The 56,463-nt window shown below is 67.9% G+C and carries 62 protein-coding genes and 1 pseudogene (1 of these 63 only partly in view); 34 read left to right on the plus strand and 29 right to left on the minus strand.

Annotated elements, in window-relative coordinates:
* Positions 1-64: 64 nt before the first annotated feature.
* Positions 65-286 (minus strand): hypothetical protein, encoded by a 222-nt coding sequence (locus O3W51_RS26560; RefSeq protein WP_269287490.1) that lies wholly within the window; start codon positions 284-286, stop codon positions 65-67.
* 58 nt (positions 287-344) lie between these two features.
* Positions 345-701 carry a hypothetical protein gene (locus O3W51_RS26565; RefSeq protein WP_269287491.1) on the minus strand — a complete coding sequence of 119 codons (357 nt, stop codon included), beginning with the start codon at positions 699-701 and terminating at the stop codon, positions 345-347.
* Between the two features lie 14 nt (positions 702-715).
* Between O3W51_RS26565 and O3W51_RS26570 the strand changes: the two are divergent.
* A pseudogene (locus O3W51_RS26570) lies at positions 716-1,525 on the plus strand (tyrosine-type recombinase/integrase); the annotation flags it as partial.
* A 610-nt stretch (positions 1,526-2,135) separates the two neighbouring features.
* On the opposite strand, the gene O3W51_RS26575 reads toward O3W51_RS26570, so the two are convergent.
* From O3W51_RS26575 to O3W51_RS26590, 4 genes are all read right to left on the minus strand, one after another.
* Positions 2,136-2,501, minus strand: a complete 366-nt coding sequence (locus O3W51_RS26575) for a polymorphic toxin type 43 domain-containing protein (protein ID WP_269287493.1) — start codon at positions 2,499-2,501, stop codon at positions 2,136-2,138.
* Between the two features lie 204 nt (positions 2,502-2,705).
* Positions 2,706-3,110, minus strand: a complete 405-nt coding sequence (locus O3W51_RS26580) for a type II toxin-antitoxin system VapC family toxin (protein WP_045562922.1) — start codon at positions 3,108-3,110, stop codon at positions 2,706-2,708.
* A gap of 9 nt (positions 3,111-3,119) precedes the next feature.
* Positions 3,120-3,317 carry a hypothetical protein gene (locus O3W51_RS26585; protein ID WP_269287495.1) on the minus strand — a complete coding sequence of 66 codons (198 nt, stop codon included), beginning with the start codon at positions 3,315-3,317 and terminating at the stop codon, positions 3,120-3,122.
* Between the two features lie 686 nt (positions 3,318-4,003).
* Positions 4,004-4,387, minus strand: a complete 384-nt coding sequence (locus tag O3W51_RS26590; RefSeq protein WP_269287496.1) for a winged helix-turn-helix domain-containing protein — start codon at positions 4,385-4,387, stop codon at positions 4,004-4,006.
* A 407-nt stretch (positions 4,388-4,794) separates the two neighbouring features.
* Between O3W51_RS26590 and O3W51_RS26595 the strand changes: the two genes are divergently transcribed.
* Genes O3W51_RS26595 through O3W51_RS26605 form a run of 3 tightly spaced genes read left to right on the plus strand, consistent with a single transcriptional unit; the run spans position 4,795 to position 7,924 of the window.
* Complete coding sequence (locus O3W51_RS26595) at positions 4,795-6,417, plus strand: replication initiator (protein ID WP_269287498.1); 1,623 nt, start codon at positions 4,795-4,797, stop codon at positions 6,415-6,417.
* Positions 6,414-6,599: a helix-turn-helix domain-containing protein gene (locus tag O3W51_RS26600; RefSeq protein WP_269287500.1), complete on the plus strand. Its 186-nt coding sequence runs from the start codon at positions 6,414-6,416 to the stop codon at positions 6,597-6,599. Before O3W51_RS26595 ends, O3W51_RS26600 begins: the two co-directional genes overlap by 4 nt.
* The gene (locus O3W51_RS26605; protein WP_269287501.1) at positions 6,599-7,924 is read left to right on the plus strand and encodes a tyrosine-type recombinase/integrase; all 1,326 of its coding nucleotides are present in this window, start codon (positions 6,599-6,601) and stop codon (positions 7,922-7,924) included. The genes O3W51_RS26600 and O3W51_RS26605 overlap by 1 nt, the downstream gene beginning before the upstream one ends.
* Before the next feature lie 79 nt (positions 7,925-8,003).
* Here the strand turns inward: O3W51_RS26605 and O3W51_RS26610 are convergent, their stop codons facing one another.
* Both O3W51_RS26610 and O3W51_RS26615 read right to left on the minus strand, forming a co-directional pair.
* Positions 8,004-8,240: a hypothetical protein gene (locus O3W51_RS26610; RefSeq protein ID WP_269287502.1), complete on the minus strand. Its 237-nt coding sequence runs from the start codon at positions 8,238-8,240 to the stop codon at positions 8,004-8,006.
* Between the two features lie 14 nt (positions 8,241-8,254).
* Complete coding sequence (locus O3W51_RS26615) at positions 8,255-14,314, minus strand: polymorphic toxin-type HINT domain-containing protein (RefSeq protein ID WP_269287504.1); 6,060 nt, start codon at positions 14,312-14,314, stop codon at positions 8,255-8,257.
* A 1,338-nt stretch (positions 14,315-15,652) separates the two neighbouring features.
* On the opposite strand from O3W51_RS26615, the gene O3W51_RS26620 reads away from it, so the two are divergent.
* The 29 genes from O3W51_RS26620 to O3W51_RS48945 all read left to right on the plus strand — a co-directional run bounded on the left by O3W51_RS26620 (position 15,653) and on the right by O3W51_RS48945 (position 38,996).
* A complete protein-coding gene (locus tag O3W51_RS26620) occupies positions 15,653-19,489 on the plus strand; it encodes an FG-GAP repeat domain-containing protein (RefSeq protein ID WP_269287506.1) in 3,837 nt (1,278 codons plus the stop codon).
* A gap of 159 nt (positions 19,490-19,648) precedes the next feature.
* Positions 19,649-21,397 (plus strand): FG-GAP repeat domain-containing protein, encoded by a 1,749-nt coding sequence (locus O3W51_RS26625; RefSeq protein WP_269287508.1) that lies wholly within the window; start codon positions 19,649-19,651, stop codon positions 21,395-21,397.
* 327 nt (positions 21,398-21,724) lie between these two features.
* Positions 21,725-22,273: a hypothetical protein gene (locus O3W51_RS26630; protein WP_269287509.1), complete on the plus strand. Its 549-nt coding sequence runs from the start codon at positions 21,725-21,727 to the stop codon at positions 22,271-22,273.
* A 217-nt stretch (positions 22,274-22,490) separates the two neighbouring features.
* The gene (locus tag O3W51_RS26635) at positions 22,491-22,835 is read left to right on the plus strand and encodes a hypothetical protein (RefSeq protein ID WP_269287510.1); all 345 of its coding nucleotides are present in this window, start codon (positions 22,491-22,493) and stop codon (positions 22,833-22,835) included.
* 23 nt (positions 22,836-22,858) lie between these two features.
* On the plus strand, positions 22,859-23,950 hold the full coding sequence (locus O3W51_RS26640; protein WP_269287512.1) for an AAA family ATPase: 1,092 nt from the start codon (positions 22,859-22,861) through the stop codon (positions 23,948-23,950).
* 31 nt (positions 23,951-23,981) lie between these two features.
* Complete coding sequence (locus O3W51_RS26645; RefSeq protein ID WP_269287514.1) at positions 23,982-25,112, plus strand: PD-(D/E)XK nuclease family protein; 1,131 nt, start codon at positions 23,982-23,984, stop codon at positions 25,110-25,112.
* A 104-nt stretch (positions 25,113-25,216) separates the two neighbouring features.
* The gene (locus O3W51_RS26650; protein ID WP_269287515.1) at positions 25,217-26,185 is read left to right on the plus strand and encodes a helix-turn-helix domain-containing protein; all 969 of its coding nucleotides are present in this window, start codon (positions 25,217-25,219) and stop codon (positions 26,183-26,185) included.
* 104 nt (positions 26,186-26,289) lie between these two features.
* Positions 26,290-26,718 carry a hypothetical protein gene (locus tag O3W51_RS26655; RefSeq protein WP_269287516.1) on the plus strand — a complete coding sequence of 143 codons (429 nt, stop codon included), beginning with the start codon at positions 26,290-26,292 and terminating at the stop codon, positions 26,716-26,718.
* Between the two features lie 79 nt (positions 26,719-26,797).
* Complete coding sequence (locus tag O3W51_RS26660; protein WP_269287517.1) at positions 26,798-27,451, plus strand: hypothetical protein; 654 nt, start codon at positions 26,798-26,800, stop codon at positions 27,449-27,451.
* Entirely contained in the window at positions 27,451-27,666 is a 216-nt protein-coding gene (locus O3W51_RS26665; RefSeq protein WP_269287518.1) for a hypothetical protein, read from the plus strand. The genes O3W51_RS26660 and O3W51_RS26665 overlap by 1 nt, the downstream gene beginning before the upstream one ends.
* Positions 27,663-27,818, plus strand: coding sequence for a hypothetical protein (locus O3W51_RS26670; protein WP_269287519.1), 156 nt, complete (start codon positions 27,663-27,665; stop codon positions 27,816-27,818). The genes O3W51_RS26665 and O3W51_RS26670 overlap by 4 nt, the downstream gene beginning before the upstream one ends.
* 59 nt (positions 27,819-27,877) lie before the next feature.
* Entirely contained in the window at positions 27,878-28,360 is a 483-nt protein-coding gene (locus O3W51_RS26675; protein WP_269287520.1) for a hypothetical protein, read from the plus strand.
* Positions 28,361-28,430: 70 nt separating this feature from the next.
* A complete protein-coding gene (locus tag O3W51_RS26680) occupies positions 28,431-29,927 on the plus strand; it encodes a DNA cytosine methyltransferase (RefSeq protein WP_269287521.1) in 1,497 nt (498 codons plus the stop codon).
* Entirely contained in the window at positions 29,924-30,382 is a 459-nt protein-coding gene (locus O3W51_RS26685) for a hypothetical protein (protein ID WP_269287522.1), read from the plus strand. Before O3W51_RS26680 ends, O3W51_RS26685 begins: the two co-directional genes overlap by 4 nt.
* A 21-nt stretch (positions 30,383-30,403) precedes the next feature.
* Positions 30,404-30,781 carry a hypothetical protein gene (locus tag O3W51_RS26690; RefSeq protein ID WP_269287523.1) on the plus strand — a complete coding sequence of 126 codons (378 nt, stop codon included), beginning with the start codon at positions 30,404-30,406 and terminating at the stop codon, positions 30,779-30,781.
* A gap of 42 nt (positions 30,782-30,823) precedes the next feature.
* A complete protein-coding gene (locus O3W51_RS26695) occupies positions 30,824-31,156 on the plus strand; it encodes an HU family DNA-binding protein (RefSeq protein ID WP_443048342.1) in 333 nt (110 codons plus the stop codon).
* An 81-nt stretch (positions 31,157-31,237) separates the two neighbouring features.
* Positions 31,238-31,672, plus strand: a complete 435-nt coding sequence (locus O3W51_RS26700; protein WP_269287524.1) for a hypothetical protein — start codon at positions 31,238-31,240, stop codon at positions 31,670-31,672.
* On the plus strand, positions 31,669-32,028 hold the full coding sequence (locus O3W51_RS26705; RefSeq protein WP_269287525.1) for a hypothetical protein: 360 nt from the start codon (positions 31,669-31,671) through the stop codon (positions 32,026-32,028). The genes O3W51_RS26700 and O3W51_RS26705 overlap by 4 nt, the downstream gene beginning before the upstream one ends.
* On the plus strand, positions 32,025-32,714 hold the full coding sequence (locus O3W51_RS26710) for a hypothetical protein (protein WP_269287526.1): 690 nt from the start codon (positions 32,025-32,027) through the stop codon (positions 32,712-32,714). Before O3W51_RS26705 ends, O3W51_RS26710 begins: the two co-directional genes overlap by 4 nt.
* A 115-nt stretch (positions 32,715-32,829) precedes the next feature.
* The gene (locus O3W51_RS26715) at positions 32,830-33,135 is read left to right on the plus strand and encodes a hypothetical protein (RefSeq protein ID WP_269287528.1); all 306 of its coding nucleotides are present in this window, start codon (positions 32,830-32,832) and stop codon (positions 33,133-33,135) included.
* A 69-nt stretch (positions 33,136-33,204) separates the two neighbouring features.
* Positions 33,205-33,612: a hypothetical protein gene (locus O3W51_RS26720; RefSeq protein ID WP_269287530.1), complete on the plus strand. Its 408-nt coding sequence runs from the start codon at positions 33,205-33,207 to the stop codon at positions 33,610-33,612.
* Entirely contained in the window at positions 33,609-34,682 is a 1,074-nt protein-coding gene (locus O3W51_RS26725) for a PP2C family protein-serine/threonine phosphatase (RefSeq protein ID WP_269287531.1), read from the plus strand. The genes O3W51_RS26720 and O3W51_RS26725 overlap by 4 nt, the downstream gene beginning before the upstream one ends.
* 98 nt (positions 34,683-34,780) lie before the next feature.
* Entirely contained in the window at positions 34,781-35,128 is a 348-nt protein-coding gene (locus tag O3W51_RS26730) for a hypothetical protein (protein ID WP_269287532.1), read from the plus strand.
* Between the two features lie 38 nt (positions 35,129-35,166).
* Entirely contained in the window at positions 35,167-35,451 is a 285-nt protein-coding gene (locus O3W51_RS26735; RefSeq protein ID WP_269287534.1) for a hypothetical protein, read from the plus strand.
* Positions 35,452-35,468: 17 nt separating this feature from the next.
* Positions 35,469-36,068, plus strand: coding sequence for a hypothetical protein (locus O3W51_RS26740; RefSeq protein WP_269287535.1), 600 nt, complete (start codon positions 35,469-35,471; stop codon positions 36,066-36,068).
* 81 nt (positions 36,069-36,149) lie between these two features.
* Positions 36,150-37,199: an N-6 DNA methylase gene (locus O3W51_RS26745; RefSeq protein ID WP_269287536.1), complete on the plus strand. Its 1,050-nt coding sequence runs from the start codon at positions 36,150-36,152 to the stop codon at positions 37,197-37,199.
* Between the two features lie 87 nt (positions 37,200-37,286).
* Positions 37,287-37,475, plus strand: coding sequence for a DUF4314 domain-containing protein (locus tag O3W51_RS26750; protein WP_269287537.1), 189 nt, complete (start codon positions 37,287-37,289; stop codon positions 37,473-37,475).
* A gap of 65 nt (positions 37,476-37,540) precedes the next feature.
* The gene (locus O3W51_RS26755; RefSeq protein ID WP_269287538.1) at positions 37,541-38,389 is read left to right on the plus strand and encodes a hypothetical protein; all 849 of its coding nucleotides are present in this window, start codon (positions 37,541-37,543) and stop codon (positions 38,387-38,389) included.
* Positions 38,390-38,441: 52 nt separating this feature from the next.
* On the plus strand, positions 38,442-38,996 hold the full coding sequence (locus tag O3W51_RS48945) for a DUF6349 family protein (RefSeq protein WP_443048343.1): 555 nt from the start codon (positions 38,442-38,444) through the stop codon (positions 38,994-38,996).
* A 578-nt stretch (positions 38,997-39,574) separates the two neighbouring features.
* Here the strand turns inward: O3W51_RS48945 and O3W51_RS26760 are convergent.
* The 4 genes from O3W51_RS26760 to O3W51_RS26775 all read right to left on the minus strand — a co-directional run bounded on the left by O3W51_RS26760 (position 39,575) and on the right by O3W51_RS26775 (position 40,820).
* Complete coding sequence (locus tag O3W51_RS26760; RefSeq protein WP_269287539.1) at positions 39,575-39,730, minus strand: hypothetical protein; 156 nt, start codon at positions 39,728-39,730, stop codon at positions 39,575-39,577.
* Between the two features lie 46 nt (positions 39,731-39,776).
* A complete protein-coding gene (locus O3W51_RS26765; protein ID WP_269287540.1) occupies positions 39,777-40,286 on the minus strand; it encodes a glycine-rich domain-containing protein in 510 nt (169 codons plus the stop codon).
* 103 nt (positions 40,287-40,389) lie between these two features.
* Complete coding sequence (locus tag O3W51_RS26770) at positions 40,390-40,584, minus strand: hypothetical protein (RefSeq protein WP_269287541.1); 195 nt, start codon at positions 40,582-40,584, stop codon at positions 40,390-40,392.
* On the minus strand, positions 40,581-40,820 hold the full coding sequence (locus O3W51_RS26775) for a hypothetical protein (RefSeq protein WP_269287542.1): 240 nt from the start codon (positions 40,818-40,820) through the stop codon (positions 40,581-40,583). The genes O3W51_RS26770 and O3W51_RS26775 overlap by 4 nt, the downstream gene beginning before the upstream one ends.
* Before the next feature lie 135 nt (positions 40,821-40,955).
* Between O3W51_RS26775 and O3W51_RS26780 the strand changes: the two genes are divergently transcribed.
* Positions 40,956-41,714: a GntR family transcriptional regulator gene (locus O3W51_RS26780; protein ID WP_269287543.1), complete on the plus strand. Its 759-nt coding sequence runs from the start codon at positions 40,956-40,958 to the stop codon at positions 41,712-41,714.
* A gap of 93 nt (positions 41,715-41,807) precedes the next feature.
* On the opposite strand, the gene O3W51_RS26785 is transcribed toward O3W51_RS26780, so the two are convergent.
* From O3W51_RS26785 to O3W51_RS26865, 17 genes are all read right to left on the minus strand, one after another.
* A complete protein-coding gene (locus tag O3W51_RS26785) occupies positions 41,808-42,440 on the minus strand; it encodes a collagen-like protein (protein ID WP_269287544.1) in 633 nt (210 codons plus the stop codon).
* Positions 42,437-42,733 (minus strand): hypothetical protein, encoded by a 297-nt coding sequence (locus O3W51_RS26790; RefSeq protein ID WP_269287545.1) that lies wholly within the window; start codon positions 42,731-42,733, stop codon positions 42,437-42,439. Before O3W51_RS26790 ends, O3W51_RS26785 begins: the two co-directional genes overlap by 4 nt.
* A gap of 12 nt (positions 42,734-42,745) precedes the next feature.
* A complete protein-coding gene (locus O3W51_RS26795) occupies positions 42,746-42,967 on the minus strand; it encodes a holin (RefSeq protein ID WP_269287546.1) in 222 nt (73 codons plus the stop codon).
* Between the two features lie 12 nt (positions 42,968-42,979).
* Positions 42,980-43,774: a peptidoglycan-binding protein gene (locus O3W51_RS26800; protein WP_269287548.1), complete on the minus strand. Its 795-nt coding sequence runs from the start codon at positions 43,772-43,774 to the stop codon at positions 42,980-42,982.
* A gap of 59 nt (positions 43,775-43,833) precedes the next feature.
* Positions 43,834-44,304 (minus strand): hypothetical protein, encoded by a 471-nt coding sequence (locus tag O3W51_RS26805; protein WP_269287549.1) that lies wholly within the window; start codon positions 44,302-44,304, stop codon positions 43,834-43,836.
* Positions 44,305-44,316: 12 nt separating this feature from the next.
* Positions 44,317-47,685: a hypothetical protein gene (locus O3W51_RS26810; protein ID WP_269287550.1), complete on the minus strand. Its 3,369-nt coding sequence runs from the start codon at positions 47,683-47,685 to the stop codon at positions 44,317-44,319.
* A 7-nt stretch (positions 47,686-47,692) separates the two neighbouring features.
* Complete coding sequence (locus tag O3W51_RS26815) at positions 47,693-49,606, minus strand: phage tail tape measure protein (RefSeq protein WP_269287552.1); 1,914 nt, start codon at positions 49,604-49,606, stop codon at positions 47,693-47,695.
* Between the two features lie 158 nt (positions 49,607-49,764).
* Complete coding sequence (locus O3W51_RS26820) at positions 49,765-50,175, minus strand: hypothetical protein (protein WP_269287553.1); 411 nt, start codon at positions 50,173-50,175, stop codon at positions 49,765-49,767.
* A gap of 6 nt (positions 50,176-50,181) precedes the next feature.
* Entirely contained in the window at positions 50,182-50,685 is a 504-nt protein-coding gene (locus O3W51_RS26825; RefSeq protein ID WP_269287554.1) for a hypothetical protein, read from the minus strand.
* Positions 50,685-51,095: a phage tail tube protein gene (locus O3W51_RS26830; RefSeq protein WP_269287555.1), complete on the minus strand. Its 411-nt coding sequence runs from the start codon at positions 51,093-51,095 to the stop codon at positions 50,685-50,687. The genes O3W51_RS26825 and O3W51_RS26830 overlap by 1 nt, the downstream gene beginning before the upstream one ends.
* Before the next feature lie 14 nt (positions 51,096-51,109).
* On the minus strand, positions 51,110-51,847 hold the full coding sequence (locus tag O3W51_RS26835; protein WP_269287556.1) for a hypothetical protein: 738 nt from the start codon (positions 51,845-51,847) through the stop codon (positions 51,110-51,112).
* Positions 51,844-52,296, minus strand: coding sequence for a hypothetical protein (locus tag O3W51_RS26840; protein ID WP_269287559.1), 453 nt, complete (start codon positions 52,294-52,296; stop codon positions 51,844-51,846). The genes O3W51_RS26835 and O3W51_RS26840 overlap by 4 nt, the downstream gene beginning before the upstream one ends.
* Positions 52,297-52,304: 8 nt before the next feature.
* A complete protein-coding gene (locus tag O3W51_RS26845; RefSeq protein WP_269287561.1) occupies positions 52,305-52,901 on the minus strand; it encodes a phage gp6-like head-tail connector protein in 597 nt (198 codons plus the stop codon).
* Positions 52,901-53,119, minus strand: a complete 219-nt coding sequence (locus O3W51_RS26850; RefSeq protein WP_269287562.1) for a hypothetical protein — start codon at positions 53,117-53,119, stop codon at positions 52,901-52,903. Before O3W51_RS26850 ends, O3W51_RS26845 begins: the two co-directional genes overlap by 1 nt.
* Positions 53,120-53,181: 62 nt before the next feature.
* Positions 53,182-54,570: a hypothetical protein gene (locus O3W51_RS26855; protein WP_269287564.1), complete on the minus strand. Its 1,389-nt coding sequence runs from the start codon at positions 54,568-54,570 to the stop codon at positions 53,182-53,184.
* 141 nt (positions 54,571-54,711) lie between these two features.
* Positions 54,712-55,383, minus strand: a complete 672-nt coding sequence (locus O3W51_RS26860; protein WP_269287566.1) for an HK97 family phage prohead protease — start codon at positions 55,381-55,383, stop codon at positions 54,712-54,714.
* Positions 55,380-56,463, minus strand: partial view of a phage portal protein gene (locus tag O3W51_RS26865; protein ID WP_269287567.1) — the 3' portion only. 155 nt of this gene lie beyond the right edge of the window; 1,084 of the gene's 1,239 nt are visible here — the last part of the coding sequence; the start codon falls outside the window, past its right edge; its stop codon occupies positions 55,380-55,382. The genes O3W51_RS26860 and O3W51_RS26865 overlap by 4 nt, the downstream gene beginning before the upstream one ends.

The following is a 56,463-nucleotide window of genomic DNA, read 5'->3' on the forward strand; positions in this document are numbered from 1 at the left end:
CATGTGCGCCACCCCTCCGCGCTCGTCTTCGCCCAATCCATGTGGCGCAGAACCCACCAAACCATCAGCAAACGGATCCACTACGCGCAACGACGCCTACGAGCTCTCCAACCGCCCCTGTAGTACCGGCCAGGACGACCTTCCACAATCTGTTGTCGTAGTGCTCGAAGGGATCGTCGCTGGGATTGGTCGGGACAATCGGCTGGACGGGGAGGCCCTTGCCCGGACTGGCGCCGATCATCAGCCCCACCCAGATGCCGTCGTCGCCGCCGGTGTAGTCAGTCATCCGGTCGCAGATGCTCCGCATCGCAGCGATGCGGCAGCTGCACCACTCCATCCGACTGTCATCCGGCAGGACGAATTCTTGCGAATTTTCCGGCCATGACAGGTCCAAGGTGCTCAACTATTCCGCAGCCCGGACTACCCGGAAATGGCAGTTTATCAAGGAAGGAAGTGACGATGATCTCATTCACTTCGGATATCCCCAAGGAGCTCTGATCTTCCAGGAAAAGGAGCGTTTTTCGCCAATCCGGAAGGCCAGAGTCCTTGCCCAGATATGAATCAATTGTTTCCCCTACAACCTCCCAGAAAAACAGATGTGGAAGCACTCCTTCATTGTTGAATTCATGTGAGACATAAAGATCTTCAAACTCGGGAATCCGGGCGACGAGCTCCCTAACCAATTGAACGGCCCTGGTCATCAACAGCCTCCAAGTCCCCGCTGACCCTGGTCTACGTGCACTCCGTCCTCAAGTCCGCACTGGAGCACGCCGTCCGAGAAGAGGAGATCCCCCGCAACGTTGCCCGCAACGTCCGCATGGGAACACCTCGACCCCGCCGGTTCGAGCCTCTCACCACCGAGGAAGCGCGCGCGTTTCTCACCGCCGTCGACGGCCACCGGCTCAGTGGGCTGTTCGAACTCGCCCTACGCACCGGCCTGCGCAAGGGCGAACTCCTCGGCCTGCGCTGGGAAGACCTCGACCTGGTCGGCGCAACCGCCAGCATCCGCCGCACCCTTCAGCGCACCAACTCCAGCGGCCTGACCGCCCTGCCGACCAAGACCCACAGCTCAGAACGGCGCATCGCTCTGCCCACCGAGTGTCTGCGCTCCCTCGAACAGCACCGCAAACGCCAGGCACAGGAGCGCGAAGCGGCAGGGACCGACTGGAAGGCCAACGGCTACGTCTTCACCCGGCCCGACGGCTCACCGATCGAGGGAGCCACCCTCACCCGGCACTTCAACGCCCTACTCCGCCGGGCCGCCCTGCGACGCATCAGGTTTCATGATCTCAGGCACTCGGCGGCCACCCTGCTTCTGGAGCAGGGCGTGGAACTCGTCGTCATCAAGGAACTCCTCGGCCATGCCCACATCGGGGTGACCGCGACGGTGTACGCCCACGTCCGCATACGACTCCAGCGCGACGCCATCGACCTCCTCGGCCGTGCCCTCCGCAATCCCTTGGAGGCCACCAGCGAACCTGACGACGGCGACGGCCCGCCGCTTTGTGCAGCACCCGTCCGCTGACGTTGCCGTCAACTACTGCCGTCAAGACCCCAAAGAGGCCCCGCTGGAAACGAAATCCAGCGGGGCCTCTTTGGCATTTTCCGCATCCCGACGCTGCTACTTCAATTACCCGGGGAGCCGCACCATGTCGGCGTTCACCATAGGGATCTAGAAGTCAGCCACCATCGCCATGGCAGGCTTCACCTACGAATTAAGACGTTGAACTCGATCCCGTACCTCCGGAGTCAGAACCTCCGAATTTTCCATCCTACCGAGAAGCTCACGAATGAGTTCACGGTCGAAATTTGGCTGCTGTGCCATCTCGATAGCCCAGGGGGCGGCTAGCTGCATCCAATACGAGCGGCCAGAATTCCATGCCGACCCAACCGTTAGCTCGACCAGCCTCTCGGGAGTTGACACGCCGCCCCCATTGAGAGATTCCCATGCGCGGGAAAACTCGCTAAGGCAGGCAGTAAGATCGCGCTCCAAATAAGGCCACATGGGAACGAACCCAGAGCCCTCAAGCGTCGCCCGGCCTTCCAGCTCAACGCCTACGCCGATCCGACCGTCGGGCATGATTCCAATCCATGCCTCGTCGCCGCGATACACCACCGGAGTCCATTCGGTCATCTCAACCCCACGGCCTGTAGTCATACTGAATTCCATGCCCATTCAAGAATTCTTGAAACTGCTGGCGCGTCGCATCCGTCCACCTATGACCATAGTGCCCACTATTTTCTGTGAACACCAAGCGGCCATTATCGCGGAAGATGGTGCCGCCCAGCACAGTATTCTTATCGGCACCCATGGATTCTGCCAGTTGCTCATGTGGACTGAGCCCCCCAGGAATTCGCTCACGGTCGCCTGCCAGGAATTCTCCTGCGTCGGAGTCGAACACGAATTCAGTCTCCGGCTTCGGAGAGGTGAAGGAGGACAAAGCGTCGCCGGAATTGGTCCCTCGCCCCAATGCAACGTCGCCACACCCGCTGTTATGCACAAGGACCGGCGTCGAGCCCGCGAGTACATAGTACGTGTGCTATTTGACCCCTCCCCACCTGCGTTTTCGCAGGTCAGCAGGGTTTTGACGGTGCGTCGGGGTCCGTGATTGTGCGCTGATGTCCGTGGTTGTTGCCGTCACCACTGCCGTCAGAGGACTAGACCACTGCGCCTGCCTGGCGGCTGCCGACGTCGCACTGGCGGGCTATTCGGTGCCGAGGATGCGCAGGCCGTGGTGGGTCCTGAAGTCCTCGTAGTCCTTGAGGTTGAGCGTGGCCAGCGGCAGGTCATAGGTCAGGCAGCACGCGGCGATCCACATGTCGTTGATCGGTCGGGGGCGTCCGCGCTGGATGCCCGCGGCCGACAGTCGGCCCCACATCGCCGCGACGGGTTCGTCGCCCGGAAGGATCGGGATGCCGGAGAGCCAGTCGGCCAGTTCCTGGCGACTGCGGGTGCCCCAGTGCCGGATCTCGGTCCACTTGGTCAGCTCGCCGAAGGTGACGAAGGTGATCAGTGGCTTCCGGCCGATCAGGCGGGTGGCCAGCGGACCGGTGAGCTTGCGCTTGTGGGTTAGCGAGGCAACGTCGGTGTCGAGGATGACGGGCTGCACGGCGGCGGCTCAGGCCACGTCGCGGTGGCGCTCGGCGTACGTGAAGGCCAGGAACTCCTCCAGCTCCTCATCCGACTCGAAAGTGTCGGCGGCGAGGTCGTCCAGGGAGCGGATCGGCTGGGTGTTCTTGGCCGCAAGGAGTTCCTCGACCGACAGGCGGGGCCTGATCGGCGGGTAGGCGAAGTGGTCCGCGTCGGGTGTGCTCATCGGGACCTCCACCGGGGCATGCTGCGGGCTGACAGAGTTCAGCATACGGGGCGGAACTCCCGGGGACACCGGGCTTCCACCCGTCCGTACCGCCACTCGAACAGCCGTCCGGCGCCCCGGGGTGGTCGGTGCTCATAGGAAGGCTCCCGGCTCGCCAGTGGCGTAGTCGGTGACCGGTGGGCGCTGTACCTGTCCTGGCTGGCCGTGGCCTACGCGGATGCGAATCTGCCGGGGAGGGCACCCTTCGGGCGTCGGGGTGGCGGCGCGGAGGCCGGGCCGGGGAGGGGTCTGCCGAGAGGGCCGACCGCCGGGAGCACTGCTCCCCGCCGCAGGCGGGGCCGGCCACCGCCCTCGGTGAGCCCGGTGCGACGCACGCGAGGATCGGCCCCCTGGCCGGTCCTACGCTGCGATCCGGCCGTAGGACGGTCGCAGGCGACAACTTGCTCTGCCAGGAGCCCAATTCAGGTCAGCCCGGCGATCTGCCCGGTTGCCGCCCTCGCAGCCCTGGATCACGCCCCGGCTACAGGGGCGGCTCGCCACCTGCCGCGCTGCCCTCCCGAGTGAACGGTGGGCTTGTCGACGACGGCGGCCAGCTCCAGCGGGCGGGGCCCGCCTTGAACCTCGTAGAGAAAATCTGGACGCACACTCACAGCCCCTGGCCGTCCAGGGGCCGGGGGTCAGCAGCCTCACCTGGTGAAGCCCGCCTCCAGTGCTTCGACGCGGGCCCGCAGGCCAGTGAGCTGTTCCACGGTCTGGGCGAGTGCCAGCTCCAGCGCCTCGACGCGAGCCGCCGTCCCGCCGACGGGCACGCTCCCTACGTCCGAGCTGCCGGGATCTTCGTCGGTGTCGATGTCGATGTCAGGCTGGGCGACGAAGGTGCCCTTGCCGGGGCGGGAGATCGCGTAGCCGTCCCGCTTCAGCAGGGCCATGGCCTTCTGCACCGACAAGCTGGAAGCCCCGAACTCCGCCATCAGCACCGCCTGCGTCGACAACGCGTCCCCCGGCTTCAGCCCGCCGGAGCGGATCCGCTCCCGCAGGGATTCGGCGATGACCTCGAACGTCAACAGCACTGCGCTCCCCGCCGGCCTACGCCCTTGCCTCCCGACCGTCACCGCTGGCCACCTGCCCTCTCCGCGCCACTATCACCGAAATCCGGCCCGTCCAAAACGGGAAGCCCAGGCACAGTACCCGCACCCCACCAGGCCACCGAAGTAGATGAGGAGGGATGCACTTGAATGCGCCGTTGAAGCGATGCTACCTTCACGCACCGCTGGTGAACACCACCGCTGACCAGGCCAGACGCCCCCGGCCCACCACCCACACCCGACGACTCGCGCACCGTGCCCTCGTGCGCTGACCACTCGGGTCGCCCCTCAGTCGCCCCTCTTCTTTCCTCGCTCCCTGCCGGAGGTCTGTCTCCATGCCCGCACAGCCCCAACTCCCCTCCCCCGCAACCACGTCCGCTCCCACGAACGCAATGTTCGCCACACCTGCGCGCCCCAGCACCGCCGACGCGTCGGCGAATCGTGGCTCGGCGCTAGAACGTCGGGCGCGGCTGACGGCCCGGCTGGCCAAGCTCGCCGCCGCCGGACACCTCGCACCCCTGGCCCGGCAGATCGGCTCGCTGGGCGGCTGCGCCCGCCCCATCCGCATGACCGGGCACCGCACCCGGCTGGACACCGTCACCGGCCAGATCCTCGACCACCTCGACACCCGCCACCTCCCGGCCGGCGAACTCCTGCTGCGCTGCGGCAACCGCCGCGCCACCCGCTGCCCGTCCTGCTCGAACGTCTACCGCTACGACACCTACCAACTCATCGCCGCCGGGCTACGCGGCGGCAAGACCGTCCCCACCACCGTCGCCACCCACCCCCGCGTCTTCGCCACCCTCACCGCCCCCGGCTTCGGCCCCGTCCACAACCAACCCGGCGCATCCCCGTGCACCTGTGGTACCCGGCACAGTGACAGCGACCCGCGCCTCGGCACACCGCTCAACCCGCAGGGGTACGACTACACCGGCGCGGTGCTCTGGAACGCCCACGCGCCTGCATTGTGGGCACGCTTCACCAGCCACCTGCGCCGCGAGATCGCGCATGCGGCTGGTCTGACGCAGCGCGCCCTGCGCCACCACGCGACCCTGTCGTACGCCAAGGTCGCCGAATACCAGAAGCGCGGACAGATCCACTTCCACACCGTCATCCGCATCGACGGCCCCACCGGCCCCACCAGCACCCCGCCCACCTGGGCCACCACCGACCTCCTCGACCACGCCGTCCACGCCGCCGCCCACCGCACCCGCGTCCCGCACCAGCACCGCTCCCGGGTCAGGGCGGCCGGGCCCGCGCAGCCGACGGAGCCCACGGTGTTCCGGTTCGGGCGGCAGATCGACGTCCGCGCCATCCGCAGCACCGACTTCACCGACCACGCCCCCGTCACCGACCGCCACGTCGCCGCCTACATCGCCAAATACGCCACCAAGGGAGCCGAAACCACCACCGGCACCCTCGACCGCCGACTCCGATTCCTCGCCGAACTCGCCCAACACGACCTCACCGACCACGCCCGCCAAATGATCCACACCGCCTGGCACCTCGGCATCCGACCCGAGCACGCCCACCTGCGCCTGCGGCAATGGGCCCACATGCTCGGCTTCCGAGGCCACTTCTCCACCCGCACCCGCCACTACTCCACCACCCTCGCCCACTTCCGAGCCGAACGCACCACCTGGCGCACCCGCCAGAACGACGCCCAGCAGCAGGCCAGTGAGGGCTGGCCGTTCACTGACCAGCACAGTGACCGCAGTGACCGCACTGACCTGACCGCCGGTCACACCGACCCCGAGGCCGGTCACCGCAGCGGTCACCGTGCAGGGAGCGAGCGGCAGGTCGACACGGACACCACCTTGGTGATCTCGCACTGGCAGTACACCGGAAGCGGCCTCCTGCCCGAACTCGCCCACCTCGCAGACCTCCTGGCCGCCACGCCAAAGCCCCAACCCGAGCAGTCAGCCCGCACCCGACAGACGCGACGCGCCAGTGACCGCGCCGGTCACTCCACCGACCCGCTGACCGCACCCGGCCAGACCGAGGCGAGCGCGTGACCGCCAACGCCGAACTGCTGACCGTGCCCGAGGTCATGGCGCGCCTGAAGATCAGCCGCTCCACCGTCTACGACCTCATCCGCACCCGGCAGCTCGCCTCCATCACCATCGGCCGCGCCCGCCGCATCCCCACCCACGCCCTCACCGCCCTCGTCCACCACCAACTCGAACAGGCAGCCTGATGGCCAACCCCGGCACCAACCTCACCTCCGCTCCCGGCACCGGCTCGCGCAGGGTCCGCGCCAACGGCGACGGCACCGTCTACCAGCGCAAGGACGGCCGCTGGGAAGCCGCCGGATACGTCCTGGCCGTCGGCGACACCCGCAAGCGCATCCACGTCTACGGGAGCACGCGGAAAGAGGCGCTGGCCCTGCTGACAGAAAAGGTTGCCACCAGCAACCGCGGCATAGCCGCTCCCTCCGCGCAGGGCAGCGTTGCCACGTTCCTGACCTACTTGCTGGAGACCGTCGCCGTCCACCGCCTCCGGGAGAACACCCACACCCGCTACACCGCCTGCGTGCGCCTGTACGTCATCCCCGGCCTGGGGCGGAAGAAGCTCGCCAAGCTCACCGCCAAGGACGTCCGCACCTGGCTCGACCAACTCCGCACCACCTGCCAGTGCTGCGCACGCGGCCTCGATGCCGCGCGTGACCAGCCCCAGTGCTGCGCGACCGGAACCTGCTGCCGCAAGCGGCTGTCACCACTGACGCTCGCCTACGTGCACTCCGTCCTCAAGTCCGCCCTGGAGCACGCCGTCCGCGAGGAGGAAATCCCGCGCAACGTCGCCCGCAACGTCCGCATGGGTACACCCCGCCCCCGCCGCTTCGAACCCCTCACCGGCGAGGAAGCCCGCGCCTTCCTCGCCGCCGTCCACGGCCACCGGCTCAGCGCACTGTTCGAACTCGCCCTGCGCACCGGGCTCCGCAAGGGCGAACTCCTCGGCCTGCGCTGGGAAGACCTCGACCTCACGGGCGCGACCGCCAGTATCCGCCGCACCCTCCAACGCACCGACTCCGCCGGCCTGACCGCCCTGCCCACCAAGACCCACAGCTCGGAACGGCGGATCGCCCTGCCCACCGAGTGCCTGCGCTCCCTGGAGGAGCATCGCGACCGGCAGGCCCAGGAATGCGAGGCGGCGGGGACGGGCTGGAAGGCGAGCGGCTACGTCTTCACCCGGCCCGACGGCAACCCGATCGAGGGGGCCACCCTCACCCGGCACTTCAACGCCCTCCTGCGCCGAGCCGCCCTGCGACGCATCAGGTTTCATGATCTCCGGCACTCGGCGGCCACACTCCTCCTGGAGCAGGGCGTCGAGCTCGTCGTCATCAAGGAGTTGTTGGGCCATGCCCACATCGGAGTGACCGCGACGGTGTACGCCCACGTCCGACTCCGCCTCCAGCGCGACGCCATCGACCTCCTCGGCAACGCCCTCCGCCTCCCCGCCGAGCCTGCAGCCCGACCCGAGGACGGCGACGAACCACCGCTTTGTGCAGCACTCGTCCGCTGACGTTGCCGTCAACTACTGCCGTCAAGCCGCTAGCGAGGCCCCATTGGGAGCAACTCCAATGGGGCCTTCCTCGTGCGTGCTACATCTTTCTCCGAGCGACCGAGAGCGCCCATTCAACGAATTCTGCAGACACGCTCTCAACCTTCGGACTGATACTCACCTGCGCATCCGACCAGCCATCTCCGGAGCCATATACAGCAAGAATTGATCCACTTTCATCGATAGTCGGATCGACAAATTCAATCACATGCTCCCCATTTGTGTCATCAATGTCGATGACCTGAATGCGGCGATCCTGGAATACTTCATACCTCACAAAAGAACCTCCTCTTAGTCCAGGAAACCCGAGAAGTTTCCACCGAGGTCAAACCGTGCCCCCAGCCCACTGGGGAGACGAACGTCGAGCGTATCCTGCCAGGTTCCACCGACGCGCCCGTAGCCAAGGTGCGCGACCGAATCAGGGCTAGTCAGAATATCGTCAAGCATATTCTGGCCAGCCTCGTTCCAGCCCGTAGGGTTCTCTCTCCCGGTCGGCCTCGGCCAGTTCCCGCCAGTTCCCGAACGACCCGCGTGCTTTTGCAGAGCGCGACCGGAAACAGAATATCCACCCTTATCTGCAGCAGCTCCAGACTTAGAGGCAGCCCCTAGGTCTATAAGACCATCGGGGCCAGTTCCGCAGTTATGGACCAAGATCGGCGTCGTACCGGCCAGTACATAGTACGTGTGGAGTTGGCTCACGGTGAGGTTGTAGGTGTCGACAGTCTGGTGGTAGTTGCGTACTCGCACGACGGTGAGGAATGTGCCGTCCGGTTCGCGGAGCTTGTCGCCGACGTGGAGGTCTGCCGCGTTCACCCACTCATAGCGGCTCACATCCCAGTAGGGGTGATGCTGGGTCGAGGTGATGGTGCGACTGCCCGTTGGAGTGTGGAGCGTAAGATCGGTGAAGTCCTTGTCATCCTTTGTGACGATGACGTTGGTGACTGTCTCCGCCTTCGTCGTTCCGGTTACCGGATCTGTCGCCAGAACTTGATCGCCGACATGGACGTGATCGATGGTTGTCGTGGCGCCGTTGGCGAGGAGTACGGCGGTGGATGCCGCAAAACTGTTCTTTGTGGCGCATGCTTTACCAGCAGCGATTGCTGCATCTTCTTTAGCAGTCGCGGCCGCGGCCTCTTCCCGTGCGGCCATTCCCTCTTCGATCGCCGCTATGCCGGCACCTGCGGTGACGATGCCCGCTCCGCCGCCTGCGGCGGCCTCCGTTCCCGCAATAGCGGCTTCTGTGCCAGCCGCAATGCATTCCAGCAAAATGATGACGCAGAGTCCCGCCACAGGAGCAGCGATCGCCACTCCGACAACAACTGCCTGCCACGTCGAGACTTTGTTGTGAATGGCGGTGTCGGGGCCGCAGTGATTCAGGCCCATGGCGTAGTAGCAGATCTGGCGCGGCTGTGGGTTGCCTGTTCCCCCTCCGGCCTGAGAGCTCTTCTTTCCAGTGCCCTTGGGAGCAGGTTTCGGCGGGCCCACTTCGTCGTGATCGCGGTGGGTGTTTCCGGTCCGGTCGATGGATTCGCTGCCCTTGCCGCCGCCGGTCGACAGGCAGGGGCCGCCATCCCACTCATAGACGCAGAGACCTGCGGGGTCGCTGTGGGTGACAGGGTTGTCGCCCGCGTAGGCGTAGCCGCCGATTTGGTTGGGATCGGTGGCTTCGAGGATGGGGTCCGCGGAGATGAACCGGCCGAGGGCGGGGTCGTAGTCGCGTGCGCCGAGGTGGGTGAGGCCGGTGGTCTTGTCCTGGGTTCCGCCGACGAACCCCTTGTCGCCGGGCCAGGTGGTGGGCTGGGTACCACGCGGGTTGCCGTAGGGGTCGACGAGCCGGAAGGTCGGGGTCTGGGCGGTGGCGTCGAGGCTGGAGGTGCCGGTGGCTTGGTCGTTGGGGGCGACGAAGTTGTAGGCGGTGCCGGCTCCGGTGCGGGTCATGGTGACGCCGCCCGGGAGGGAGATGTAGCGGGTTCCCGAGGTGGTTTTGGCGACGGAGTCGTAGACGACTTCCTCGCCGGGGAGGAAGAGGGTGGTCTTCCCGTCCGGGTCGGAGCGGAGCAGTTGGCTGCCGTCCGCGTCGTAGGTGTAGGTGGTGGGGTTGTCTTGGCCGGTCGATTTCAGGCTTTCGAGCTGGCCCTCGTGGTTCCAGATCAGAGTGTCGGTACCGGGCGTGGTGGTACGGGTGGTGGTGTCGCCCAGTGCGTCGTAGGTGTAGCTGCCGCCGGTCTGGGTGCCGTCGGGCAGGGTGGTCTGGGTGCCGGTGAGGGTGTCCGGCTGCTGGGTGGTGTCGCCGCCTTTGCCGTAGGTGTAGGCGGTGGTGGTGTCCCTCGTGTTGATGGCCAGCGCGTGCTGGGTCTGGGTGGTGCGGTTGCCGTTGGCGTCGAAGGTCCAGGTGGACCAGTAGGCGTCGGGTCCGCCGACGGTGGCACTGCCCGCGGTGGTGCTGGGAGCTCCGGCGCAGGTGTCGGTAGCGGTCCAGGCATCCGTCATGCGGCCGAGCAGGTTGTAGTTGAAGCACTGGGTGTCGACGGCGGTGCCGAGCCGGTTGTCGGTGATACGCGTGATGTTCCCGGCCGGGTCGCGGTCGTAGGTGGTGTCTTCGACCTTTTGGGGGGCGATGGCGCGGGTGGTGGTGGTGTTGTTCAGGGCGCCGGTGTGTTCGTCGAAGGCGTTGGTGAACACGGCGGTGTTGGAGAGTCGGCCGACGGTCATCTGAACGACGCGGCCCAGGGCGTCGAACTGGGTGTCCGAGGTATAGGCGGCCAGTCCCCCCGAGGAGGTGGCCATGTCCATGGCGTTGTAGCCGGTGGTGACCTTTTCCGCGGGAAGGGTGCCGGCTGCGGGGTAGCTGACGGAGTACGGCAGGCCCACGTTTTTGGTGTACGTGTTGGTGTAGGTGTAGGGCCCGCCCAGGCCAACGACGCTTGGGGGGATCGTGATCGTCGTGCCCTTGGGGCTGCCATTGACGTTGAAGCCCGTCGTGGCGGTGGTGTAGGCGTTGCCCGCGCTGTCGTAGTGCGATGACGCGGTTTGGCGACCGATGCTGTTGGTCACTGCGGCGTCGTCGTAGGTCCAGCTCGCCAGCTTGGGCGCGGAACTGTCAGGGCCGTCGTAGGTGGCGGTCTTGCGGCCGAGGACGTCGTAGGTGGCAGCCACGGTCCTGCCCCGTGCATCGGTCGACGTTGTCTGTCGGCCCGCGGCGTTGTAGGTCATGGCGGTGGTGCCGGTGTCGGGGTCGATCTGTGCGGTGCGCTGTCCGAGCAGGTTGTAGCTGTAGGTGCGCTGATTTCCGCCCGGGTCGGTGATGGCGGTGTTCTGCCCGTGGCTGCCGGAGGCGTCGAAGGTGAACTTGGTGGCTGCCGGGCTGCCGCCGGTGACCTGGTCTCCGGTGATCGTGGGGACGGTGGTGTAGCTGTCGGTCTCAGTCGTCCGGCCGCGGCCGTCGGTGATCGTCGTGCCAGGTGTGCCGCCCGTCGGCGGGATCACTGTGGTGCGGTCGCCGCCGTAGATCGCCTTGGTCTGTTCCTTGACGATGCCCTTGGATTGGGAGACCGAGAGGGTCGGCCGGCCCAGGCTGTCGTAGGTGACCAGGCTCTGGTTGGTGACTTGTGGGTCGGTGGTTGCCACCAGGGTGGTGTTGGGTCCGCTGGAGCCGTCCCAGTAGTCGTGGTTGGTCTTCCAGACCCAGCCGCGGGAGTCGTAGTAGACGTCCGTGAGGAGTCGCCCGCCCTGGGGCGTCATTGTCTGGGTCTGGCGTTCCCGCAGCAAAGCGTCGTACAGCTGGACGCTGGCGGTGTAGCTGCCGTCCTCGTTGAGCTTCTTCGTCGTGATTGCCGAGGGGGCCGTGGCCGACGGGGCGTAGACGAAGGTGTAGTTGGCGGTCTGGGTCGCCTTCGCGCGTCCGGGAAGCCAGATCGCCGTAGTGCGGCCGAGGGCGTCGTATGTGGTGTCGGTCTCGGCCGCGTTCGCGTCGATGACGGACGTGGATGCGCCTCGGGTGGGTTCCAGTGCGGTGCTGACCGTCTGGCTCTTGGCGTTGGTCACCGTGATCTTTGTGGTCTGACCGCCGCTGGTGGTGTAGGCGGTGGTGTTCTTGTTCCCCAGCGCATCCCAGGCCGCGGTGGACCGGCCGTAGGGGTCGAAGTCACCGGCCGCCTTGACCTGGTAGGTGAAGGCGCCGCCGGTGTAGTCGCTCGCCTGGGCGATCAAGGTTGCTTCGCCCAGTGTGGGTACTGCTTGGCTGGTGGGCAGTGCCGGAGGCCAGCTGGTGGGGGGCGCCGTGTCGTAGTAGGTGCGCCTGTCGGACAGAACATCGGTTGGGCGATTCACGCCCGTGGGGTAGCCCAGACCGTTGGAGGTGGTGGCGTCGCCTGTCGCGCAGGGACCCTTGTCCGTCTCCACCTCGGTGGGCAGCCCGATCAGGCTCCAGATCGCATTGATTGGCGCATAGGAGGTCGTGGTGCAGGTTTCCTGCGCCGGAACGCTGACATCGCCCTTGTCGTCGACATAGCGCAATAGCCCTGTGGTCTTCTCGTAAGAGTTGGTGGTCTGCGTGGTGCGCCAGGTCGTCGCCGCGCCGGAAGTGACAGCCGACGTGGTGATCGTGGCCACGGGTCGCACTATGCGTGAGGTGAGTGCGACCAGCCCGGTGCGTGCGCGGGTTGCCATGGCAGAACTCGTCCAGTACGACGAGACCACAGCACTGCTGAGGGGGCCGCCGGAGCCCTTGTATGTCAGCGTTTCGCGGGTATTGCCGGCCAGTTGGTTGGTGTCGGGGACGCTGGCGGCAGCGCCCGGCACAGTGACGGCCGGCGACAGCGCGACGCTTGCTGATCGGGTGGCACCACCGGGTAGCGTGTCACCGTCCATGCCCTGGTAATAGATGGTGTCGGACAGTGTCTGACCGTCGGTGGTGCTGCCGGTGCGGGTCTGTACTTCGCTGTAGCCGCGCCATTGGCCGTAGGTGCGGTACTTGGCCTTGACCGTCTCGTTGTCGTCGTAGTGCCAGGCAGCTTTGCCGTGGGTGTAGTCGTATGTGGTGACGGTGCCGGCGGAGCCACCGGTGGTGTCGTTGTCACTGACTGAGCGGACTACGTACTTGTTGAACCAGTCCAGGATGGGGTCGGGAAGACCGTCTGGCGCCCAGTAGACCGGGAAGCACGCGGTTGTGTTGGTCGAGGGCACCGTGCTGGTACTGCACCCGACCGGGGCCTGGTAGTTGACGCTGATCGCGTCGCCGCTCTCCGTGGTGATACCGGCGATTCGCCACTTGTTCAAGTTGGCGTAGCCACTACGGGTGTTGAAGCGGTTGGCCAGATTGATTCCGGCAAACTTCACCGGTGGCAGAGCGCCGTCATTCCGACTGATTTGGTCGAGCCACAGCGCCGGTTTCTCGTTCGCGTCATTGGTGGCCGGATAAGACTGGGTGAGCGCGAAGGTGTCGACGTTGGCGTAAGAATTGGGGGCGGCGGCGTCGTGGATCCCGGTGTTGATCGATTTCAATCGCTTGAGCGTCCAGAACGACGGCGCGTGGTTCGCGCAGGACACGCCGGAGTTGCAGTTCAGGTCGTACGGGACGTCCGGCCAGTTCGCCGTGTTCGAGGCGATCGGGTCACAGGTACCGGTCACACAACGGTCGCCTTGCACGTACTGCACGCGCTGCGGGGCGATGGTGGAGCCGTTGCCCAGGCCGTAGTCGATGTGGTCGAGCCAGCCCCCACGGGTGTACTTCACCCCAGTGGTGGAGTTGTTGGCCCCGTAGTAGTTGATCTCCTGGCCGTAGTAGTACACGATCGCGTTGCCGTGCACGTCCTCGACCTCGTCGAGGTTCCACTGCCATGCCTGCTGGCAGGAAGCACTGGCGAAGGCCGCCTTGTAGCAGGGGTCCCCGGAGTGAGCACCGTAGACCGGGACTGTCCAGGCGGAATGTGTCGTGCCGTAGTTCGGGATGGTGTTGCGGCCGTAGTAGTAGATCTTGCCGCCGGAAGTGATCTTCCAGTAGTCGCCGTCGTAGGTGTCGTTCTGCGCGGTGTTCCCGGCGACGACGAGTTCTACTTTGGCGGTCGGGTCACCGGACAGCTTCCAGTGCGTGGGCGTCGAGGCCGGGGCCGTGGTGGAAGAGACGCAGGCGGCGTCCTGTGCTGCGTCGCAGACGATGTCCTCGGACTGCCCGTTAAGGACGACGTGCAGGATCTGTCCGTCCCAGCAGTTGTCCGTCACCTTCGGCGCGGTTCCGGCCGGGTCGTCCTTGCAGGAGACGTAGGAGCGCGTCACCGCGCCCACAGAGTCGCCGCCCCACCCTTCGCCGATCCCACTGGTCTGGTTGTCGGTGGACGCAAGGCGGCCGTCCACGGACTGAGCGGAGTAGCTCAGCCCTACCTCAGGGGTCAGATTGCTCGGCGTGGGCGGAACCTTGATGGGATAGGAGTAGGTGAAGTCGCCGCTGCTACCCCCCGCCGTCCATGAGCCGGAAGCAGCAAACGGGATGGCCGAGTAGTCGCCGCCTCCGCTCGATGTGCCCGAGGTGAGGGCAAACACCATCATGCTGCTTTGCGGGGCCATCGAGGTCGTCTGTGCCGACGAGGCCTTAGGTCGCGCGAAGGTCGCAGGTTCAGCCGGGACGGCAACCGTTGCGCTCACCTGTGATGCGGCTGAGTCATTGTTGCCAGCCAGAGGGGATTGCACCTGACAGGCCGGCTTCTGCGGCGTGGTCAGAGCGCAGGCGGGCAGCTGGACCAGGTGCAGGCGCGAGGACCAGTCTCCGCCGTAGGTGTCCTTGAATGCCGAGTAGTTCACGGCGACCGATACGGGGCCCGCAGCTGACCCGGGTGGGGTATTCGCGGTGAATAGCAGACCGTTGACGCCGGCCTTGGCCGTGGTGGCCCGGTCTCGCATCTGCAGTGTGACCTGTGACGGACCGGCAGAGGGAGTGCCTGCAGCCTTCGCCGCCGTTGTGCCCTGAAGCTGTGTTCCCAGCTTCACCTGCACCGGAAGGGTGCCGGCCCGCTTCCACGGCGAGTTGCTGTTTGGGGTTGTGCCCAGCTTCGCGGTTCCCGAAGGTGCGGCTTTCTGGGTCGCCTCGGTCGTGGTGCCAACAAGATCGACCGTCGCGGTTCCCGCTGCCGGCCAGCTCGTCGCCCGTGGCTTCCACGGGATGAGGGGTGCCCCGGCCTTCGGTGCGGGTTTCGTCGGCACATCGTGCACCGTCACGGATTTGACCTGTGGGGCGTCCGGGAAGGCCGGTTCGGCCGCTTGGGCGAACGTCGGCACCGCCAGCAGGGACGCGATCAACGCCAGGGTCGCCGTCTGCGCAGCGGGCGACGGCCGCCGTCTGGCGGCACGACGCACATCGAATTGGCGGCTGAACCAGCCGCCAAGGTTCGCAGACATAAAACCCCTCCCCAGAGATCACGCAGAGCTCCCGAACCGTAAAGTTTTCGCAAGTCAGAGGGAAGGGCCCAATGGAACCTTGACTTCCATTTGACCGTGTCTTGAATATGTCTCAGTCAAAATTCACAGGCTGCCATGCGAGTCCGGAGGACCGACAAGCCTTCAGGGACAGGGGCGGCATATCCGACAATCTCAGCACCACCCAGCCGCTGCGCCGCGCGCCGCGCGCTGGATCAAGGGGGGCTCATGCCCAGCACCACCCGTCGGCCGCGGCAACGCGGCGGGCTACCATCTCGCGGCTTGGGAGCCGCAGTTGCCGCCACACTGCTCGCCGCGGGCCTGGGGATCCCGCTGGTAGCACCGACACCGGCCCGCGCCGACACCGCGGCCGATGCGTCAGCGACCAACCCGGCCACAGCAGCTGCCGCAGCCACAGCGCAAGCCAAACGGACCGGCAAGCCGGTCGACATCCCGGCCCTCACCACGCCGACCGAGACGGTAGCCGCCGATCCGTCCGGTTCGCTGACCTTGACTCAGTCGTTGTACCCGACTCGGGTCAAGCAAGACGGCTCCTGGAAGGCCGTTGATCCGGCCCTGCACACCACCTCCGACGGCCGAATCACCCCGGCAGCCGTTCCGTCGGCGATCACACTGTCCGGCGGCGGCTCGGGACCCTTGGCGTCCCTGACGTCCTACGGGAAGCAACTGGCGATCTCCTGGCCCGGCACGCTGCCCAAGCCGACCCTCGCGGGCAGCACCGCCACCTACGCCGAGGTCTTGCCCGGCGTCGACCTGCAGGCGACCGTCAGCCCACTGGGCGGCTTCTCCGAAGTCCTCGTGGTCAAGAACTCCGCCGCCGCGGCCAATCCCAAGCTCGCCACTCTCACCCTGGGGACCACCGCAGTCGGCTTGAGCGTCTCGGGCGACAAGGCGGGCAATCTCAAGGCCACCGATCCGACAGGCGCCGCGTTCTTCACCTCACCCACCGCCATGATGTGGGACTCCAGCAGCCTGGCACCTGCCAGCACCAGCCCGACCGCCTCGCCCTCGTCCGCGACGTCGAAGGCCTCCCGCGCGAGCGTCACCGATACCCCCAGCTCGTCACCGACGGCGACCGCCGTCCCCGGCTCCAACGACCCGGCCTCGGATGACGGTCCCGGCCCCGGGGCGCAGACCGCGCAGATTCCCGCCGCCGTCTCCGCGGGCAAGCTCACACTGACTCCGGACAGCACCGTGCTGCGCGGCCCGGGCACGCACTACCCGGTCTACATCGACCCGGCGTGGAACCCCAATTACGCAACCGACCCCAAGCAGGCCTATGACGAGATCCAGCAAGGGTGCCCGGACAAGAACGCGCTGAACTCCTCCACCGCCCCGTATGACACCCCAGGTGTGGGGCTCAACGCCTACAGCGGATGCACGGGACTCGAGGAGGCTTTCTTCCAGTTCAAGCTGGACTCCCGCCTCACGAACGCCTCGGCGAGAATCATCAACGCCACCTTCAAGGTCAAGGAGGTGTACGCCGCCAGTCTCGACTGCGATCGCACGTCCAATGTCCAGGTCCGACTCACCGGCGCCATCGGCAGCTCGACGTCCTGGAGCAATCGGCCTGAACTGAAGACCGTGCAGGACACCAAGCCCTTCGGCAGCACGTGCACTACCAACCCTTCCCAGGGCTTCAACGTCACCAACGCCTTCATCCAAGCCGCTACCGCCAAACCGGCGGCCTGGCCGTCCGTGCCCCTGGGGATGTTCGCAACCGACGAATCGGAGAAGCTCAACTTCCGCCGATTCGCCAACAACCCCACGGTGGACGTCTCATATGACACGGTGCCCGCCGTCTCCTCCCCCAGCACCAGCCCGACCACCCCGTGCGCGGGCGGCACCACCATCGGGCACACGACCGTGAGTCTGAACGGCAACCTCACCGACGCCGACCAAGGCGCGGCCATCCAGGGGAAGTTCACCCTGATCGGCAAGGACGGCACGGGCAAGATTGTCTACCCGGCCGGGGGCACAGGGCCCGCGTCGGCTGAACCGTCGAACACGGTCACCGGCAGCGGCACCGTGACGTGGAACACCGGCTACCTGCCGACGGGAACCTATACCTGGACGGTGCAGGCAGACGACGGCAAGTACCTCTCTCCCACCTCTACCTGCCACTTCGCGGTCGATGCCTCTGCGCCCGGGGCGCCCACCATCACGTCCACGGACATCGACGATCATCCTGGCAGCTGGCCGGCGCGGACGGAGGCCAACTTCGTGGTCCACGCGCCGGTGGACGCGGCGACCAACAAGCCCGCCACCGACGTCGTCCGCTACGTCTACGGCTGGGGCACCCCGCCCCCCACCGTTGACCCGCCACATTTCCGCGATGCGGCTGCGGCCGGTGCTGACACTCCACTCCCACTGACCCCCGTGGGTTTCCTCTACGACGTGCTCTACGTGTACGCCGTGGATGCGGCCGGCAATGAGTCACCGGCCAACACCTACGCCTTCACCACAGCCCGGCCCACCCTCGCCGATCCCACCGGCGACTTCACCGGCGATAGCAAGCCCGACCTCGTCACCCCCGGCCCCGACGGCGATGTGCGCCTGTACACCGGCAACGGCAACGGCACACTCAGCACCCCGCTGAAGATCAGCACCGGCGGCGGCTTCTCCGGCGCCAAACTCGCCATCGGCGGCTTCCGCAGCTGGGGCGAGCAGGACGTCCTCGCGATCACCGCCGATGGCCAGGCTCATATCTACTACGGCAACGGCGACGCCGAACCGCTCCCCAGCTTCGCGCGGAGGGACAGTGACACCCCCGGCATTGCCCCTAAGGATGCGCTACTCAGCCCGGACACCACCTTCGACTGGTCCCAGGTCACCGCGGTCACCGCGGACGACTCCGGGTACGCGGTGGGCGATTATCCCAATTTGTGGGTGACGACCGGTGACGGCGCCCTGTGGTGGGTTCCCGGTACCTTCGCGGCCGGCTCGTTCGACACTCCCATCCAGCTCGCCGCTACCGGCTGGCAGGGAAAGACCTTGGTCTACGGTGGTGTGAAGAACGGTCACCCGGCCCTGTGGGCCCGTGACAACACCGGTGGTGAGCTCTCCCTCTACACCGGCACCGAGGGCGCACCCGCCGGGTCGGATCCTGCGGCCAAGAGCGTGATTGCCGCCAGCGGGTGGACCGCTGCCGCGCATCCGCAGATCTCCTCCGCCGGTGACTCCAACGCCGATGGCAAGCCCGACCTGTGGGCCACCGACAACCAGCCGGTCAAGGACCTCTACTACTACGCTGGCAGCACCGCCGGCCCGCTGGCCACGCCCCTTCGGGTCCAGACGCTCAACCCCCAGGGCGACATCACCGGCGACGGCCAGGCCGACATCCTCGCCGTCGACACCGCGGGCAATCAGTACATCTACGCCGGTACCAGCGATACCAAGACCGCCAGCTTCACCAACCGATTCCTCACCGGCACCAGTTGGGACGGTGTGAACTCGATCAACGTCGGTGACATCAACGGCGACAGCCGGCCCGACCTTCTCGCCCGGATGGCCTCAGACAGCACCCTGTGGGTCTACCCCAACACCGGCGGCACCGGCACCAACACCTTCGGAACCCGCTACGAGGTCGGGGTCGGGTGGGGCGGCAAGAACATCATCATGGTCGGCGACGTCAACGGTGACGGCAAGGTCGACATCCTCGCCCGCACCACTTCCGACAGCAGCCTGTGGGTCTACCCCAACGCCGGCGGCACCGGCACCAGTACCTTCGGTTCGCCCTACAAGGTAGGAGACAGCTGGGGCGGCCAGTCCGTCATCCGGCTCGGTGACATCAACGGTGACGGCAAGACCGACATCCTGTCCGTGGACACGGCCGGAAACCAGTACGTCTACCCCAACACCGGCGGCACCGGCACCAGCACTTTCGGAACCCGCTACCTGATCGGCACCGGATGGAGTGGCACCAGCGCCATCAGCCTCAGCGACATCGACAGCGACGGCAAGCTCGACATCCTCGCCCGCAGTGCTGCCGACAACGGACTCTACGCATACCCCAACACCGGTAACACGGGCACCAGCACCTTCGGAAGCCGATACCACGTCGGCGACAGCTGGGGCGGTCAAACGGTGATCATCTAAGCGATCACAGCGGTCCGATCCAGCCATGGTGCACCGGACCGCCGACCGGCTGAACCTTGGCCGGATCGAGAAGAGCTGCCGGTGGCTCGACGTTTCGGCCACCGGCAGCTCCCAGCTACCTCTGCTCATCACTGGACAACCCTCCCGGAGGACACCCCCGTGCGCATCACCCCGCGCTACCGCGCCGCGCTCACCGTCGCGCTGGCAACAGCAATCAGCGCGGTGCCGCTGCAGGTGGCCACCGCCGACGACACACCGCCGGCTCCGTCGATCGCCCTCAACATCGCCAACGCGATCGACATCTACGGCCCCGCCACGGACACCACGCTCACCGTCGCGAACCCGCCAACCGCCGACACCTATGTCAGCCTGATCGTCAACAGCGGCACCGACGAACTCCACATCACCGACGACAGCGGCCAGGAGCTTCCGTTCCGGAATCGTTCGGAGAACAGCTGGTTCGTCGACATCGGCGCGGCCGACAGCAACAACAACACCATCCCCGGCGGCACCCTCGCAGCCGGGGAAATCCATCTCCACATCGGCGCCGGCTACGCAGCCCACAGCCTCGAAGATGTACAGGCCGTACTCGTCGACGGTGCCACCAACAAGGCGATCGCCGGATCCCGGTCCGAGTTCCTGCGCGTCCAGCACCCCGGATTCACCACGTCCTGGCTCGGTCCGGGCTCGCAGTGGCAATCCACCTCCCCGGTGCCGCTGACCACAGGAGCGAGCGGCCCGCTCGTCGTCTCGATCCAGCAGTCGATGGGGATGACCACGCCGCCGGCCACCACGACAGCGCGCGTGATCTTCACCCCCCAGCAGCTCGCCGCCGCCGGATACACCGCCCGCCAGGTCGCCGACAGCCTGCACGTCGCCTACTCCCCATACCAGGAAACCAACACTTTCTCCCCACGGGCCTGGACCATCGGCGCCGACGGATCCGTCAGCCTCGACCTTGCCGCCACCCACTGGGACAGCACCAACCCGCTGCGAGACCAATTCCTGGCATTCACCGCAGTTTGGGGCCTGCCCGCAGGCCCGCTCACCGCCACACTGGAGAACCGCGACCTGTCAGGCCGTCTGTTCTCCAGCCAGCCGCTGAGCTTCCAGCTCACCGCGGGCCCGGTGCCCGCCACCTTGCGGTGGAACCGGTTCGCGATCGACGGCGCGGGCACCATGTGGAACTACGAGGGCACCGGCAACCCCGGCAGCCTCTTCCAGCCCCGCCGGATGATCAGCAAGGGCTGGCACGTCTACAACACTGTTACCAGCCTCAACGGCCAGCGCGCCGACGGCACCGGCGACCTCGTCGGCCTGGACGCGACCGGCACCCTGTGGCTCCACCGCGCCACCGGCAATCCCAGCAGCCCCCTGAACCCCGCACGAATTCCCATCAGCAAGGGCTGGAACATCTACAACACCATCGTCGGCGTCGGCGACGTCACCGGCGACGGTCACCCCGACCTGGCCGGCCGGGACCGCAACGGCGGCCTGTGGATCCACAAAAGCACCGGCAACCCGGCCAAGCCCTTCGACCCCAACCGCATCCCGATCACCGCGGGCTGGAACATCTACAACATGATCACCGGTGTCGGCGACATCACCGGCGACGGCCACCCCGACATCCTCGGCCGCGACGCCAACGGCACCCTGTGGATCCACAAGAGCACCGGCAACCCCGCGAAAACCCTCGACCCCAACCGCATCCGGGTTGCCGGAAACTGGAGCGCCTACACCGCCTTCGCCGGCATCCGCGACCTCACCGCCGACGACCACCCCGACCTCATCACCCGCGACCGCAACGGCGACCTCTGGCTCCACCAGGGCACCGGAAACCCCGCAGCACCCTTCAAGGCCCCATACAAAATGGGCACCGGCTGGAACTCCTACACCATCATTCACTGAGCGAACGTTCCCCGCCACGTGGAACGAAGTACGGAAACCGTGATCATCTAGGGGCTGCTCACGCGGTCTGATGCGCCAACCTGGAGCACCCAGACCGATGATTGTCTGAACCGCAGCAGGCTCCAGATCCTCCAGAGCAAAGGAGAAGGCCCTCGCCGGGCGTGCGGCGAGGACCTTCGACCTCTTGGAGAAACCGACATTACCAAGTCTGGGGAGAGACGCCGGGTTTCTATATCTACTACTGGTTACAATCTATGTGCAGACGTTCCGTGACCGGAAGGCGATGAAGTGGCAGGCGAGGAGAACTCGACAGCGAGGAAGCCCTACATGGCTGGCGGTGCCGAGTTCGCGGCGCTGTACGACGTGAAGCGGCTCCAAGTGAGCCAGTGGATCAGCCGTGACCACACGCTCGACTACCAGCACGCCAAGATCATCAGCGGATCGCCTTACTGGCTGCTCCAGTTCGTGAAGGGCTTCGGCCAGACCACCCCGCGTACGAAGTACGTCAACGAGGTCGCGCTTGCCGCGCTGGTCAAGGAGCAGGACCCGGGTTACTGGGTGGGGCAGGTCGACCAGCTTCCGCCGCTCGTAGGGCAAGCCGAGCTGGTGGCGCTGTTCCAGTTGCCGTCCGGGGCCCTGCTGAGGAAGGCCGTAGGTACGGGCCGCTTCCGTCCGGCCGACTACACGCTGTCCGGATCGCCGATCTGGCTCCTGGAGCCCGTGGTGGAAGATGTGCCCGCACTCCAGGCCGGAGCCCGCGGGGTGGACTGGGCGGTCGACGAACGGGTTCTGGCTGCACTCCGCGCTGGGACGTACGACGGTCCCGGCGCCAAGATCGTGCCGCGCGGCAAGGCTGCGCGCCAAACCCCCAACTAGCCTTCCCAGTAGGTGACTTGTTCTTGATCTAACCCCTATTTGCATATAGAATAGAAGCGTACCCAGAGAGGGTGCGCGCTATTCGACCGGGGGTGAGATGCGGAATTGCAGAGGGCCGCCGGGTGCGGTCGGACGGTGTTGTCGATCGACATTCCTCTTACCCAGAGATAGATTCCAACACTCCAGAGTGTTCCTACTATCTCTGAGGGGGAGAGCCTTGCTGATCGACCAGCCGCCGTTGTTCGGCACCATCAAGCCCGTTCGCCACCCCGCCGACGTCGGCGACCTGACCATCCAGCAGCGGTTCGAGGCGTTCCACGTGCTCAACCCCTGGGTTCTCAGGGCGCTGGCCCGGATGACCGCCGACTGCGCGGAGAAGGGGTTCGGCCGCATCGGCATCGGGATGCTCTTCGAGCTCCTGCGCTACCAGTACGGCGCGGCGACCCGGGGTGACGAGTTCGCGCTGAACAACGACTACCGCTCCCGGTACGTCCGGCTCCTGCTGGCCGAGCACCCGGAGTGGTCCCCCCTCTTTGAAGTCCGCGCTCTGCGCGCGGACTGACCACGACCTCTTGGAGCCAGATCGTGACCACACCCGCGGGCACCGCCAAGCCGCCCGCCATCAAGCTCAAGACCCGTAAGCCGACCGGCATTGTGCCGTGGCCGCTGATCCTCATCGAGGGTGAAGAGGGCGCCGGCAAGACCTACTCGGCGGCCCAGTTCTCCGCCTCTGAGCGCATCGGCCAGATGTACTGGATCGACCTCGACGAGGGGTCTGCCGACGAGTACGCGGCGATCGAGGGCGCGAACTACCTGATCATCGAACACGACGGCACCTACCGGGACATCCTCGAACAGGTCGAGGCCGTACACGCCGAAGCCCGGCGTGCGGCGGCGGCCGGAGAGCCGCCGGTCGTCCTGACCATCGACTCGGGATCTGCTCTGTGGCGGATGCTGACCAACTGGACGTATGAGCGGGGCCGCAGGACGCGGAAGAACCGCAAGTTGCTCCAGGAAGACCCCGACGCGCCCTTCGACGTCGGCCGGAACCTGTGGAACGACGCCTTGGAGCGTTGGAACAGGATCATCTACCTGCTGCGTACCCTCCCCGGAATCGCCATCGTCCTGGCCCGTGGCAAACAGGTCAGCGCCACCGACGACAACGGCCAGCCGATCCAGAACCAGACGGAGTGGAAGGTCTCGGCCCAGAAGGACCTGGGCTTCGACTCCACCTGCTGGGTGCGCATGAAGCGCGACGCCGACCCCCAGATCGTGAAGGTCCGCTCCCTCCGCATGCGCGTGGAGCAGCGGAAGCCGCTCACCGTGCGGGACTTCAACATCGAAGACCTGGTCTTCAACGGCCTCGGCTGCTCCATCGAATCGCAACCGCGCGTCATGCCCGCGCTTGCCGGGGATTCGGTCCAGCCGTGGCTGATCCGCATCGCGGCGCTGAACGACAAGGAAGCCCTCGGTGCGCTCTGGCGCGCTGTCCCGGACCCGGTCAACCGGCTCGACCGGGAGGAGATCGCCACCATCCGGGCCGCCGCTGAGCAGCGGGCCGCCGAACTGGACAACCCGCGCTCGGAGATGGGTGAAGGCCCACTGACCGACGCCGACAAGCTCCGCGCCGCCGCCAAGCGGAAGGCCGCCGAGCAGGACGCAGACGCCGAGCAGTGACCGGTTCACACCCATCTCTTGGAGAACTCGCATGTCCGTAGCCACCATCGCCGACGGGATCGCGCCCTCGATCTGGGACGCGGCCCATGACGTCGACGCCCGGCGTCCCCGTTCGCTGCAAACCCAGCTCGGTGCATCCGACACCGTGTGCGGCCGCCGCGCCGCGTACATCCTGCACGGCGTCACACCGACCGACCATGCCGACAAGCGCGCCGCGATCCTCGGAACCTTCATCCACTACGGCCTGCTGGAGTCGGCGCGTACGGAGTACGGATGGCTCGTGGAACGCAGCGTCCAGGACGACCTGATCCGGGGGCACGTCGATGTCGTCCAGCTCGACGCGACGACAGCCGCCCGCCTGCCAGCCCGGCACAGACCGGTGATACCGGCGGACGTACTCACGGTGGAGGACGTGAAGACGAAGTCCACCTACCTGTGGGACCGCGTCCTCCGCTACGGGGCGACGGCGGCCGAGCTGCGCCAGGTCTACCTGTACGCGGGCGCGCTGCACGAGGTGGGGTTCGAAGACGTGCCCGGCCAGCGGTACCTGTCCCGCCTGGGAGCACTGGACATCGGCCGCATTCGCTTCCGCTTCATCAACCGTGACAGCGGCGCGGAGCACATCCAGGAGATCGACTTCGATCCTCAGCGGGCGGCCGAGGCCCAGTGGTGGGTGGAGCGCGTGCGCGAGACCGGCGACCCCGAAGAGATGCCGCGCGACTTCAACGGACCTGGCCTCGACGCCATCTGCGACTACTGCCCCTTCCGCTCGCTGTGCTGGCCGGGCACAGCCCCGGGCGTGCCGGAACAGACGGCGCTGATCCACAACGACGCCGACCGCGAGCAGGCGCTCATCGACTACGTGAAGGGACACGAACTCGCGGGTGAGGGCGACCGAATCAAGAAGTTCGCGCGCAAGAAGCTGGACCAGTCCCCGGCTGGGGTCTACGGGCCCAACAAGCTGTCCTGGCGTGGCGGGAACGACGAGGAGAAGGACGACGTGGAGGCGATGGTCGACCTCCACGAGGTCGCCGGCATCCCCGTGCCGATGAAGCCGGACTCCGATCGCATGGTCAAGAACCTCAAGGCGGCCGGGCTGCCCGTCCCACGGCGGAAGACCGGCAAAAAGACGGCCCCGATCATCAACGTCGGGCCTGCCTGACCCGGAATCCCTAACTCCTCAGCCCCGCCCGTGAACCACGGGCGGGGCGCCCCGTCCTGCCGCCACGCTCGTACCGCCCAAGGGGAACCGTGTCCATCCAACTCATGATCGCCGCGGCGTATCTGCCGCCTGACGTGCTCAGCCAGAGCCAGAAGCTTGCCCTCATGAAGATCGCCGACAGCGCCGACGACGAGACGCGTCTCGCGCGGCCCGGCCTGACCCGCCTTGCCGCCTGGGTCGGTGTGACCGACAAGCGCGCCATCACCATCGTCACGGAGCTGATAGCCAAGGGCCTCGTCGAGCGCGTCGAGATCGGCAAGGCGGGCCGATCTGCGGTCTACCGCGTCTTCCCTCTCGGCGTGCCACCCACGCCCACCACCCCGGACCTCAAGGCGGCGGCGGAAGCCCGTAGGGCCGCCCCCAAGAACCCCCGCAAGGCCCGCTCCGGAGTGGCGCGTTCAGCTCCCGCCAAGCCTGCGATGACGTATCAGGACGTCGAAGCGCGCGAGGCCGAACGACAGCAGAGGGCCCAGAAACCGCAGGTGGAGGCAGGGTTCCACGCGGGGAACCCTGGTTCAGAGACAGGGTTCCACGGGGGGAACCCGGAGGCAGAAGAGGGCCGGGTTCCACCGGTGGAACCCGATGAGTTCCACGGGGGGAACCCACTGGGTTCCAGCGATGGAACCCCTTCCTTCCTTGGTCCTTCCTCTGTCCTTCCTTTCCCCCCTACCCCCACGGCTGACGCCGTAGGGGAACCTGCTCCCGCTCCGACGGACACCCCGAAGCCAGACCGCGAGGAAGAGCCGAACAAGGGCTGCGTGCGCCATCAGGGCCGTCCTGCTGCCTCCTGCCGTGCGTGCGGTACCAACCCGCGCGCAGGGCGCCAGAAGGAGCGGGAGGAGGCGAAGGTGGCGGAGCACCAGGCGCACGGGCGGTTCTGGGACGACTGGCACGAGGACGCGGCCAGTCGCCGCCAGCAGGTCGAGGAGCGGCCGGAGTCGGTGGAGTCCGCCCGCAGGGCTGTTCGCGAGGCGCTGCTTGAGTCCAAGAGCCGCAGGCAGCAAAAAACTTAGGCACCCGAACGAATATTTCACCAGGAATCTGGACATCCCTGGTATTGCATATAGAATAGACCCAAGAAGAGGGGGAAGGGCCCCCTCGATTCCGGAAGGACGACATGAGCTACCTGCCCACCCTTCGCCGCGCACACAATGGCGCGATCGCGCTCGACGGCAGCGCCGCCGCTCACGAACAGATCAGCGCCCTTGCCGATCTATACCGCGAGGACCCCGAGGGCGTCGGCGACATGCTGATCGAGATCGCCGACCTCAAGGACCGGGCCGAGCGGGAGCGCGATCTCGACGGTCTTGGCCACGCCGAGCACATGCGGGACGCGATCGTCACCGAGCTCATCCACGAGATCGGCGGCGCGGAGATACACCTCGACCCCCGCGACAACCACCACGCCCTCATGCAGGCGCGCAGTCTCGCCCATCATGCGCGGCGCATCGGCGACGCGGCCCAGCAGCGCGCCGACCAACTGGCGGCCCTGACCGCCATCGCCCGAGGGGTGCGAGAGGAGCGCCGGAGGCCCCCCGCCTGCTAGCCGAGGCGTTTCAACCCGTTCCTAAATAGATCCCAACTCTGTACTGTTGAGCGGCACAAGACCTCTTGGAGATAGACCCGTGAGCAATCACCTCGCGCAGATGGCCCCGATGCCCGTGCACGGCAACACAGACGACCCGCTGTGGCGCAAGTTGTGGAACGCCTACGAGCCGGTCATCACCGCGCTGCGACGTATCCCGCTCGTCGCGGACGTCGAGATCAGCGGCGGCATGTTCGGCATCACCGCGCAGCTCACCGACGGATCGCACCTGTGGATCGCCTCGGTCGAGGAACTGCCCGTCGACCCCACCGAGGTCGAGGGCTGGCACGTCAGGCGCGCACACGAGGACAACCCGACCATCGACGAGATGGTCTACAACTCCACCGAAGACGGCGAGCACTCGCAACACGGCAACAACGTCGTCCCCCTCGTCCAGACGATCGCTACCTTCGTCACCGAGCGGCGTCTCGCGCCCAAGCTGATCGACCTCATGTCCGTCCAGGTCGACGGCGTGACCAAGGACCACCGGCGCATCAGCAAGCTCGTCCAGGGCCCCTTCGACGACCGGCACGCGGCGGTCAAGGAGTACGGCTACGCCACCCACGAGCTGACCGAGCGCGGCTGGCGGTGCATCCACGAACAGGGCGGCACCGACTGGCCGCTGACCATCTGGGAGCTGAGCGGCGAGATCGTCACCGTCTACCTCGCCCACGTCGGCCAGGTGAGCGCCTGATGTCCGGCGCGGAAGCGGAGCAGCCGAGCGCGGCCGAGGAGGCCGCCAAGCGCCCGTGCGCCTGCGTGATCGCCCACGTGCAGAACGACGAGGAGCGGGCCCGCGCTCAGGCCGCGCTGGACAACGCGCTCAAGACCAACGACGCCCACGCCGTGTTCATCGCCTGCCTTCAGCTCATGCAGCCCTGCCCGGCCCGCGACGAGGTGACGCGATGACCGCCACGTTCGCGCTGCTCGCGCTCGCCCTCGGCGTCGCCGCCGGCCTCGCCGTGCTCGTCGTCGACGAACTGCGCTGGGAGGCCCGCGAGCGGCTTCCGAGGTGCACCACCTGCGGCCAGCAGCACCACCGACACGCCGCCCACCGCTGAACACCGTCCGGCCCGCCCGCCCCGGGCCGGACGGTCACAGACCTCTTGGAGAACAACCCGTGGGATTCCAGATGTACGTCCAGAACCTTGACGGCACACTCGCCGAAGGCAACGAGAACTGCTTCCACTTCGGGTGGTTCGCGATGCCGCGAACGCTCGACGCAATGAACAACTTCGGCATGCTCACCGAGCTGCCCGTCCCGTCCGCCCCAGCTCTTTCCGCCTACGGCCTGGCGGTGGAGGACTTCCAGCACGGCACCCAGCCTGATCAGGCAACGGCCAACCGCATAGCCGAGTACCGGGCCGCGTACCAGGCGGTCATGGACGCTGCGGAGGCCGAGCCGACCGGCATCCCCACCTTCAAGCTCGCGAACAACGACGGCTTCCTCGTCACCGTCGCGGAGATCAGTGCCGCGCTGACCGCCTACGAGGCCCACCCACACGCGGACATCGCCGAGATGCCCGTCGGCGATCCGACGTGGGGGCGCTGGACGGCGTTCCTGCGCCGAGCCCGGACCCACAGCGGCTTCCGCACGTACTGATCCCGGCCGCCGCCCGGCCCCGCGCACGCGGGGCCGGGCTTCGCAGACCTCTTGGAGAACGACCACCACCATGGCCACAGTCATAGACCTGCTGTGCGGCGCAGGCGGCAGCAGCACCGGCCTCGTTGAAGCCGGATACGAACTGATCCTCGGGATCAACCACTGGCAGCTCGCCATCGACACGCACGCCGCCAACCACCGCAACGCCGATCACGCCTGCATCGACATCTCCGGCTTCCCGATGCGCTACCTGCCCAACGCCGACGTCCTGTGGGCCTCGGTCATCTGCACTGAGATCAGCCCCGCGGGCGGGCGGCGGCGCGAGACCAACCAGATGAACCTGCTCGACCTGATCGACGAGGGCGAAGACTGGGAGGCCCTGACCAAGGATGCCTTCGAACGCACCCGGGTCACCGGCTGGTGTGTCGTCCGGGCAGCCGAGGCCAAGCGGTTCAAGGCCATCGTCGTCGAGAACGTCGTCGAGTTCGGCCTCGACTGGATTCTGTTCCCGAAATGGCTCGAAGCGATGGAACTGCTCGGCTACCAGTACCAGATCGTGTGCGTCAGCAGCGCCCACATCGGCGACGACGTCAACTTGCGCGCCCCGCAGTGGCGCGACCGGATGTACGTGGTCTTCACCCTCAAGACCATGCGCAAGCCGGACCTGGCACCCAGGCCGCTCGCGCCCTGCGTGGACTGCGGCGAAGACGTGCACGCGGTTCAGGCGTGGAACGTCGAAGGCGTACGGATCGGGAAGTACCGGCGCGACTACATCTACCGCTGCCCCAACAGCCGGTGCCGCCACGCCATGGTTGAGCCGTACGTCCGCCCGGCCAGCGACATCATCAACTGGGACGACCTCGGCACGCGCATCGGCGACCGCAAGAAGCCCCTCGTGGAAACCACGATGGACCGCATCCGCGCGGGCCTCATCAAGTTCCCGTACCGCCCCAGCTCGATCACCCTCACCCACGGCAAGGAGGGCGGTGACCGCGCGTACGCCGTCGAGGACCGGCCCCTGCCGACCCGTACGGCCAAGCAGGGTGACGCCCTCCTGGTGCCGACCGGCGGCTCGTGGAACACCGACGCAGTCCCCGTCGACGTGCCCCTGCGCACTCGCACCACCCGCGAGAGCGAAGCCCTCCTGACGGTCAACCCGTTCATCGTCGAGTTCCGGAACCACGCCACCGCCAGCCCCGCGAGCAACCCGCTGAGCGGGGTCACCGCACAGGGCAACCACCACGGCCTGGTCACCCACGCCGGCCGAGTGCCCGAGCGGGCGAGGAACACCCTCGTCGTGCCGTACCGCAAGGCCGCGGTCAAGACCGCCGCCGAACCCGTACACACCCTGTCCACCCGCGACTCGGCCGCCCTGGTCCGCTCCGCGCCGGACATCGCCGACTGCTACTTCCGCATGCTCAAGCCCCGCGAGCAGCTCGAAGGCCAGCGGTTCCCCGGGAAGTACGTCGTCTACGGCAATCAGGCGGAACAGACCATGCAGGCGGGCAACGCCGTCTCCGTCAACGTCGCGCGGTGGATAGGCCAGCGATTGGAGCCCGTCCTGTGACCGGATCTCGCAGCGCCCTGGCAGGCACGCACGTCACCGAGCACGCGCCGTGCTGGGGCGATACCGACTTCGCCGTGGCCGACAACCGGTGGAAGACCGGCAAAGACCTGGTCGCCATCTGCGAACCCGTCCTCTACGTCTGCGGCGGCTGTCCCTACCGAGCCGCCTGCATCCGGCAGGTACTGCCCGCCAAGAGCGACTTCGACGGCGTCTGCGGCGGTCGGATCTGGCTCAACGGCGTCGTAGTTCACGCCCTGCCGGACGCCGACCCATCCGAGCTGCCGTCGGCGGTCATCCGCAAGTCGTGCGGAACCGCCGCCGGATCACGCGCCCATCGCCGCGCTGTGGAGCAGCAGTGCCCCAACTGCGAGCCCTTCTACATCCCTGGGCCCAACCCGCTGGACGACGAGGACGACCCGGACGCACAGCAGCTCGAACTGCCCGACGTCGCCTGATCCCCCGAAGGAGTAGGACGCATGACCGACCAACGACCCATGCGCGAATTGCTCGGCCCGGTCGCGGCCGTGGCGCTCATCGCGCAGCTCAACCCGGATCTGCCCGCGCCCGGCATCGAGTTCGCAGCGAACTTCCATGACGGCGTGGAGTACGGCATGGGTGTCCGGCTGCACATGCACCAGCCCCAGGAGGGCGTCTACGAGCGGTGGGCGCACTTGATCGGCAGCAACGACGCGGATTCGCACACCAATCCGGTCACCACCGCCCAGGGCAACCTGTGCCGCCGCACCTACGGCAGCTACGCGGACATCCCCGTGGAGGCCGTCGCCTATGTCGCCCGAGCGGTTCCCCGAGCCGCCAACCACTGGGCCCTGGCGCTCGACGAGTCCGCCGCCTGACCTCGGCCACGTTCCTCACCCCAACTCACAGCAGGGAAAACCATGAACAAGCAGCTCCTCATCGAGGACGTCGCCGCCAAGATCGGCTCCCGGACCGTCGCCGCAGAGGCAGTGGAAGCCGTCTTCGACTCGATCGTCCGCGCAGTGGCCGAAGGGAAGAGGGTCAGCGTGACCGGCTTCGGCTCGATCGAACCCGTGGCGCGTCCGGCGCGGCTCGCGCGCAACCCGCAGACCGGACTGCGCGTACAGGTGGAGGCCACCCGCGCGGTCCGCTTCCGCGCCGGAGCCTCCTTCAAGGCCCTGGTCGACGGCACCAAGCAGCTCCCGGACGAGGGCAGCGCCATCAAGAAGGCCCCCAAGACCCCCCGCACCTGACCTTCTAGCCGTGGCCGCCCCGGGAGAAACCCGGGGCGGCCCGATACCCCGCTACGACATGACGAACGGAAAGGTGTGCTGATGCACGAGGAGATAGCCGACCAGGTCTGGGAGGCGGTCGGAAGCTGGGTGGAGGGACGCCATGAGGAGTCCGCGCAGATCCTCGCCACGCTGGCGGAGACGCAGACGCCGTCGATGATGTACGGGGTCGCCTGCGGTATCGCCACCATCGCCACGGCGGCGCTGACGAAGATGCACGGCCCCCGCTCCCACGCCTGCTTCTGGGGCATTCGGACCGTAGGCGACCTGCGTCCGGAGGACATCGTCCCCCCGCACCATCTGTTCGCCGCCCGCTTCCTCGCCGCCTCCCTCAACAACGACAAGGACACGGCGGTGGCGCTTTACCAGGCCGCGTACACCTCCAGCGACCCAGACCTGTGGCCTGCGTGCATGCACACGCTCCTGGCGGCGACCGGAGAAGCCGTGATCGCGGCCACCACGGGGGCCCACCGGTGAACGGTGCTGCCACGGGCTCGGCCGACAGGCTGCGCGATGACGTCGCGGACCCGGCGACCTGGAGCGTCCGGGTATGCGGCGACCGCTGCACCACGTGCATCTTCCGGCCGGGCAACCTCATGAACCTGGCACCCGGCCGAGTCGCGAACATGGTCAAGAAGGCCGTGGCTGACGAAGGGCACATCGTCTGCCATCAGACGCTCGGGACGGAAGCCCCCGCCATCTGCGCAGGGTTCGCCAACCACCCGAGAGGGCGGGTTGCCTCCCTCGCGCTGCGACTCGCCCGCGCCGGCGTGCTGAGGATCGTCGCCACCGAGCCCACCATGGTCACGCTGGTGAACCGGGAACGCCCATGAGCCACATACGAAACGGCCGCTTCTTCGCGGCCTGCCACCCGCAGGACAGTGCTCGCATCCGCATCGTTCGGTACGAGGAAGGGGACATGCGCGCCCTGGTCGCCGACGCGGCCACCGGGGCCCGCCAGCGCCTCATCCTCGCCTCCAGCCTTCACCCCACGGCTGTCACCGGAGCGGGGACCAGGCGCAAGAGCGGATACGCGCCAGAGGACGCCCCCCTGGCTTCCGGCCCGCCGCCCACGACGCTCCAGCTCCAGCAGCCTGCGCCTGAGCCGACTGACTGGTTCGACGGGATGCCGGGGCGCCGCTTCCGTGTGGCATTGTCCCCGCGGCTGCTGCTCCTCAACTCCAACCAGCGGCTTCACCACCTCCGCCGCGCGGACATCACCAGGGTTCTGCGGCGCGCGGCCTGGGCGGCTTCGCGGGAACTGCCCGTTCTGGAGAGGGCCCACATCATCGGCGTGCTGCACCCCGACGACCGAGGGCGCCGCGATCCGGCCAACTGGTACCCGAGCTTCAAGGCGTGCGTGGACGGACTCGTGGACCAGGGCGTCCTGGAGGACGACGATCACACGCGAGTCGTCGGGCCGGACATGAGGATCGGACATGTGGTCAGCGGTTCGCGCCTCGTCCTCCATGTAAGGGAGCTGGCGACGGACGAAACCGCCGCTGAGCTGCGGAAATAGCTCGGTCTCCAGGAAAGAAAAAGCACCCGAAATCTTGCAAACCCCCCTAATGCATATAGAATAGAACCATAAGAGGGACGGGAAAGGCCCGGCTCGCAAGCCCGAGAGGTACCCAATGAAGACCATCGACATCACCACCGAGGCCGTTCGCACCCAGGTTTCGGCCTACGGCGCCAGCCTTCAGTCTGCGCAGGCGGGCGCCCTGACCGAGCTGGTTGCAGCCTCCTTCGCCGACGGCCTGAACGCCAACGCGCACGGCATGGACACCGAAATGCTGGCCTCCCTCGTGCCTCAGGAGGTGCTGTCAGCGATGGTCGCCCTCGCGGCCCCGTTCGCGGACAACCTCGCAGGTGGTGAGCACGGAGTTGACCTCGACATCGCAATCAGCGCCCTGATCGCGATGCGCACCCGCCTGGCCTGATAGCTCGACCCGCCTGCCCGGCGGCCGGTATCCCGGCCGCCGGGCAGCCCTATGCCAAGGAGGACACACGTGACACCCATCGACCCCTGTCCGATCGCGGACCGCCAGGTCTGCCTGGCCACCCGCGACCTTTCACGGGCGGTGCTGAGACGCCTCTGCGCGACCGCGGCCGGGATCGAGCCGCGCATCAAGACGATCATCGCCACCCAGACCGACGGCCCCGGGGAGTACGCCCTGTGGCGTCTGCACGGCGACGACGGGCGGCTCCTCCTTCAGTTCGACCTGCTCCAGAAGCCGGGCGCAGCGTGGGGCCCCCTCATCGGCGACGTGTCCTTCCTCGCCCGGCTGGCCAACCTCCGCACCCATCCGCCCGGCTACTTCTACGTCCACCCGCTGCCAGACGCCCGCGACATCGCCATCCCTTTGCCGTCGAACCCCCGGGGTCTAGCCCCGCGCACGATTGGACCGCTCCAGTGATCGCCACAACCCCCGCGCTGCTCGTCCAGCCCGACGGTCAAGTCGACGAGATCATGCTCGACTCTCACCGGCCCGACCAACTGCGCTGCATCCGCTTCTACGTCCACGGCGCACGCGCCTACCCGCTTGGCCGCAGGGCCGTCGTCCACGTCGGGCAGAACAGGGAGACGGTCAACAACGTCGCCGGACAAGCATGGATGAGCGTCACCAGCGGAAGCCGCCCGCCCGTCCTGCGTGGGCCCGTTGTCATCACCGGCCCCGCCGACCGCACCGGCGACTTCACCCCGCTGCCCGCGCTGAGCGCCGACGCCGTGCGCCGCGCCGCCGGCCTGCTGTCCGGCACGTTCGCCGTGGCGCCGGACGTGAGCGTGGCGCAGCATCGCGGCGGGCGCGCCCACCAGTGCGACGCCTACGCCGTCAAGCGCGACAAGGGCAGCGGTCGCTGGGCCTTCGCCGTGCTCGATGGCGTCGGCGATACCCCCGAAGCCCGCCGCTTCGCCCAGAAGTTCGCACCGCGCGTCGCCCGCGTCGCAGCCCTGTACTGCGATCCCGCCCGCGCCCTCGCGGCAGCGCGCATCGAGGCCCGCAACGAAAGCCGCTGGGGCTTCGACCCCGCGACCGACCCCAGCGCCGTTGCGGTCGTCGCCGTGGCAGACCACCGCTCGCCGCTCATCCGCTTCGCCTGGTGCGGCGACGCGCGGGCCTACCGGCTCACCCCGATCGGCACGGCGGTACCGCTCACCCGTGACCACAACTTCGCCGAGGAGCAGCGGTCCCGGGGCCGAACCCCCGGCCCGTACGACCGGGACTTCATCACCTCCTGCCTGATGCGCGGCTCCATCACGGCGGGAGTGGTCGAGCGGAAGTACGCCCGCCGACTGCTGCTGTGCACCGACGGCGTCCACGCCCCGCTGGAGCGGCGCGGGCGCGAAGTCGGCGACATCCTCGACCTCGCCACCGACGCCAAGGACGCGGCCACGATGTGCGTCGCCGACGCGCTGAAGGCCGCCGGGCCAGAGGACGCCCCTGACAACGCGACAGCCCTGGTCGTGGACTTCTCCCGCAGCTAGGCCAGCCCTTCCCGACCTGATCACGGGTGCACCACACCCCGAATGCCCATAGAAAAGAAGCATTGGGTTGTGGTGCGCCCACCCGAACCGGAGGACCCATGCCCGCCCGACCCCCGACGCCAGTCATCAACACCCCGGAGCACCACTTCGGCGCCATGTTCCTGGTCATCGCCACCCGCCAACCCGACGACGCGACGTTCCGCGCCGCCGCGAACCTCATCGACAGCGCCGCCACCGCGTGCTGGGCACTGCGGCCCGACGACCTCGCAACGCTCACCCAGCAGCAGTACCGCCAGCTCCTCGACTACACCGCCGCCCCCCAGGTCCTGGACCTGGCCTTTTACCTCGGCGGCGACAGGAAGCAGATCCGCACCCTCATGGATCACATCGGCCGCGAGATCGCTGAACTCCTCATCCACTACCCACCGCTGGAAGTCCAGGGCTGACCCGCCCGCCAACGCCGCCACACACGAAGGAGAGAACCGTGACCACTTCGCCCCAGCCGTCCTGGTGGGTCATCTACCGAGAGCCCAACCCTGCCGAGATGGAAGTCGTCGCGGTCGAACGGCCGCCCGGCGACGACTCCGCACACGACCAGCGGTGCGCCGAGCTGCGAGAAGCCAACCAGCTCGCCTACGTCATCGCCGCGCCCGACGCGGACACCGCGGGCAACGTCGCCCTCCGCATCTGGGCCGAAGAACTCGTCGCCAGCCCGACACGCCTGGCCGACGCGGATGCCTACATCGCTGCCAACTATCGCACCGCCTAGACCCCTTGGAGACGAACATGCACACCATCGCGTCACAGATCCTGTGCGCCAGCTTGGTCAGCCGATTGGGCGTCCACCCCGCTGCTGCCGAGAGCGCCCTGCTCGCCACCCTTGAGCACTTCCACGCCCAGTCCCGCAACCCCGTCGTCGTCGGGGCCGGGTTCACGCCCGCCGAGTGGATGGAAACGGCCCTGCGGACGCCCCGCTTCAAGGCCACCCTCACGGCCAGTGCCCTCCTGGCCGACGGCCGGGAGGCCGACTCCCGCCTGAGCTGGGAGGCGTACGTGCAGCGAGAGATGGCCCTCGCGCAGCGAGCCCACCAGGCCGTACCGCCCACGGCCCCTCTCGGGAACCTCGACGCGATGCGCCACATCGGACGGTGCCTCAGCCTCAACGACGAGCGGACCGACCAGCTCATCCCGGACATCGTGCTCACGCTCGCCCTCGGATACCCGTTCCGCTCGCTTCATCTGCGGCACCTGAGCCTCACCGGCATCCTCACCCAGGTCACCACCGAGGACCTGGCGGAACTGCTGCGCCACGCCGCGCCGTCGGCACGCGCGCACCCCGAGGGGGCCGCCGCGACGTTCCGCCGCGTGCAGCGCCCAGCGCGCTGACCCCGGCTGTACGGCGGCCCGGATACGGCCGGGCCGCCGTACAGCCACGCGCCCGACACCCACTGATCCAGGAGAAACGGCATGAGCCAGCTCGACCTGTTCGCCGATGCGGCCACCCCCGACGAGCCGCCAGCCCCTATCGCCCCCGCGGCGACGCCCCGCCGATACCTCACCGGCCTCCCGCCGGCGCCCACCCCCGTCGCGCCTCAGCCCCGCCCCAAGCCGGTTGCCGTCAAGGCCACGCTGGGCCGCTACCGCCCCACGCAGAGGAACCCACACGCGACCGCCTTCGAGATCGCCGAGGCCGTCAGTTACGCCTGGCATCACGCCCAAGGCGGACCGGGCATCGAAGTCCCCATGGGCGTGGTGGCCACGCTCGCCCTGTGGCCACTGCGCGGCCCTGACGCCTACCTCGCCGCCGACTGGTGGCTGAGCCTTGATGACGACCAGCTCCTCACCGCATTCCGTGAATGCTGGGCGCGCTGGTGGGTCATGCGCCCGGACCTGATCGACCGAGCCACGCCACTGCACAAATGGGTTGAGGACGAAAATCCCGGACCGACGCGCGCCCGCGCCGTCAGGGCAGTGGTCGAGGCCGCTCTCACAAAGGGCCTGCTCCACCTGACCAGCAACGATGACCCGTACTACCGATCCACCACGGACGTGATGGGCGCCCTGTTGGCCATCATGCGCTCGAAGGGGGCCCACGACGCTCTCGCGGAGGTTCATACGCCGCCGGAGATCGCCGAGCTGATGGCTCGGATGCTGCTCGACGACAACCTCACGCCGGGGATGAAGTTCGATGAGCCCGCCGGTGGCACCGGCGGGATGTACCGCGCGGCTGCACAGGTCATGCGGGAGAGGAACGTCGACCCGCACGAGTTCGGATGGTCGCTGACGGACATCGACGAACTCGCTGCCGCCGGGGCCGCCGTCAACGCGATCATCTGGGACCTGGGCCCGCACGTCCTGATCGCCTGCGGCGACACCCTGCACGATGGCAACCTGATCGCAAAGGCCGCCGAGCGGGCACGCGGCGCATTCGAGCGGCGTGACGAGCTGCATTCTCAGGCGGCCTTCCTGGCGGCACTGCAGAAAGTCGAAGCCCTGGTGCGCAAGGTAGCCGCCTGACCAGGGAAAACACCCCCCAAATCTCTCGCTGGCGATCTTGACCCCACCCTAAATGCATATAGAATAGAAGCAACGAAGGGGTTCCCGATGACCTACAAGCGAGGCGACCGCATCGCCCTCATCCACACCACCGACCCGCACACGGACCTCACCGAAGGAGACGAAGGGACCGTCCACCGGTACGACCCCAACCTCGCCCAGCTCTACGTCACCTGGGACAGCGGCTCCACCCTCTCGATGCTCCTGGACGACGGCGACGAGGTGCGCCCCGCATAACCCTCTCGGGCCCGCCCCACGCCGGGCGGGCCCGAGGCCCACCAGCAGACCTCTTGGAGACACGCATGCTCATCACCGACGCCGCAGTCCGAGAAACCGCGGTCACCCTCGTCCAGAGCCTCGGCGGAGACTGGACTCTCGACCCCGAAGCGCCCGCCGACGGCGCAGCCCACCTCATCTACAGCGATGGACGAGCCATCAGCTTCCGCCCCATCCTCGGCGGAGCCACCGTCCAGCTCTGGATCACCGGCAACGCTGCGCCCGCGCTTCCCGACAGCGCCACCCCCGCCGAATACGCAGCCTACGAGGCGCATATGGCCGCGCGCCTCGACGAAGGTCGCCGCTACAACAAGGCGGCCAGCCTCGTGACCGAGGAAGACGAAGAACCCGCGGTCATCATCCTGCGCACCCTCGAAGACCTCCTCCCAGCCTTCGAGTACAAACCCCACTACGTCGGCCACCGACCGTGGATAGACCTCTTCGACAACGCCCTCGCGGCCGTCACCGCCGAACGCGACACCGCGCCGGCCGCCGTCCCCGTCGTCGATGGCGAAGGCGCGCCGGAGGTCGAGCCTGAGCCGGTCGCCGAAGCCGAGCGGGAGCCCGAGCCTGTCGCCGAAGTCCCGCACGAAGCGGACGCCGAACTGGAATCGGAGCCGGGAACGCAGCCCGACCCGGTCGCTGAGGTCGCCCCCGAAGCGGACGCCGAACGGGAGTCGGACGTCGAGGCCGAGCCGGAGCGTACGGGCGAACCGACGCCAGCGCCCGACGCTCAGTCCGAAGCAGGCGCTGCATCCGAACCGGCCCAAGCCGAGAAAGACACCGGCGAAGTCGAGGACCAGCCCAAACCAGCCGTGAGTCCGCGCCCCCGGAAGCGCGCGCCCAAGCGTCGCCCGAAGGCCAGCACAAACTGACCTGTTCGACTCAACAAGGGGCGCGGCCACGCCGCGCCCCTACCGGAGAGCCATGAGCAACGACACCGGAGCCGTAGCCCGCCAGCGCCACTACACCAGTCTCCGAAACGCCGACCGAGAAGTTCTTCGTACGACCTGGTCCATCGGGTACGGGGACCCCGGCTACACCACGCAGTTCGGCACACCGCCGGAACCCAGCGCCCGTCACGCGGCAACGTCCATATACAAGATCATTACCGACGCCCGGTGGCTGCACCGCGGAGCCTGCCTTGCCTGTTCCTGGGAGGGGCCGGACCAGCGACGCCGAGATACAGCGATCGAAGACGCTCACGACCACACCCATCCTGAGTGGCGCGATCTCCCGATCCTGGACCGAGCGCCGACCGCCAAAGGGTCCAGAGTCTGGTGGTGTCACGTGACGGCCAGGTACCCCCATGACTGGTTCGACGCAGGCGGACCGCTTCGGCTCTACGCTGTACCGCCGTTTGATCGTCACGAGGCCGGCGCGGCCCCTGGTGGTGGGTTCATCCTCCACACGGCGCGCCGGAAGCAGCAGCCGCCCAGCGCCATGCAACTCACGCTGGAAGGGGAGGGCTCGGCCGGGTAAGGTAGCAATACAACGTCTGGCCTGCACAAATGGCCACAGAGGCTCCGCCCCGGTTCAGGGGCGGAGCTTCTGCGCGTTGGAAGGGAAATCCGTCGGTCGCGGGTTCGAGTCCACTCTCCGAGCTGGCGCGACCTCTGGAAAACCTGGTGTCCTCGTCCATCCGGGACCTATTCGGGACGCAGTCGGGACACAAGGATAGGAACAGACCGACAAAGAGCACAGGGAGTCGGCATGGCCTACCCCTTCTGACCAGCAAAAACGTCATGAACGAGCGCGTATAGACAAGGGCCGCCAAGATCCTCAAAGGACTCATAATCCGTCGGTCGTGGGTTCGAGTCCCACCCGCCCCACCCTGCGCTACATCTGACAAAACGATGTGACCTGCTACGGGGCACACAACGAAGGCGGCACCCTCAACTTGAGGGGCCGCCTTTTGATCGCCTGCTGGCCCCCTGCTGGCCCGAGATGCCGATGATCTAGGACCACTCCCCCGCAGGTCGAGACCCTCGAACAGACGAGGCCCCGCCCGGGATTCGCTACCGGGCGGGGCCTCTTGGCACTGCTGTTCCCACTCCGCACTAAGCGGCCGGCGGCGTTCCGGGGATGACGAACCCGCGGATCGTGTTGGGCCTGACGCTCGTACCGGACACGCGCGACCGGTCACCGGCGGTGGCTTGCGCCCTCTTCATCGCGGCGACCAGGTCGGCGTACTTCGGGTTGGTCCACTGCTGCATTGGATGTCCTCCCGTTCCGGTACGAGGGTACGCGCGAGCCCCGGGCCTAGGTCCGCGGGTCGCGGGGTTCGGGCATGGGCAGGATGGCGCACTCCGGGGAGTGCTGGCACTCTGCCGCGACGGAGACGAGCCCGTCGGTGGGGCTGCGCCACAGGTCGATGTCGACCGCGTAGCCGGCCTCGCCGATCGTGGCGCCGGTCCGGTCGAGGATCTCCGGATCGTAGAACGTCGGGTCGTAGCCGGGCGTGTGGTGAACGAACACCCCGAACCTTTCGCACAGGCTGGCGTAGAGACGGGTGTGGAGGATCAGGGCATGCCAGCCCTCGTCGACGACGCGGCTCGGTGCCAGGGGTACGTCGGGGTACCGCGCGGCGGCTACGACGAACTTGAGGGCTTCGCCGACGATGCGGTCGGCCATGTCGTCGGCCATGCCGGGGTTGTTGTCCCGGACGGTCTTGGTGACGCCGGCGAACTGGTCGGCGCTGAGGATGTCGCGCACGTCGGTCATGCGATTGGTCGCCGCGCTTTGGGTGTCGGCGGGTAACTGGGCGCGCATAGGTTGCTCCTTGTGCCGATGGGTGCGGGGTTCGGCCCCGCGCCGTCGTGCATGTGCACCGCCCCGGCCGGTTCGCTGTCCAGGCCATCGGCCGGGGCGGGGTCTATCGGACGGGGTCCCCGGCGCGGCACCGCTTGCAGACGCACAGCGGCCACTGGCCCGTGATGGGCACCAGGCCGGCCGGTACAGGTCGCGCGGGTTGGACGCTCGTCCGGTTGCCGTCCTCGTCCACCCGGTAGACGCCGAGCGTCAGCCCGGGGTGCGGTGGCTGCTGCGGTTCCGCCTGCTGGGTGGTCACGGATTGCCCTCTGTGTTGATGATGGCCCACACGCGTTGGGCGTCCTGGCTGCGGCCGTGGCCGTAGCTGTCGGCGTCCGCGAGGGCGAGTAGGACCGCGTATCGGGCGGTCGGGCTGATGTCGCCCGGGATCTCGACCTCCAGGCGGACGGATCCGCTCGGCAGGTCGGTGCGGGTGACTTCGTTGCCGGTAGCTGCGGCGAGCCCTGCGGCGATATGCGAGACGCTGGCGCGCACAGGTATCCCCTTGGTGAACGCATGATCACGGTGAGTGGTGCTAATTCATTAGCCTGAACCTGATGGAGTAACTTGTCAACGTCGACAGCACCGGTACAGCCAGCCCCCGGAACAGGGGGCAGCACGGAGAGCCGCATGCCACGAGAGGCGCCCTACCTGCACGTCGCCGATGACCTGCGCCGCCGCATCAAGGCCGGCGAATGGGCCGTCGGCGAGAAGCTGCCCTCACGAGCCCAGCTCGCCGAGCACTACGACACCGGTCGCAACGTCCTGCAGCGCGCGATGGAACGGCTCATCATCGAGGGCGTATTGGAGGGCCGGGCCGGATCCGGAACCTACGTCCGGCAGCCGCGCGAGCGCCTGCGCATGGTCCGCTCCCGGCACCGCGAACGCCGTGGCGGTTCACCGTTCCGCGCGGACATGAAGGAGCAGGGCCGCGCCGGTAGTTGGGAGTCCCGCAGCACCGCCCGCGTGCCAGCGCCGCCGAACATCGCGGAGCGACTCGCCATCGCGCCGGGCGATCTGACCGTGCACACCAGCTACGAGTTCCTCGGCGACGGCCAGCCGGTACAGCTGTCGCAGTCCTGGGAGCCGATGGCAATCACGGACGGCACCCCGATCGTCCTGCCGGAGATGGGGCCGTTGGCAGGCGCCGGGGTCGTCGAGCGGATGCGGACCATCGGCGTCATCATCGAGACGGCCGTCGAAATCCCGCGCCCGTCACGGGCCACCCAGGCGCAGGCGAACCTGCTCGGGATCTCCGTCGGCGACATGGTGATGGAGATTGAGCGCACCTACCACGACACCGACGGCCGGCCCGTCGAGACGGCGGACATCACCGTGCCGGACATCCGCTGGGAGATCGCCTACGAGATCGCGATAGAGCAGCCGTAGAACGCACGAATGCGCCCCACCGGCCCGAAGGCCGGTGGGGCGCATTGCTGTGGTGGATCGGTCAGACAAGCTCGGGGCCGGCGGCCAGCAGCATCACAGCCTCCTGTATGTGGCGGTCGCGAACAGGGCGCCGAGGCCGAGCACGTTCGACGGTGAGTCGGTCGGGGTGGGTCCGGGTGGGTCCGGGGCGCAGGTGTAGCGGGGTGCCTGCGGGTCGCTGCCGGCGGCGGGGCTGCAGGTGTACGCGACGCCTGCTGGATCGGTGTAGGTCCAGCCGGCCGGCGGGGATCCGGGAGCGCCGTCGCGCCCGTTCGTCCCGTCTTGGCCGGCGGGCCCGGCCGGACCCGCGGCTCCGGTGCCGTCCGTACCCGGGGCGCCGGGGGATCCGGGCGGGCCCGTGGCAGTCGAGTCGGCGCCCGGGGCGCCTGGCGATCCGGCCGGGCCGGGCACGGTGGAGTCCGCACCGGGTGGACCCTGCGGGCCAGGGGGGCCGGACACGGATGTGCCGGGCTCACCCCTGCTGCCGGGCGGGCCGGCCACCGGCTTTGCACCGAGCTGCTGTACCTGGCGGGCGAGCTGGTCCCGCGCATCATTGGCGGTGCGCAGGTCGCCGGCCAGCCCCTGCAGGGTGACCAGCACCCAGGCCAGCAGCGCGCCTACCAGGATGGCGACCAGGACGGTCACCGTGTCATCGCGTCGTCGACGGGCACCCTCGTTCCGCGTCACGATCCAGCCCCCTGTACCAGCAAGATGAGCACGGGAATGAGTACGCCGATCAGCGGCACGATCACCGCGCCGATCAGCCAGCGCCGCAGCCCGGACACCTTCTCGGCGTCCTTCACCCGGGCTGTCTCCAGCGCGGTGACCCGGTCGACGAGCAGGCCCTTCTCGATCGTGTACACGTTGAGCGGTACGACCTGGTCCAGGCGGGTGTTGAGCTGCGCCAGGTCGTCCCGCACGTCTGCACGCAGGGCCTGGATGAGCCGTCCCAGCTCGCCCAGAGACGGCTCATCAGGCATGGATCACCTCTGTCAGGAGCGGGGGCTGTGCTTGGTCTGGTAGCCAGTGATGAAGCTGGTGACGGTCGGCACCAGGACCAGGACCATGGCCTGTGCCCAGGCCGGCCCGGGGATCAGGCTGCTGTCGGCCTGGACGTCGTTGAGGATCGCGACGCCCACACCGCACAGCAGGCTGACCGCGGTCATCGCCTTGACCTTGAGCTCGACAGCCCACTTCTGCGCGAGTTCGTTCATTGCGTGTGCCTCCTAGGAGAAGAGAAGAGTCCAGGTGAGGGGGCCGGGCAGGCCGTCGGCGTCGCCGGCCAGGGCGGCGCGGGAGAGCTGGAAGTCCCGCACGTTCTGCCGGTCAGCGTCGGACCAGGACGGGCCGGGCCCGCTGGTGTAGTGCTTGCCGTAGCCGCGCTTGACGAGCTGCTTGCCGAGCTCGGTGACGTGCACGTTGTGCGCGCCAGGCCCGAAGTACTCGCGGCCCGGGAACACCGGCGGCGGTACGACAGGCGGCGCCCACCGGTACGAGGCGACCGCCTTGCCGCCGCGCGGGTCGTGCGGGTCCGCGGTGGGCGGGCACTGCCCGTCGAGGAACCGGGGCGCGAAGTAGCCCCCGACCTTGGCGGAACGGCGCGGCGTCGAGTGGGCGAACACGCCGTTGCCCTGCCCGTTGTCGGCGGCCCCGGCCTTGATGCTGTTGCCGCCCTTGGTGTACACGGTGTCCGCGTCGAAGCCGACGACGAGCTCGGTGTGGCCCCCGTTGTTCAGGTTGACCCAGGCGCCGACGGACGGGTACTCGGACCACATGTTGTGCTTCTGCGCCCACGTGCTGAACGCGGTGACGTTGTCGACCTTCGGCACGATCACGTCGAACTTCAGGTCGTGGTACATGTCCCAGTCGAACATGACGCACCAGGCGTAGCCGTCCTCGCCGAACTCCTTGCCGAAGTCGGTGCGGTTGTTCCAGCCGATGCCGCTCTGCCACGTCTCGTAGACGCGCTCCGGTACGGCCTGTACGTGGTCGAGGAGTCTCTTCCAGTCCGGTGTGGACATGCGCCCTCCAGGGCATGAAGAAGCCCCGGCCGGCGGCGCGGGGCTCGGGGTGGCGTGGGTCAGCGGCGGATCAGGGAAATCTCCAGATGGCATGTCGCCTCGCCGTTGGCGAGCGTCGACAAGGCCCCACCGCTGACCTGGTAGATCTGCACGGTGATGGTGTCGCCAGCGACACAGTTCTCCTTCACAGCGACAAACGGAGTAGCGCCCGCGCTCGGACCAGTAGCCGCGTAGCACGTCGCCCGGTTGATGATGACTCCGCTCTTCAGGATCTTCACCCCGCGGAGCCCCGTCACATTGGGCACGAATGAAGATCCGGCCGCGAGGTCGTAGAACCCCGTCACGGGAATGGTGTAGGTCCCGTTCAGGGTGACGGTGGAATGTCCCCCGTGGCTGTCCTCGTATTCCCCGTCGAAGGTCGCGCCGGTCCATGCGTTGTTCGGAACGGACTGAGTGGCGATCTGATATCCGCTGAAGGTCACGGGATTCAGTTGGCTTGCCGAGACTCGCTGACCCGCAAAGAAGGTCATGCGCCCACCTCCCTACAGGCTGATGATCATCGGATGGGCGAGGCGGACATCCGCGCCGGCAAGCTGCGGCTTAGCGACTCCATTCACGGACCGGGCCACGGTGAACTTCTGCGGATTCACGACCGCCAGATTGTCGATCGTGGCCGTGACCGGCAGGGTGTTGGTATTCCCGGGCCCGAGAATGGAACGCACGCCCCAATCTCCGGCGGCCATGACCGACGAGTCCGTGATATCCAGCAGCCATTGCGTCGGTTCAGCCCCGGATGCCAGCCACGCATTCGCGCGGAGCCGCGACCCGAGGCCCTGGAAATGCACCCCGTACAGGGATCCCGCTACGTGCGTCAGCGACGTGGTGATCGTGGCGAGCTGCGTCTCGACACCCGCGACGCGCTTCCGGATCCCAAGGATCACCCCGGCGGCGGTCGTGAACTCCAACCGGGCGAGGAGCATGTCCGTGGTCCCGTTGAACCGGGCTACGACATGCTCAAAGTGGGAGGCGCCGGTCGCCAACACGCTGGTGCCCATGCTGATGGTGAGGTCGAAGTCGGAGCCCTGCCCCGGCATCGTGGTGTACCGGGAGACGTTCACCGATGTCAGGGAGTGCCGTCCGAGGCCGCCGCTGACCGAGTAGTCCCCGGCCGCCCCTCCGGTGTTGGCCCACGCCTGCCCGGAGTCGGCGGTGCCCCACCCGGAGGACGCGGTGCGCCCGAACGCGTCCCCGGCGGCGTTCGCGATGGCCGTAGCGGTGACCGTCTCACCCCCGGCCCGAATGTCGAGGGGCGCCTCAGCGCCGTCGGTGGTCCATAGCGGGTACGACGTCGTGGCTACGTACCAGGTGGTCGCCGTATCGGTTGTGGCTGCGGCCAGGACACTGCCATCCGTATCTACCCGCCCGAGCACCGGATCGTCCAGGATGCCGACGGTCCAGGGGCCAGCAGGGATGCAGTTCAGTTGCATATCCCAGTCGTAGACGCCCAGCGTCTCCGTGTAGCCGACGACGAATTGGTCGATGGTGTCCGGGGGCTGGCCGGCGGGTGGATGACTGATAGTGAGCCGGTCGCCGCAGTCCAGCGACTTGGCGCCGGTGGCGATCAGGTGCGGTCCTGCGGCCAGGTCGACGTTCACCTGCGGGTAGCGGGCCTCGTCCCAGGTGCCTTCGTGTACCCGCCAACTGGCGATGTCCAGGAGCTGGTCGTCTCCCGCGACGTTGTAGGACTCCGACGTGTCGTACAGCCCGATCCCGGCAGGTGGCGCGAGGACGGACATCGGCCCCGTGTTCAAAGAGGCGCGAGCGGAGGAGCCGCCCTTACGGCTGGCGGTGACATCATTTCGAGGGTTCTGATCATCGTCTGTCGGCTCCAGTGGCGGTGTGACCTCACCGCGTACTACGTAGTCCAGCGCCAGCGTGGGGCTCTGGTTGTAGAGGCTCGCTCGCGTCCGGTAGGCCAGGCCGAGCACTTCCCGCGGCTCGTACAAGATCCCGAGGTCTGCGGCGGCAGCTTCATCCAGGAGTGTCAGCAGGGTCGCGACGCTCTGCGCGCCGAGGGCCGCCGAGTCGTCGAGGCCCCCAACCGGCCGGAAGGGGATCGCTTCCTCCCTGCACAGCCGCTGAATGCGACGGCCGGCGGTCTCGCCGATGTAGGCGCTGAGTTGACCGGCCAGGTCGGCGATGGCGCCGCCGTCGGTCTGGACGCTGATGTGCCCGTATACGGATGCGCCCATGTTGCCGTTGGGGTCCACGATCACCCGTTGCACGAGCCCGCATGTGCGCCCGACCACGGTGTCGATGCTGCCGCCGCCGCTGCCAGACCCGACCGACGTGGATTCCATGCCGAACTGGACGTCGGCCCCGACCTGCTTGATGGCCATGCCGAAGCGGGAAAGATCCCCGTTGTAGCCGTCCCCCGCCGCGCTGACTATGGACGCGACCAGCAGCGTGCCATCAGCGCCGTAGGCGTTTATGCCCACCGACCCGCCCAGGGCCGTGGCGTACACGAGGTCGAATCGGGCCACGGTGCCCGAGGTGAGGACCCGCATAATCACTGCGCCGTTCGTCGCTCCCGCAGCGGGGATACGGAGGCAGAAGCGCGTCTGGTGAGTCCCGGTATTGGTGTAGGGCGCTACAGCGCCCGTCCACGTCGCGCCGTTGATGAGCGGGAGCGGCTTGGAGGCGGCGAAAGACTCGTCAGCTGCCAGATCGCTGGCCCCAGAGATCGACATGGGCGTGCCACCGGTAAGCCCGGAAGCCAGAACGGTCGAGCCCGCGTCGTCCTCGCACGGCCAGTAGGCGACAGGTGGAGTCGCGGCGAGCGTCACCAGGCCTCGCCGCAGGGTCGACTGCAGCGGTGCCTGGCCCTGGCCGAGGCGCCGCAGAGTCCCCGCCGTCTCGATCGGCACGTACACGTCTTTGCCGGAAACGTCCCAGCGCTGCGGCCAGGCCGAGACCTCAACGTGGGCGCGGTAGTCCCGGTCGGAGATGCCCGACGTGGCGGCCACTGTCCACGTGTTGGGGGTACCGGCCGTGTCCGCGAAGGACGTGGCGCCGACCGCCTGAATGGTCAGGTTCGGGTTCGCGCGGATCGTGCCCGCGATCCCGTCGTAGAGCTGGAACGCGTACACCTTGCCGCTCATCGGGCTGCTGAGGTCCGTGACGTCGCCGACCTCGAGCGGCGCCGTACTGTCGAAGATCGTCACGACTTCGGCGGTGACGACAGGTGCGCCCAGCTGCGTCCATGTCCCGCCGATCGCGGGGGCCGTGTAGAACACGACGGTGCACCCGCCGGCCCCGTTGTTGACGTCGATCGTCGCGCGCAACGCCAGCCGGCCGCTGGTAGGCGCCGACACGGCCACGGTCGAGATGGCGTCGATGAATCCCGGGAAGAGAGCGAACCCGTCCATCGTGGTACGCAGCTCCAGCAGCCCGCCCGCTGTGAGCCGGAAGGCCCACGACAGGTCGTTACTGGCGGTCCGGTACTTCCCGCACAGACTTTGCTCGCTCTGCCAAGAGTCGAGGGCGACCTCGATGCGGACGTCCAGGTCGCCGACGATGCTGAGGAGCGCAGAGTCAGGGGTGGTCATCTCGCTCGCGCCGGTACCGACGGCGCGCAGGTGCGTCGCGTCCGCAGGTACGGAAATCCGGAGCGGCGTGTTGCGGCCGATCATCCCGAAGTAGGCGCCCGTCGGGTTCCTCGGCGAGTACTTACCGCTCCGGTTGTTGATCGTCAGCGGGCACTTGGCGGGGTCCGCCCGGGTCCCTTCGTCAGCGCGCCCGCGGGTGATGGCGATGGGGTTGCGCAGGTAGACGTCTGCGCTGATGTCGGTCCACACGCCGCCGAGTTGGAACTCCGTGCGGACGTCGTTAGGCGTCTGGGGAAAGGCCATGCGTCTCTCACCCCCCTGTTCCGAAGGCCACCTGGACGTTTCCGCGGCCGTACACGCGCACCGCCTTGCGGGACATGCGCACGAAGTCCCCCTCGCCCGGAAGCTCGACAACGACGGTGACCACGCCGCCGGCACCACCCCGGGTGAGCGGCGCCACGGTCGCGCCGGCGGGCAGGAACAGACGCTCCGGCCCGCGCTCGCCGACCGTCGCCCAACCGGCGCTCATGATGTGCCCGCCGTTGGCGAGGTACGGCATGTGCGGGAAGGAGAAACCTTTTCCGCCGACACCGGGCACCCAGCCCGGTACGGAAAACGAGAGGCTGCCGACACTGGAGTTCCAGAACGAGGCGATGCCGTTGAACCCGGCCTTGAAGGGCCACATCAGGATGTTCGCGACGCCGGACAGGGCGCGGCCGAGGAGCCCCGGCAGACCCTGGAACCACTTCAGGGCGGCGCGGCCACCGTCCGTGATCTTGGTCCAGTTCTTCGTGACGATCAGGACCGCCAGGCCGATGGGTCCGGTGATGATCGCGAGCAGCAGCGGCCAGTTTTTCCTGATCCAGCCCCAGACGGCCATGACGGATCCGCCGATCAGCCCCCACGCCCAGTGCCAAGCGGTCTGGAACCACGTCGTCTTGGTGGCGATCACAACGATGATCGCGATCAGCGCGACGATGCCCAGGATGATCCACGTCGTGGGGCTCGCGGCCATCGCAGCATCGAACGCCCACTGCACGGCGGTACCGATGGCCATCGCGCCGTTCCACAGGGTCTGCGCCGTAGTCCAGAGGATCATGCCCGCGCGGACGGCCAAGATGACTGCGGCGACGCCGCCGAGGGTGATCAACAGCGGCTGCATGTACTGCGTGTTGCTCATGCCGAAACTGACCAGCTTCCCGGCCACCTCGGCGAGCTGCATCGTGGCTTTCCGCTTGAACGTCTCGAAGGCAGCGGCCGGGTTGTCGCCGACGGTCTTGGCCATCTTGTCCGTGGCGCCGGTGACGTCCCCGATCGCGTTCTTCGTGAGGTCGATCTTCGGGAGGATCGCCCGGACGGTGTCCTCCCACTGCCCGCCCATCAGCGCGGTGCCCAGCTGGTTCTGCTTGACCGGGTCCTTGACCTTCTTCAGGGCGTCGAAAACTTGCTGCATGGCCTTCTGCCCGGCCGGCCCGCCCGCGGCGATGGCATTGCGCGTCTTGTCCGCGTTGAGGTGCAGGCCCTTGTACGCGTCCGTGGTGGACTGCGCCGTGTCAATGGCGCGGAGCCCGAACTCCTTGAACGCATCGGCTGCGGCGTCGCTGTCCTTTGCGCCGGCGCGGACCATCTGCGTGATGCCGTTGAGGGCGTCGGTGCCGGACATGTGGAGCTTCTGGAACTGCGGCGCGTACTCGTTGAGGGTGTCGAGGAAGTCGTCGGCCTTGTTGGCGCCGTTCTGGAAACCGGTGGTGACGATGTCCATGGCCTGCTGGGCGTTCTTCGCCAGGCCCGTGCGCATGAGCTGACCGACGGCGTTGGTGACGCCGCCGAGGTCCTGGTCGAAGGTGCTGGACAGGGCCAGCACGTTGGAGGTGATCCCCTCCAGGCCCTTCTTGACCTCGGCGGTGTTCCCGATGTTCTGGTAGACGCCCTTGATGGCCTCGTCGACCTGGCCGACGGACTCGCCCCAGTTGTTCGCGTACACGTTCGCGGAGACCTTCGACAGCTGCGCTGCCTCCGCCGGCCCGACGCCCAGCTGCGCGGCGAGCTTGCTGTTCGCGGTGGCCATGTCGAGGTTCGCGGCGATGCCCACGCCCAGGGCCCCAGCCACCCCGGCGCCGATGGCGGCGGAGGCGGCGGTCATCTTGTCTTTCATCTTGCCCATGACCTCGGACGCGCGGTCGCGGGCCACGATGTTGAAGACCAGGGAAGTGTCCGACGACATGACGAGGCACCCCCTCTATTGCATTTTGGCGTTCGCCTCGTTGATGTCCTTCTCGTACTGGTCGAGCCAGTCCAGAAGGTGCTCGGCCTCGTCGACGGTCAGCAGGGGCCATTCCCACGGACGCACGCCCAGCAAGTGGGCGGCGTTACCGAGGTGCCTTAGCCGACGACGGGCGGCTGGACTTTTCCCTCAAGTTCCGTGTCCTCGAAGGCCGTCGCCTGCTCTTCGCGCAGCTTCTCGAGGACCCCCTCGCGGGTCTCCCCGGTCAGTTCGTCGGAGGCATTCACGAGAAGCACGTCGTACTCCTGCTTGGAGTACTCCAGCTTCAGCTCGTCCCACAGGAAGTGCACGTCGTCGTACTTCGTGGTCGGGTGCTCCCGCTTGAGCATCACGAACAGCAGCGCACGCCGGGCCAGGCTGGATCCCTTGACGACGGCCTGCGTGAACTCCGCGAACGTCATCTCCGTGCGGCGCTCGATCACCTCACGCTCGACATCCATGAGCTTGCGCGGGTTGTACGACCACCGCTGCGGCTCCTCGGAGCCCTCCGGCTGGTACACCAGGAACATTCGGTCCTACTCCCCGGCCCGGTCGGCGATCCGCCGCGCCATCGCTTCCATGGCCGCATGCACGGCTTCCTTGTACTGCTGCTGCCGGCCGTCCATGGCCCGGTCGAACCACGAGAGCTTGCCGACCTGGGTGCGCCACTGACCGTTGCCCCAGGACTGGGTACGCCACCCGGAGGCGCGCTGGGTGCGCTTGGGCGCGTTCGCGAAGCCACGGACGCCGGGGGTCTTCTTGGCCTTGACGCGGGCGCCGGTCCACCGGCCGCCGAGCTTGACCTCAGGGCGGATCTTCTTCGCAATGGCGGAGCGCAGCCCGGGCGACGTGCCAGGGCCGGACGATGGCATCGACATGACGCCGCTTTTGGCGAGCTCGGCTGCCGGGGCGAGGGCGTCGCGCATGTTCTTCGCGAGCTCCTTGCGGAGCTGCTTGCCGTCCTCCTCGGCCCGTAGCGCGCTTCCCAGCGCCTGGATTCCCTCGGCGCTGACGGACAGGTCGATCGGGTTGTCCGCCATCAGGCGATGGCCCGGGTCACGGCCCCCGATGTCGGGTACGTGACCGAGGTGGACGCCTCGTCGCCGACCTTGCCCTGAATCGGGTTCCACGACTTGATCAGCACGGACCCGGTGTACTTCGGGTTCGACGCGCCGACGACGGCCTGATCGGCGCGGGCCTCGAACGCGACGACCGTCCCGAGGAGCGGCCACATGATGCTGTCGAGCTTCGTCGCGGCGAAATCCTGCTTGAACTCCAGCCCGATGTTGCCGGACTTGAGCCCACCGAGGACTTCCTTCCAGCCCAGCGACCCGTAGGTCGTGACGTCTTTCTCCTCGACCTCGACGGCGACCTCGGCCTTGGTGGCGTAGGTCGACAGATCGTTGCCGCCGATGCTGATGAACTCGGCCAGCAGAACCATCTTGGGCATGGCTGCCCTCCCTCTTATTGGATGCCGAGTGCGGCGGCGAACAGGAAACTGGGGGTGGTGCCGGTGATCGTCCAAGCGATGCGCCACCAGTCGTCGGCGATCGCCGTGCCGTCGGTGCGCAGGATCTGACCGCCGCGCACAGTCGCCCCGGTGAACGTCAGCTGCGTCACGGGGCTCGGGAATCCGGTCGCATTGTCCGACTCGACGCGCGCGGTGATGGTCGGTGTGGCCGTGCCGGCGACCGACAGGACGTGCACCGTGGCGTAGAGGCGCTTCCCGGCCGGGACGGCGCCCAGTTGCAGGGACGTTCCCGTCCCGGATGTCGTGCGGGCGGTGCCGGGCGGGTGCGCGATCTGCCCGCGCGCCACCGGCCACGACCCGGCCGCCTTGCCCGACCACGGGGCGACCTCGCCGACCTTGTCGCCCAGCTTGTACGAGGCGCGCATCGCGTTCACGAGGTACGCCAGAGAGCCCACGACGGCATCGGTCGGGCCGATCGTCCAGGGCCCCACGCCGCCGAGCTGCGCCCACGACGCATCGTCGACCTTGCTGAGGTCGCCGGCCTCCCACTGCCCCTCAGCGTTGATCGTCGAGGAGGCCAGGCCGCCGAGGACTTCCTTCCAGCCGGCCGACCGGTAGTTCGTGGCGTCCTTCTCCTCGACCTCCGCCATGACCTCGGCCTTCGCCGAGTTCCCGGACAGGTCCGCGCCGCCGGCGAACAGCCGCACGTCGAGCAGGACCATCTTGCTCATGAGGTGCCCCCTTCTCCGATGACGTAGACGGTCAGCTCAGCGCCGAGGTACTGGGTGCCGGCGACTTCGTAGAAGCGGTAGGACTGCACCCGGGTGACGTGCAGGTCATCGGCCAGGCCGCCGAGCGCGTACTGGCCGGGCGCCCCGCGTGCCCGTTCGATGGCGGTCTTGAGGGATCCCGGGCCGCTGCCGGACAGCAGCCCGTCCAGGATCTTTTGACCCGACAGGTCATCGGAGCGGCTGACCAGCACGGCGCAGGTGAACTCGATGTCGTCCTGCCCGCGCTTGAAAGTCTTGTCGAAGTCGATGGTGTAGTCGCCGACGTAGAAGTGCGGGGTTGTCACGGCGTCGGTGGCGTAGCCGGTGGCGGTCAGCTTGGCTGTACCAGCCGGCATCACGACCGTCTTGGCCGCATTGGCAATAGCGCCGCGCACGGCGAAGATATCCACGGTGCCCCCTATCCGAAGCCGGGCAGGATGTACGGCTCGATGAGGTTCCAGACGTCGGGGTCGCGGCGGGAAACCCGGACCACGCCCCACTCCGATGAGGCAGCGACGCCTTCCGGGGAGTCCTTGCGCCGGTACAGGCGGGCGGCCTGGATCAGCGAAGCCTCGGTGACCGGGTCGGGGTCCGCCGGCCATCCGAACCGGGTGGTGATCCGGATCCGCATTCCCGGGACGGCCCAGATGCCGAAGATGCGCAGCAGGCCGGTCACCGGCTTGCCGTCTGCCAAGGCGTTCTCGGGCCACGTCTCGTAGTCCGTGACGGGCGTGTACGAGGTGCCGCTGCCGGTCTCCACCACCATGCCGGTGGTGTCGCCGATGTCGTCGGTCAGCAGCAGCTCGCCGTCGACCTCCCGCACCAGGCGCCTGCGCGGGTTGTAGACGCGCGCCACCGGCGCGGGGTCAAGCCAGAAGCGGCGCCCGGTGGCCCGCTCGACCCCCCGGGATGCGGCGCCCAGTGCTGAGAGCAGCAGGTCGTCCCTGGTCGTGTCGCTCAACTCGATGTTCAGCCGCTTCTTCAGCGCATCGACGCTGCCGTACTCGTTGGCCATCAGGTCGTCTCGGTACTGCGGGCGCGGCGGCCGCGCGGCGGCGCGGACCGGCCGGCCGGCGCGGACTCCTTGCTGTCGCCGGGCGGGGTGTGCCCGCGCAGAGCGAGCTGCTCGTCGACCTGCGCCACGCGGTCGTCCAGGCCGCGCTCGGCGAGGCCCGCGCGCTCGCGCAGCAGGGCGGCGACCATCGAGTCGGTGGTCTCGGGCTTCTCGGCCATGTCTTCCTCCTGAGCAGGTGGCAGCCGCGGCCCGCGGTGTCGGCGGGCCGCGGCCGGGGGGATCAGACGCCGGTGAAGGTGGGCGTCACCAGACCGGTGCCGCCGATCTTGCGGGCCTGCGCGTAGCGGGCGTGGGTGTACGCGAAGTAGCCGTACACGACCATCAGGACGCCGAGGCTGGCGAGCTTCGGCTGTTCCGCCCGGATGTACATGGGGGCGTTCGGGTCTTCCCACAGGTGGCACTCGTTGCGGTCGACGAGGTAGAGCTCGTCCTCGTTGGTGCCCGCGCCGTAGTTCGTCGCGATGTTGTTGTCGACGATGACCGGGGTGCCGTTGGGCAGCGTCCCGCGCACGCCGCTGCCGTAGGTCGTGCCGAGGTTGACGCCCGACATCTGCGCGGTGATGCCCGGCTGGCTGATGAGCGGCCAGGTGGACGACATGGCGTTCTGCATCCAGTACCAGCGGCGCGAGTGCATCACGGCGATGTTCTCGCCGGATGCCTGGTCCAGCAGCGCGGCCTCGACGCCGGCCAGCCCTTCCAGCACCTTCGGGTACATCTCCACCACGGTCGGGCTGGCGTCGGTGTACGCGACGGCGGTGGCCACGTTCGTCAGGCCGTTGGTGGCCTGGTTGAGCAGCGTGCCGTCCAACGTCGAGGCGTAGCGGCGGAAGAGGTCGTCGAGCACGACGGGCTCCACACCGGAGCCGCGCTCGATGGCCTGCCGGGACAGGGTCTGCTGACCGGCGTTGGTCTGCACGTTGATGGTCATCAGCGTGTCGTCGATGTCGGTCTCGGATACCGCGGCGTTCTCCGTCTGCAGGGCGGTGCTGGTCGCGGTGGTGATCCGCGACAGGTTGACCGTCATGCCCTGCGGCGGCAGGTCGTGCGGCCGGCACGCGTCTGCGAACGGCCGGCGCGCGGCCGCGGCCGGCGCGTACAGGTCGGTGAGGTACTGCGGCACCACCAGGCCGGCGAAGGCGCCGGTCCCGGCCGCACGCACCAGCTGGTCGCCACGCTCGACGCGCTCTTCCTGCATGTGGCGGGCGAGCCGGTCGCGAGCCTCGTAATCGCCGATGAAGGCCGCGGCGACGTCGGTCTCGAAGGCGGAGCCGCGCCGGTCCTGGTCGGGCCGGTACGTGCGCTCCTCGGCGCCGACGCGCGCCGCGCGGTCGTAGGCCGGGGGCCGGTTGCCGGTCGGCGTGGTGCGCGCGGCAAGTGCGGTCAGCTCTTCCTCGCGGACCTGCTCGGCCACCAGCTGGTCGAGGGCGGTCTGCCGCCGGGTCACCTCGGCGTCGGCCGCATCGCGGGTTGCGACGCGCGCCGCGACGGCGTCCTCGGTCAGGTTCTCGTCGGAGCGCAGCGCCATCAGCGCGTCCTGCTCCTGCTGGCGGGCGGCCAGCGAGGTGTTCAGGGTCTCGCGCGCCTGGGTAATCAGTTCAGCGAGCGTCATGGCTCGTCATCTCCTTGCTCGATGGGATTCCAGACGCCCCGGTCCAGGTCAGACGGCCACCCGAGGCACAGCGCCGGGCGGTCTCGTGCGCGCAGAGCGCAGGGCAGTGATCCCGCCAGTCACGGCGGGAAGTTCAAGGGGTCAGCGGTTCAGGGCGATCTCGAGGAGCGCCCGCGCCCGCGACGGTGCGGCCGCCAGCGCTCGCACTGCGGCGCCGGTGTAGGGGTTGGCGCCGAAGCCGACGATCGCGACGTCGCCGCGGTGGATGTCGTACCGGTTGATGCGGTACTCCGAATAGTCCGGGGACCACTGGCCGGACTCGATCCGGAAGGCGAACGACATCTCGTCGATCAGGCCCGAGCGCAGCTTCGGTGCGATGTACGCAACGTCGTGGTCAGCGGGGTCCAGTGCGGGCGCGAGCACCGACAGACCGGTGCCGTCCTCGGCGAGCGTCAGCGTGCCGGTGGTGGTCCGGGCCAGGCGCCGCAGCTGGTCGTGCCCGAGCACCAGCGGCACGTCCAGGTCGGCGCGGGCAAGCGAGTCGGTGCCGGCCCCGGCGGAGACGATCTCGTTGTACGGGCCGAACATGTCCCACATCTCGTAGCCGGCCTCGTACACCGAGGCGTGCCCGGAGAACTCCAGGAGGCCGCCCCCGTCGCCGGCTTCCCTCACCTGGATGCCGGACAGGGCAGCGCGCACCGTGGCGCGTGCCCCGGCCGGCTCGGCGCTGCGGCGCTGCGAGGGCCGGTCGGCGCGCTGTCGCACGTGGTGTGCTCGTTCGGCCGCTGCGGCGGCCCGCGTGATTGCGGTCATGACGATGCTCCCGATGCAGCAGGTGGTGTGGGTGTGGTGGCCGGGGCCGGGTTGCGGTTCCCGAACAGTCGGTCGAACTGCGCGTAGTCGGCCTCGGATAGCGGCGCCCGGTTGTCGTACTCGCGGGCCTCGTCCGGCGTCAGCGTCCGCGAGTCGATCTGCGTCTTGAGCATCGCGGCGCGTGCGGTGGGGTCCATCCGCAGCAGCGCGTCGGTGTTGAGCTTCACGTACCGCGGGTTGGAGACAAGGAAGCGGCTGAACGCGTCCTCTCGCCGGGCCACCGCAGGCCCCAGGTGCATGATCAGGAACTGCAGGTTCCTCTGCGTGATGTTGGCGTAGGTGACGCTGCTGCCCGCCGCGGCGGCGTCGATCATGTCGCCGGGGCAGCCGAAGAAACGCGCGATGTCGCTGATGCCGTACTGCCGCGCCTCGATGAACGCGGACTGCGAGGCCACCGCCTGGATCGGCTTGTACTCCCAGTCCACGCCGTGCACGAACAGGTCCCCGGTAGACACCGCGGCCTGGAACTGCTCGCGGGCGACACGGGCCTGTTCAGGGTCGATCGTCTTGGCGGTGTTCTTCAACTCCGCCATCGGCACCGCGCCTCCGGCGAACCAATCCCGGGCGAACTTCTGCGCGTTCAGCGACTCCTCGATCGTCCACGCCGCATACGCCACCGGCGACAGCCCCATCGGCAGGCCCGCAACCGTGTACTGCTTCTCGTGCCACACGTCCCACGGGTCGTACTCCTCGCCCGCGATAACGAACTTGCTGACCTGCGCACCCTTCGCACGGACCACCACGTCGCCGAGCGCCACCAGGTCGATGCGCCCCGGCAGACCCCGCCCGTCCGGGCCCACTACGCCCGACCGTTCGGTGATCAGACCGAAACAGTTCCCCGCCCGGTCCAGGTCGACCTGCGTGGAGTACATCCACTCCCGGATGCCCACGGCATTCCCACCAGGGGTGACCAGCACCGGCGGCTTCGGCACCTCCACCTGCACGCCAGTCACCCGCCGGTAGACGTCTACCGGCATCGAGGACATCAAGTCCGCCCGTAGCCGTAGGCACGCCCACACC

Origin of the sequence: Streptomyces sp. H39-C1 (assembly GCF_027158125.1) — a bacterium.
Lineage (GTDB): Bacteria > Actinomycetota > Actinomycetes > Streptomycetales > Streptomycetaceae > Actinacidiphila > Actinacidiphila fildesensis.

Bases quoted from the DNA above. Each gene is read 5' to 3' on its own strand.
- O3W51_RS26560 (WP_269287490.1), bottom strand. From the start codon at position 286: ATGACTGACTACACCGGCGGCGACGACGGCATCTGGGTGGGGCTGATG.
- O3W51_RS26565 (WP_269287491.1), bottom strand. From the start codon at position 701: ATGACCAGGGCCGTTCAATTGGTTAGGGAGCTCGTCGCCCGGATTCCC.
- O3W51_RS26585 (WP_269287495.1), bottom strand. From the start codon at position 3,317: ATGAGCACACCCGACGCGGACCACTTCGCCTACCCGCCGATCAGGCCC.
- O3W51_RS26595 (WP_269287498.1), top strand. From the start codon at position 4,795: ATGTTCGCCACACCTGCGCGCCCCAGCACCGCCGACGCGTCGGCGAAT.
- O3W51_RS26605 (WP_269287501.1), top strand. From the start codon at position 6,599: ATGGCCAACCCCGGCACCAACCTCACCTCCGCTCCCGGCACCGGCTCG.
- O3W51_RS26630 (WP_269287509.1), top strand. From the start codon at position 21,725: ATGGCTGGCGGTGCCGAGTTCGCGGCGCTGTACGACGTGAAGCGGCTC.
- O3W51_RS26645 (WP_269287514.1), top strand. From the start codon at position 23,982: ATGTCCGTAGCCACCATCGCCGACGGGATCGCGCCCTCGATCTGGGAC.
- O3W51_RS26650 (WP_269287515.1), top strand. From the start codon at position 25,217: ATGATCGCCGCGGCGTATCTGCCGCCTGACGTGCTCAGCCAGAGCCAG.
- O3W51_RS26655 (WP_269287516.1), top strand. From the start codon at position 26,290: ATGAGCTACCTGCCCACCCTTCGCCGCGCACACAATGGCGCGATCGCG.
- O3W51_RS26665 (WP_269287518.1), top strand. From the start codon at position 27,451: ATGTCCGGCGCGGAAGCGGAGCAGCCGAGCGCGGCCGAGGAGGCCGCC.
- O3W51_RS26670 (WP_269287519.1), top strand. From the start codon at position 27,663: ATGACCGCCACGTTCGCGCTGCTCGCGCTCGCCCTCGGCGTCGCCGCC.
- O3W51_RS26680 (WP_269287521.1), top strand. From the start codon at position 28,431: ATGGCCACAGTCATAGACCTGCTGTGCGGCGCAGGCGGCAGCAGCACC.
- O3W51_RS26690 (WP_269287523.1), top strand. From the start codon at position 30,404: ATGACCGACCAACGACCCATGCGCGAATTGCTCGGCCCGGTCGCGGCC.
- O3W51_RS26695 (WP_443048342.1), top strand. From the start codon at position 30,824: ATGAACAAGCAGCTCCTCATCGAGGACGTCGCCGCCAAGATCGGCTCC.
- O3W51_RS26700 (WP_269287524.1), top strand. From the start codon at position 31,238: ATGCACGAGGAGATAGCCGACCAGGTCTGGGAGGCGGTCGGAAGCTGG.
- O3W51_RS26710 (WP_269287526.1), top strand. From the start codon at position 32,025: ATGAGCCACATACGAAACGGCCGCTTCTTCGCGGCCTGCCACCCGCAG.
- O3W51_RS26715 (WP_269287528.1), top strand. From the start codon at position 32,830: ATGAAGACCATCGACATCACCACCGAGGCCGTTCGCACCCAGGTTTCG.
- O3W51_RS26730 (WP_269287532.1), top strand. From the start codon at position 34,781: ATGCCCGCCCGACCCCCGACGCCAGTCATCAACACCCCGGAGCACCAC.
- O3W51_RS26740 (WP_269287535.1), top strand. From the start codon at position 35,469: ATGCACACCATCGCGTCACAGATCCTGTGCGCCAGCTTGGTCAGCCGA.
- O3W51_RS26745 (WP_269287536.1), top strand. From the start codon at position 36,150: ATGAGCCAGCTCGACCTGTTCGCCGATGCGGCCACCCCCGACGAGCCG.
- O3W51_RS26750 (WP_269287537.1), top strand. From the start codon at position 37,287: ATGACCTACAAGCGAGGCGACCGCATCGCCCTCATCCACACCACCGAC.
- O3W51_RS26755 (WP_269287538.1), top strand. From the start codon at position 37,541: ATGCTCATCACCGACGCCGCAGTCCGAGAAACCGCGGTCACCCTCGTC.
- O3W51_RS48945 (WP_443048343.1), top strand. From the start codon at position 38,442: ATGAGCAACGACACCGGAGCCGTAGCCCGCCAGCGCCACTACACCAGT.
- O3W51_RS26760 (WP_269287539.1), bottom strand. From the start codon at position 39,730: ATGCAGCAGTGGACCAACCCGAAGTACGCCGACCTGGTCGCCGCGATG.
- O3W51_RS26765 (WP_269287540.1), bottom strand. From the start codon at position 40,286: ATGCGCGCCCAGTTACCCGCCGACACCCAAAGCGCGGCGACCAATCGC.
- O3W51_RS26780 (WP_269287543.1), top strand. From the start codon at position 40,956: ATGCCACGAGAGGCGCCCTACCTGCACGTCGCCGATGACCTGCGCCGC.
- O3W51_RS26790 (WP_269287545.1), bottom strand. From the start codon at position 42,733: ATGCCTGATGAGCCGTCTCTGGGCGAGCTGGGACGGCTCATCCAGGCC.
- O3W51_RS26795 (WP_269287546.1), bottom strand. From the start codon at position 42,967: ATGAACGAACTCGCGCAGAAGTGGGCTGTCGAGCTCAAGGTCAAGGCG.
- O3W51_RS26800 (WP_269287548.1), bottom strand. From the start codon at position 43,774: ATGTCCACACCGGACTGGAAGAGACTCCTCGACCACGTACAGGCCGTA.
- O3W51_RS26805 (WP_269287549.1), bottom strand. From the start codon at position 44,304: ATGACCTTCTTTGCGGGTCAGCGAGTCTCGGCAAGCCAACTGAATCCC.
- O3W51_RS26810 (WP_269287550.1), bottom strand. From the start codon at position 47,685: ATGGCCTTTCCCCAGACGCCTAACGACGTCCGCACGGAGTTCCAACTC.
- O3W51_RS26815 (WP_269287552.1), bottom strand. From the start codon at position 49,606: ATGTCGTCGGACACTTCCCTGGTCTTCAACATCGTGGCCCGCGACCGC.
- O3W51_RS26820 (WP_269287553.1), bottom strand. From the start codon at position 50,175: ATGTTCCTGGTGTACCAGCCGGAGGGCTCCGAGGAGCCGCAGCGGTGG.
- O3W51_RS26825 (WP_269287554.1), bottom strand. From the start codon at position 50,685: ATGGCGGACAACCCGATCGACCTGTCCGTCAGCGCCGAGGGAATCCAG.
- O3W51_RS26830 (WP_269287555.1), bottom strand. From the start codon at position 51,095: ATGCCCAAGATGGTTCTGCTGGCCGAGTTCATCAGCATCGGCGGCAAC.
- O3W51_RS26835 (WP_269287556.1), bottom strand. From the start codon at position 51,847: ATGAGCAAGATGGTCCTGCTCGACGTGCGGCTGTTCGCCGGCGGCGCG.
- O3W51_RS26845 (WP_269287561.1), bottom strand. From the start codon at position 52,901: ATGGCCAACGAGTACGGCAGCGTCGATGCGCTGAAGAAGCGGCTGAAC.
- O3W51_RS26850 (WP_269287562.1), bottom strand. From the start codon at position 53,119: ATGGCCGAGAAGCCCGAGACCACCGACTCGATGGTCGCCGCCCTGCTG.
- O3W51_RS26855 (WP_269287564.1), bottom strand. From the start codon at position 54,570: ATGACGCTCGCTGAACTGATTACCCAGGCGCGCGAGACCCTGAACACC.
- O3W51_RS26860 (WP_269287566.1), bottom strand. From the start codon at position 55,383: ATGACCGCAATCACGCGGGCCGCCGCAGCGGCCGAACGAGCACACCAC.